This is a genomic window from Nocardia neocaledoniensis (assembly GCF_003182135.1).
Lineage (GTDB): Bacteria > Actinomycetota > Actinomycetes > Mycobacteriales > Mycobacteriaceae > Nocardia > Nocardia neocaledoniensis.
Window position 1 is genome coordinate 1 of the sequence record NZ_QGTL01000005.1, and the last position, 57671, is coordinate 57671.

Annotated in this window: 43 protein-coding genes, 3 pseudogenes and 3 CRISPR repeat arrays (1 of these 49 running past the window's edge); of the genes and pseudogenes, 29 read left to right on the forward strand and 17 right to left on the reverse strand. The window is 66.1% G+C overall.

The annotated features are described in order from the left end of the window. Positions 1–159: 159 nt before the first annotated feature. The 4 genes from DFR69_RS15725 to DFR69_RS15740 form a co-directional block, all read right to left on the reverse strand. Complete coding sequence (locus DFR69_RS15725) at positions 160–1566, reverse strand: FAD-dependent oxidoreductase (RefSeq protein ID WP_110038323.1); 1407 nt, start codon at positions 1564–1566, stop codon at positions 160–162. A 13-nt stretch (positions 1567–1579) separates the two neighbouring features. Beyond that, on the reverse strand, positions 1580–2464 hold the full coding sequence (locus DFR69_RS15730) for a diiron oxygenase (protein ID WP_110038324.1): 885 nt from the start codon (positions 2462–2464) through the stop codon (positions 1580–1582). 171 nt (positions 2465–2635) lie between these two features. Then, positions 2636–3466, reverse strand: coding sequence for a PucR family transcriptional regulator (locus tag DFR69_RS15735; protein WP_167456284.1), 831 nt, complete (start codon positions 3464–3466; stop codon positions 2636–2638). A gap of 74 nt (positions 3467–3540) precedes the next feature. Further along, positions 3541–4722 (reverse strand): serine hydrolase domain-containing protein, encoded by a 1182-nt coding sequence (locus tag DFR69_RS15740; protein WP_110038326.1) that lies wholly within the window; start codon positions 4720–4722, stop codon positions 3541–3543. A 91-nt stretch (positions 4723–4813) separates the two neighbouring features. Between DFR69_RS15740 and DFR69_RS15745 the strand changes: the two genes are divergently transcribed. The 13 genes and pseudogenes from DFR69_RS15745 to cas2e all read left to right on the forward strand — a co-directional run bounded on the left by DFR69_RS15745 (position 4814) and on the right by cas2e (position 25709). Beyond that, positions 4814–5500: a TetR/AcrR family transcriptional regulator gene (locus DFR69_RS15745; protein ID WP_110038327.1), complete on the forward strand. Its 687-nt coding sequence runs from the start codon at positions 4814–4816 to the stop codon at positions 5498–5500. A gap of 1233 nt (positions 5501–6733) precedes the next feature. Further along, positions 6734–9574: a CRISPR direct-repeat array (repeat unit 29 nt; unit sequence GTGCTCCCCGCGCGAGCGGGGATGAGCCC). Between the two features lie 525 nt (positions 9575–10099). Beyond that, on the forward strand, positions 10100–11434 hold the full coding sequence (locus DFR69_RS34470) for an NACHT domain-containing protein (RefSeq protein ID WP_167456285.1): 1335 nt from the start codon (positions 10100–10102) through the stop codon (positions 11432–11434). A 115-nt stretch (positions 11435–11549) separates the two neighbouring features. Next, positions 11550–12848: a Uma2 family endonuclease gene (locus tag DFR69_RS15755; protein ID WP_186817498.1), complete on the forward strand. Its 1299-nt coding sequence runs from the start codon at positions 11550–11552 to the stop codon at positions 12846–12848. A gap of 409 nt (positions 12849–13257) precedes the next feature. After that, positions 13258–13452: a hypothetical protein gene (locus DFR69_RS15760; RefSeq protein WP_110038329.1), complete on the forward strand. Its 195-nt coding sequence runs from the start codon at positions 13258–13260 to the stop codon at positions 13450–13452. Positions 13453–13577: 125 nt separating this feature from the next. Beyond that, positions 13578–14588 (forward strand): annotated as a pseudogene (locus tag DFR69_RS15765) (IS3 family transposase). A gap of 474 nt (positions 14589–15062) precedes the next feature. Then, positions 15063–16436: a CRISPR direct-repeat array (repeat unit 29 nt; unit sequence GTGCTCCCCGCGCGAGCGGGGATGAGCCC). 397 nt (positions 16437–16833) lie between these two features. Then, positions 16834–19587 carry a CRISPR-associated helicase Cas3' gene (cas3, locus tag DFR69_RS15770; protein ID WP_208643978.1) on the forward strand — a complete coding sequence of 918 codons (2754 nt, stop codon included), beginning with the start codon at positions 16834–16836 and terminating at the stop codon, positions 19585–19587. Continuing rightward, positions 19584–21212, forward strand: a complete 1629-nt coding sequence (casA, locus tag DFR69_RS15775) for a type I-E CRISPR-associated protein Cse1/CasA (protein ID WP_110038331.1) — start codon at positions 19584–19586, stop codon at positions 21210–21212. The genes cas3 and casA overlap by 4 nt, the downstream gene beginning before the upstream one ends. After that, positions 21209–21862, forward strand: coding sequence for a type I-E CRISPR-associated protein Cse2/CasB (casB, locus tag DFR69_RS15780; RefSeq protein WP_110038332.1), 654 nt, complete (start codon positions 21209–21211; stop codon positions 21860–21862). Before casA ends, casB begins: the two co-directional genes overlap by 4 nt. 5 nt (positions 21863–21867) lie before the next feature. Next, complete coding sequence (gene cas7e / locus DFR69_RS15785; RefSeq protein ID WP_110038624.1) at positions 21868–22986, forward strand: type I-E CRISPR-associated protein Cas7/Cse4/CasC; 1119 nt, start codon at positions 21868–21870, stop codon at positions 22984–22986. Then, the gene (gene cas5e, locus DFR69_RS15790) at positions 22983–23690 is read left to right on the forward strand and encodes a type I-E CRISPR-associated protein Cas5/CasD (protein ID WP_110038333.1); all 708 of its coding nucleotides are present in this window, start codon (positions 22983–22985) and stop codon (positions 23688–23690) included. The genes cas7e and cas5e overlap by 4 nt, the downstream gene beginning before the upstream one ends. Next, positions 23690–24376 carry a type I-E CRISPR-associated protein Cas6/Cse3/CasE gene (gene cas6e / locus DFR69_RS34850; protein ID WP_208643979.1) on the forward strand — a complete coding sequence of 229 codons (687 nt, stop codon included), beginning with the start codon at positions 23690–23692 and terminating at the stop codon, positions 24374–24376. Before cas5e ends, cas6e begins: the two co-directional genes overlap by 1 nt. Continuing rightward, positions 24373–25335: a type I-E CRISPR-associated endonuclease Cas1e gene (gene cas1e, locus DFR69_RS15795; protein ID WP_208643980.1), complete on the forward strand. Its 963-nt coding sequence runs from the start codon at positions 24373–24375 to the stop codon at positions 25333–25335. The genes cas6e and cas1e overlap by 4 nt, the downstream gene beginning before the upstream one ends. Next, a complete protein-coding gene (gene cas2e, locus DFR69_RS15800) occupies positions 25329–25709 on the forward strand; it encodes a type I-E CRISPR-associated endoribonuclease Cas2e (RefSeq protein WP_110038335.1) in 381 nt (126 codons plus the stop codon). Before cas1e ends, cas2e begins: the two co-directional genes overlap by 7 nt. Before the next feature lie 118 nt (positions 25710–25827). Further along, a CRISPR array of direct repeats spans positions 25828–27872; the repeat unit is 29 nt; unit sequence GTGCTCCCCGCGCGAGCGGGGATGAGCCC. Positions 27873–28762: 890 nt separating this feature from the next. Here cas2e and DFR69_RS15805 read toward each other — a convergent pair. Genes DFR69_RS15805 through DFR69_RS15815 form a run of 3 tightly spaced genes read right to left on the reverse strand, consistent with a single transcriptional unit; the run spans position 28763 to position 32912 of the window. Further along, positions 28763–30538: an AMP-dependent synthetase/ligase gene (locus tag DFR69_RS15805; RefSeq protein ID WP_110038336.1), complete on the reverse strand. Its 1776-nt coding sequence runs from the start codon at positions 30536–30538 to the stop codon at positions 28763–28765. Positions 30539–30549: 11 nt separating this feature from the next. Beyond that, positions 30550–32010 carry an aldehyde dehydrogenase family protein gene (locus DFR69_RS15810; protein ID WP_110038337.1) on the reverse strand — a complete coding sequence of 487 codons (1461 nt, stop codon included), beginning with the start codon at positions 32008–32010 and terminating at the stop codon, positions 30550–30552. Continuing rightward, a complete protein-coding gene (locus DFR69_RS15815) occupies positions 32007–32912 on the reverse strand; it encodes an oxygenase MpaB family protein (RefSeq protein WP_110038338.1) in 906 nt (301 codons plus the stop codon). Before DFR69_RS15815 ends, DFR69_RS15810 begins: the two co-directional genes overlap by 4 nt. A gap of 201 nt (positions 32913–33113) precedes the next feature. On the opposite strand from DFR69_RS15815, the gene DFR69_RS15820 reads away from it, so the two are divergent. The 3 genes from DFR69_RS15820 (at position 33114) to DFR69_RS15830 (ending at position 37408) form a co-directional block, all read left to right on the forward strand. Further along, on the forward strand, positions 33114–33746 hold the full coding sequence (locus DFR69_RS15820; protein ID WP_110038339.1) for a TetR/AcrR family transcriptional regulator: 633 nt from the start codon (positions 33114–33116) through the stop codon (positions 33744–33746). Positions 33747–33986: 240 nt separating this feature from the next. Then, the gene (locus tag DFR69_RS15825) at positions 33987–35198 is read left to right on the forward strand and encodes an acetyl-CoA C-acetyltransferase (RefSeq protein ID WP_110038340.1); all 1212 of its coding nucleotides are present in this window, start codon (positions 33987–33989) and stop codon (positions 35196–35198) included. A 29-nt stretch (positions 35199–35227) separates the two neighbouring features. Next, a complete protein-coding gene (locus tag DFR69_RS15830) occupies positions 35228–37408 on the forward strand; it encodes a 3-hydroxyacyl-CoA dehydrogenase NAD-binding domain-containing protein (RefSeq protein ID WP_110038341.1) in 2181 nt (726 codons plus the stop codon). 242 nt (positions 37409–37650) lie between these two features. Here the strand turns inward: DFR69_RS15830 and DFR69_RS15835 are convergent, their stop codons facing one another. Beyond that, positions 37651–38451 carry an alpha/beta fold hydrolase gene (locus DFR69_RS15835; protein WP_110038342.1) on the reverse strand — a complete coding sequence of 267 codons (801 nt, stop codon included), beginning with the start codon at positions 38449–38451 and terminating at the stop codon, positions 37651–37653. Between the two features lie 58 nt (positions 38452–38509). On the opposite strand from DFR69_RS15835, the pseudogene DFR69_RS35690 reads away from it, so the two are divergent. Beyond that, positions 38510–38695, forward strand: a pseudogene (locus tag DFR69_RS35690) (MerR family transcriptional regulator); the annotation flags it as partial. A 140-nt stretch (positions 38696–38835) separates the two neighbouring features. On the opposite strand, the gene DFR69_RS15845 reads toward DFR69_RS35690, so the two are convergent. Then, positions 38836–39366, reverse strand: coding sequence for a DUF1772 domain-containing protein (locus DFR69_RS15845; protein WP_110038344.1), 531 nt, complete (start codon positions 39364–39366; stop codon positions 38836–38838). Positions 39367–39444: 78 nt separating this feature from the next. Between DFR69_RS15845 and DFR69_RS15850 the strand changes: the two genes are divergently transcribed. Continuing rightward, complete coding sequence (locus tag DFR69_RS15850; protein ID WP_110038625.1) at positions 39445–39921, forward strand: MarR family transcriptional regulator; 477 nt, start codon at positions 39445–39447, stop codon at positions 39919–39921. Between the two features lies 1 nt (position 39922). Here DFR69_RS15850 and DFR69_RS15855 read toward each other — a convergent pair whose 3' ends face one another. Together DFR69_RS15855 and DFR69_RS15870 are read right to left on the reverse strand one after the other, a co-directional pair. Then, on the reverse strand, positions 39923–40315 hold the full coding sequence (locus DFR69_RS15855) for a winged helix-turn-helix transcriptional regulator (protein ID WP_208643995.1): 393 nt from the start codon (positions 40313–40315) through the stop codon (positions 39923–39925). A gap of 555 nt (positions 40316–40870) precedes the next feature. Next, positions 40871–44056: an AfsR/SARP family transcriptional regulator gene (locus DFR69_RS15870; protein ID WP_208643981.1), complete on the reverse strand. Its 3186-nt coding sequence runs from the start codon at positions 44054–44056 to the stop codon at positions 40871–40873. A 114-nt stretch (positions 44057–44170) separates the two neighbouring features. Here DFR69_RS15870 and DFR69_RS15875 point away from each other — a divergent pair, with 114 nt between their 5' ends. From DFR69_RS15875 to DFR69_RS15885, 3 genes are read left to right on the forward strand one after another with little or no spacing between them, the layout of a single operon-like run. After that, on the forward strand, positions 44171–44935 hold the full coding sequence (locus tag DFR69_RS15875) for an SDR family oxidoreductase (protein ID WP_110038346.1): 765 nt from the start codon (positions 44171–44173) through the stop codon (positions 44933–44935). Positions 44936–44945: 10 nt separating this feature from the next. Further along, the gene (locus DFR69_RS15880; protein ID WP_110038347.1) at positions 44946–45506 is read left to right on the forward strand and encodes a nitroreductase family deazaflavin-dependent oxidoreductase; all 561 of its coding nucleotides are present in this window, start codon (positions 44946–44948) and stop codon (positions 45504–45506) included. After that, entirely contained in the window at positions 45503–45826 is a 324-nt protein-coding gene (locus DFR69_RS15885) for a YciI family protein (RefSeq protein ID WP_110038348.1), read from the forward strand. Before DFR69_RS15880 ends, DFR69_RS15885 begins: the two co-directional genes overlap by 4 nt. A 260-nt stretch (positions 45827–46086) precedes the next feature. On the opposite strand, the gene DFR69_RS15890 is transcribed toward DFR69_RS15885, so the two are convergent. Then, the gene (locus tag DFR69_RS15890; RefSeq protein WP_208643982.1) at positions 46087–46701 is read right to left on the reverse strand and encodes a dihydrofolate reductase family protein; all 615 of its coding nucleotides are present in this window, start codon (positions 46699–46701) and stop codon (positions 46087–46089) included. Between the two features lie 61 nt (positions 46702–46762). On the opposite strand from DFR69_RS15890, the gene DFR69_RS15895 reads away from it, so the two are divergent. Both DFR69_RS15895 and DFR69_RS15900 read left to right on the forward strand, forming a co-directional pair. Further along, positions 46763–47380, forward strand: coding sequence for a TetR/AcrR family transcriptional regulator (locus DFR69_RS15895; protein ID WP_110038349.1), 618 nt, complete (start codon positions 46763–46765; stop codon positions 47378–47380). Beyond that, positions 47377–48840: a hypothetical protein gene (locus DFR69_RS15900; protein ID WP_110038350.1), complete on the forward strand. Its 1464-nt coding sequence runs from the start codon at positions 47377–47379 to the stop codon at positions 48838–48840. Before DFR69_RS15895 ends, DFR69_RS15900 begins: the two co-directional genes overlap by 4 nt. Before the next feature lie 523 nt (positions 48841–49363). Here the strand turns inward: DFR69_RS15900 and DFR69_RS35235 are convergent. Next, positions 49364–49909: pseudogene (locus DFR69_RS35235) on the reverse strand (IS5 family transposase); the annotation flags it as partial. Between the two features lie 85 nt (positions 49910–49994). Here DFR69_RS35235 and DFR69_RS15910 point away from each other — a divergent pair. Both DFR69_RS15910 and DFR69_RS15915 read left to right on the forward strand, forming a co-directional pair. After that, a complete protein-coding gene (locus DFR69_RS15910) occupies positions 49995–50501 on the forward strand; it encodes an HIT family protein (protein ID WP_208643984.1) in 507 nt (168 codons plus the stop codon). Positions 50502–50608: 107 nt separating this feature from the next. Beyond that, entirely contained in the window at positions 50609–50848 is a 240-nt protein-coding gene (locus tag DFR69_RS15915) for a hypothetical protein (protein ID WP_146229291.1), read from the forward strand. Positions 50849–50861: 13 nt separating this feature from the next. Here the strand turns inward: DFR69_RS15915 and DFR69_RS15920 are convergent, their stop codons facing one another. Further along, positions 50862–51662: a hypothetical protein gene (locus DFR69_RS15920; RefSeq protein WP_110038352.1), complete on the reverse strand. Its 801-nt coding sequence runs from the start codon at positions 51660–51662 to the stop codon at positions 50862–50864. Between the two features lie 503 nt (positions 51663–52165). Here DFR69_RS15920 and DFR69_RS15925 point away from each other — a divergent pair. Continuing rightward, entirely contained in the window at positions 52166–53044 is an 879-nt protein-coding gene (locus DFR69_RS15925; protein ID WP_146229292.1) for a hypothetical protein, read from the forward strand. A gap of 85 nt (positions 53045–53129) precedes the next feature. Beyond that, positions 53130–53762, forward strand: coding sequence for a TetR/AcrR family transcriptional regulator (locus tag DFR69_RS15930; protein WP_110038354.1), 633 nt, complete (start codon positions 53130–53132; stop codon positions 53760–53762). 90 nt (positions 53763–53852) lie between these two features. Here the strand turns inward: DFR69_RS15930 and DFR69_RS15935 are convergent, their stop codons facing one another. After that, positions 53853–54497 carry a CoA transferase subunit B gene (locus DFR69_RS15935; RefSeq protein ID WP_110038355.1) on the reverse strand — a complete coding sequence of 215 codons (645 nt, stop codon included), beginning with the start codon at positions 54495–54497 and terminating at the stop codon, positions 53853–53855. Continuing rightward, the gene (locus DFR69_RS15940) at positions 54494–55240 is read right to left on the reverse strand and encodes a CoA transferase subunit A (protein WP_110038356.1); all 747 of its coding nucleotides are present in this window, start codon (positions 55238–55240) and stop codon (positions 54494–54496) included. The genes DFR69_RS15935 and DFR69_RS15940 overlap by 4 nt, the downstream gene beginning before the upstream one ends. A gap of 212 nt (positions 55241–55452) precedes the next feature. On the opposite strand from DFR69_RS15940, the gene DFR69_RS15945 reads away from it, so the two are divergent. Together DFR69_RS15945 and DFR69_RS15950 are read left to right on the forward strand one after the other, a co-directional pair. Beyond that, positions 55453–56232: an IclR family transcriptional regulator gene (locus tag DFR69_RS15945; protein ID WP_110038357.1), complete on the forward strand. Its 780-nt coding sequence runs from the start codon at positions 55453–55455 to the stop codon at positions 56230–56232. Between the two features lie 16 nt (positions 56233–56248). Next, positions 56249–57457, forward strand: coding sequence for an acetyl-CoA C-acetyltransferase (locus DFR69_RS15950; protein WP_110038358.1), 1209 nt, complete (start codon positions 56249–56251; stop codon positions 57455–57457). A gap of 125 nt (positions 57458–57582) precedes the next feature. On the opposite strand, the gene DFR69_RS15955 is transcribed toward DFR69_RS15950, so the two are convergent. Continuing rightward, positions 57583–57671, reverse strand: the 3' end of a protein-coding gene (locus DFR69_RS15955) for a helix-turn-helix domain-containing protein (RefSeq protein ID WP_110038359.1). 643 nt of this gene lie beyond the right edge of the window; the window shows 89 of its 732 coding nt (coding positions 644–732); its start codon lies off the right edge, out of view; it ends in the stop codon at positions 57583–57585.

Genomic DNA, 57671 nt, shown 5'->3' on the forward strand with positions numbered 1-57671 from the left:
ACTCGTCCGGGTACTTCTTCGGTGCTGCCACGAATGACTCCTTCCGGTCCTATCGGACCACAGTCAGAGCCCTCCGAGAAAGCGGGGGAACCTCAAACCGCATCCTTGCACTAGGTGCACGCGCTGACGTGGATCCGCTGTTCGTGGGTTCGTAGCAGGTCAGATGGCGCCTCTGTCGGCAACCATCATGTTGACGGTTTGGGCTGCACAGCGCCGGTTCTCGCCTACTCCGCCGCGCCCGCCGCGCTTGGCCCAGCCGACGACATAGAGCCCCTCGACAGTCTCGCCGCTCACGGGCGAGACAACGCGGCCCTGGTGGTTGTGAACGGCGCCGTCAGCTCCGAGGGGAACCCCTGGCATCGGCTCACAGACGAATCCCGAGGCCATGATGACCGAGTCGGCGCTCAGGTCCTCTGCTGCCACAGTCGTCAGTCGGACTCGACCACCGGCCGCGACCTGTTCTGTTCTGAGGCGGATCCCACCGTCGGCCGTGGTCAGCGCGATCACCTCCCGCCCGAAGACCAGTTCGACCGACAACGGCGCGGAACGTGCCAGCGCACCGCCGTCTCGCGCTATAGCGGCCAGCCGCCGGACCAACGGATCCGCCGCGACGTCGCTGATCGGCGTGCCGCCGGTGTCGACGGCGATATCGACGTCGTGTTGGCTCAGCTCGTACAGAGCCGAGAACGTGAACGACGGTCGCGATGCCGGCGAGCGCGCGACGATGACCACCCGGGTGATCGGCGCTCCGGACTGGGTGAGGATCCGTTGTTTGGCGATGCTCATCGCGACATCGAACGCAACGTTGCCGCCACCGATGATCATCACGGTCGGTCCGGCAACCAGTCTGATCGGGCCGCTGCCAGCGGCGTGAGCGGCGTGAGCGCTGGTGAGCGCATCAATCGCTTGATGGACGTCCGCGGCCGCCGGCGCGGTGATCTCTCGCGGCCGAGCGGCGCCGTATGCCAGGACAACGGCGTCGTATCGACTGCGAAGGAATTCCATCGTCACCTCGACCCCGACGCGGGTATCGAAGCGAGTCTGCACCCTCGGGTCGGCAAAGGGGATGTCGAACAACCGCATCATCTGCCGGATCCCGCGGTGGTCAGGCGAGACCGCGGTCCGCAGGAGCCCTCCCAGGTGCGGGCTCTGCTCGTACACGGTGATCTGGACCGAGGTGGAGCGTTGCAGCAGTTCGCGCACCGTGTACATCGCGGCGGATCCGGCGCCGACGACGGCGACGCGAAACGAGCTGGAGCGCAGGGCGATCGGGATCGCTGGTGTGCTGGTACGCGGCGGTCGGGTGGTCGCGAGCAGGTCGAAGTACGTGCTGCTCTTTTGGGCGTAGACCTGTTCGGTTTCGGTCAGCGCTGCTTCGGGTTTGATGGCTTGTGCCGGGCACGCATCGGCGCAGGCTGAGCAGTCGATGCAGGTGGCGGGGTCGATGTAGAGGTGTTCGACGGTGGCGAAGCTTGGTTCGCCGGGTGCGGGATGGATGCAGTTCTGCGGGCAGACCTGGAGGCAGGATCCGTCCTTGCAACAGTGCCCGAGGATCACGTAACTCACGGCCGGGCGCCTTTCACAGGAGGTTCGACTTGCGGTAGATGGTGCGCGCGAGGGTGTTCAACAGCCCTTCGCGGTCGAGGAACTCGAGCAGTGGCGCGGTTGCCCTGCGAAACATCATGCGATGGTGCTCGTTGCGGTCGATATCGCGCTTCGCCGCAGGCCAGTGCAGTCCGAGGCCGCGGTAGATTCCCTTGTTGATCAGTCCCTTGGCGATGATGTGCGCGCCTACGGCGATCAGGACTGCGCTGATGTGGCGGCGAACGGCTGAGACGTGGCGCAGCTGATCTCGGATCTTCTGGCGCGCGAAGCTCATGTGCCGGGACTCCTCGACCACGTGGACGTGTGAGCTGCGTCGGACCGCGGGAGCGACCCTGTCGTCGATCGACCAGTCACGTTGCATCACGTCGAAGATCTCTTCGCCGGCGAGGACAATTCCGTAGGCGACCTCGCCCCAGGCGAAGGTGTGAAACAGCCAGCCGATGAAGACGAGCAGCCGATCAAGCGGGCTGTGGCGTTCGCCGAGCTGTTCGATCGCGGCGACGAACATCAGCGAGTGCAGGCTCTCGTCAGCGCATTCGTTGAACAGGAACTTCACATCCGCGCGGGTCGGGTCGACGCTGTGGTTGCGCCGAAGCAGCACGATCTGTAGCGCGACTTCCAGCCAGATCGCCACGCCGAGGAAGTGGGAGACTTCGCGGCGCGTGAGCTGCCTCTGCTCGGCCTCGGTCATGCGGGTCCAGGTCGGGGTGCCATAGAGCGGGGACCACTCGGGGGTCATCCCGTGGCTGGCGCGGTCGACCTGTGCGTCGGATTCGGTGCCGCGTAGGTCGAACGAGAGCCGTTTGGCGGAGGCGATTAGCTCTCCGTACAGCGGGGTGGATTCTTCTGGCGTGGGCATGTCAAACTCTCCAAATCGACGCCCGCGCAGCATGGTTCGCTTGCACGCCTAACCCCGAGGACTTCGGGTGCGTCAGTTCCAACAGTGTTTTCGTCTCGAGCGCCCGGCGTTCGCGGGTGCGAGCAACCGATGCGAGGTCATAACGTGTGCCGAGGGCTATAGCCCGGCAGGTCAGCGCGCTTCGTCGCCGAGGTGGTGAGCGCGTTCGGCTCGGACGAATGCCCGGGCGGTGTAGGCGGCGAACAGTCGCCAGTGCGAGGCGTGGGTGACGGACAGGCCGGTCAAGGCCGAGATTCGACGCATGCGGTAGTCGATGGTGTTGGGATGAACGCACAGCCGACGGGCACTGCGTTTGCGATCGAAGCCTTGGCAGATCATCGCTGCCAGCGTGTGGATCAGCTCGGGATGTTCCTCGAGAGGCTCCAGTAGCGAGACCAGCTGGTCACGTCCTGGTCCGGGGCGGGTGATCTGGTACTCCAGAGCCAGCTCGCCCAGTTCGTAGAGTCGGGGCTCCTTCCGGAGGCCGATCGCGAGGTCGAGCAGTTCGTGGGCGGTGGCGGCAGCCTCAGCGATCGCAGTCGTCGCGGATTCGACGGCTGCTGCCGTGGGTGCCTGTCGCGTGACCGCTGACAGCAGCGCAGGAAGCTCATGGGTTCGGCGAGCCAGGACCGACGAGCCGGGAATCAGGATGGTGCCGTAGATCGGACCCAGGAGCGCCGGCACGGGAAACCCGCACTCGGCGCCCAGGCATCGGCGGATGGCCTTCAATCGCGCCTCGACAATTGCCGCAGCTCGGTTGGCTGTGGTGGCGATCGGGCTGGCGGGGAATTCGACAGCGACGACGACGAATGTGTTGGTGGTCGGGATCTGGAAGTGCCGGGCGATCGATAGGTTGACATGGCCGCCGGACAGCAGCGATATCGCGAACTCGTTGAGAGCAGCGGTGGCGGTGCTGTCCTCGGAGTACACCGGTGCACAGGGGTTTTCATCGATTGTCAGCATCAGATCTCCCATTGAGGGTCACGTCCGGTCCCGGGCTCCGGTGCGGGACCGGACGTGTTGTCATCGGTTCGAGGTCATCGCTTGGCGGCAGCGTCGGCGATGGCGCGGAAGGCGTGGATGGCTTCGCCCATGTTGGCCTCGGAGTTGAGGTCTTCGCTGTTCTTGACGATCACGATGCCGTCCTTGGGCGAGACGTAGATGAATTGGCCGAGGATGCCGATCGCGGAGTAGTCGCCGCGGTCGCCGTCGCCGAGCCACCACTGGTAGCCGTAGCCGTAGTTGTTCTCCGAGCTTTCGGGCTTGTCGGGGCGCAGGCTGCCCGGCTGCAAATGCGGTGCGGAGGCGTGGGTGGAGTCCTTGACCCACTGCGCGGGCAGGACCTGCTTGCCGCCGGCCTGGCCGTCGCGTAGGTACAGCAGGCCGAACCGGGCGAAGTCGCGGACAGTGGCGTGGTAGCAGCAGTAGCCGATGGTGCTGCCCTTGTAGTCCTTGCCGATCAGTGCCGAGGTTTCCATCCCGGTCGGCTTCCAGATGCGGTCCTCGATGTAGTCCGAGAGCGACTTGCCGGTCGCCTTCGACACGACCCAGCCCAGGACGAAAGTGTCCATGGAGTCGTAGTTGAACTTCGTTCCCGCGGGTCGCTCGCGCTTGATCTCCTTGGCCTGGTCGATCAGCGAGGTGCCGGCGACCATGCGGATCGTGGTGGCGGTCGAGCCCTTGGTGGGGTTGGTGTAGTCGGTTTCGTCGTAGGCGGTGCCCGACGACATCTGCAAGACGTTGCGGATGCTCACCCCGTTGTAGCCGCTCTTCGCCAGCTCCGGGACGTACTTGGTGACCGGGTCGTCGATCGAGGTGATCCGCCCCTCCGACACCGCGACTCCCAGCGCGGCAGAGGTGATCGACTTTCCGACCGACCACGAGTTGAAGCGGCTGCTCGCCGAATAGCCGCCGAAGTAGCGCTCGTCGAGGATCTGGTTGTCCTTCATGACCAGGAATCCCCTGGTCGAAGACCGCTCGAGGTAGTCGGCGACAGTGTGGGTCTTGCCCTTGTAGATGTAGGTCGCATCGAGGGCTTTGAGGCCCTGCGCGGTCAGTGGCTCCGGTCGGCTGGAGGCCTCCGCGGTGTCGGTGAAGTAGAAGGGCACGTGCGGCAACAGGGGCAACGGCAGCGCACCCTCGGCCTGTGCGGGAGCCGCCCACGGCGCCGACAACACCGCCGCCGCCGAGATCGCGACGACCAGACTTCGCTTGAACATGTGTTCTCCGTTCATGTGAGGTGGCCAGAATGCAACCATTTGTCACCATTGGTGTCAACAGTGGTGATTAAATGGCGGGTATGCTGACGCGATGCCGACCAGCCCTGCCGCCCCGATCCGGAAACGCGCCCCACGCGGCGGTCTCACCCCGAATCGGATCATCGAGGTGGCGATGGGAATCATCGAGGCCGACGGGTCCGATGCCCTCACGTTCCGGCGGCTCGGTACAGAACTCGGCGTCGACCACACCGCGGTCTTGCGGCACTTCCGCGGCAAGGACGATCTGATGCTGGCCTTGGCGGATCGGCTGATGACCGAAGCGCTCGCTGGTGTCGAGGTGAGCGAGGACTGGCGAGCCACGCTCAAAGGCCTGGCGCAGCGTGTGAGGCTCGCCTGTCACGCGCATCCGCAGGTCGCGGTGGTTGTTTCCGGTCGCACGACCCGCCGGGCATCAGAGTTCGCGGGCGCCGAGATCGTCCTCGGCGCCCTGCGGCAGGCGGGCCTGCAAGGCCGCGAGGCCGCATCGTGCTACCGGGCGCTGGTCGAAATCGCGCTGGCCTACGCCTCCATGGAAGCCACGCTGATCGCCTTACCCGCGGACGCCATGGCCGGGGACCGCGACGCCTGGAGTCGCGAGTATCTAGCCCTGCCCTCGGCTCAGTACCCCAACATCGCGGCGGTCGCGCCGTACCTGGCCGAAGTGGACGAGGAAGACCAGTTCGATATCGCGCTCGACTTGTTCATGGACGCCATCGAGGTACGAGCAAGCCGCAAGTGACATCCAGATCCGCCGACGCAGTGGTTCATCTCGCGCCGTCAGAGCACGGCGCTCACCCTACCGTCCGCCGCGCGGCGATGGCTTGCTCCCACAGTGCTGATGGGCCGTTGTGTAGGCGCACCGGGATACTCCCGTTGCGTTGTTTGCGGGGTCTGGACGGGCTCCGAATGTTCCTGCGGGACGCGCTTGTCGTCCAGGCACAAGTCTCCCTTCTTGGACGGACAGATGGCAGGGTTACGGGTGCTCGCGGCAGCACTGGCGACATGCCGCGTCCAAAGCCGCGGGTGGAAACTCAGGTGGTTGCGTCGGAAGCGGATCGGCTCGAAGTCGGGGCGTTGGCGTTCCCACGCCCGGATATCAGCGAGCCGGCAGCGGCGGTGCCGGCCCAGGCGGGCAGTGTCTTGGCCGGGATCTGCAGCCGCTGGGCGAGATCGGTGGTGGTGAGCCAACTGTCGTCCTCGGCGGTCGCTGCGTACGCGGGTTCGCCGGCCTGGCTCGGTTTGGTATCGCGAAGTCGTTGTCCTTCCCAGGCGCGAACGGCTGCAGGCCGGTATCGGCGGTGTCGGCCGAGGTGGCTGTATCGGGGCCCGACGCCCAGGAGGCGATGGTCTTGTGTGTGTGGCAGCGAGCCGCGAGATCTGCGCTCGTCAGCCGGGTTTCGTCGTCAGGAAAAGAAGACCCGGAATTCGCGGAGTCCGGCGATGGGGGAGAGATGGAAGGCATGCGTCGCTCACTTATGTGTTGCGATCAGTAGCTCTTCCTGTGGTCGAGTATATCGGCAGACCGCCACCGGGTGCTTGGGCCAGCAGTATGCAGGCTAAGTCGCAAGGCGCCTTGGTGACTTCCGAACACTCCCTGTCAGCAGTATCGCCAAGGCAGAACGCTCACCCGGGTCGGTCGCAGCACGGTGGCCTCGGGAGGTTGTCCACCGAGCATATAGGTGCGGATCGTCGGCTCGTTGGTTTCGGGATTTCGAGGAGCTGGCGATGTCGTCGTCTGTCGGAGGCAACCCACGCCGAAGCGTTGGAGGCTAAGTTAGCAGACGCAGGTGATGAGCGGGCTGGCATGACGGCCAGCACAAGTTTGTGACGTGGTGGTGGAGTAGGTATCTGGGATGTCAATCCTGGCTGTTACTCGGGTGGAGGACAGTGGTGGTCTGTGTGAGGTGGAGGAACTTGAGTGAAAGTGAATGAGAATCGCGTGATCGTGCGGTAAACATGCAGGTCAGTTAGTGTGCTCCCCGCGCGAGCGGGGATGAGCCCAGCGGCCAAGTGGCGAATTCGGGGACGTTTTCGTGCTCCCCGCGCGAGCGGGGATGAGCCCGCGTGGGCCACCGAGGCGATTCCAGCGAGCTGGTGCTCCCCGCGCGAGCGGGGATGAGCCCTAGCGGGGCGGCGGGCCTGGCGGCCCGCCTTGGTGCTCCCCGCGCGAGCGGGGATGAGCCCATGACCGACCGGCCGGTGGTGGCCGCCCTCGGGTGCTCCCCGCGCGAGCGGGGATGAGCCCCGGGCCCGGCCCACGAAAGGGGAACCGATGACGTGCTCCCCGCGCGAGCGGGGATGAGCCCTGATCGGCTACGCCGTTGAACCGCTCGATAGAGTGCTCCCCGCGCGAGCGGGGATGAGCCCTCGTGCGTGTAGTACACGGTGCTCGCCGTCTTGTGCTCCCCGCGCGAGCGGGGATGAGCCCTTTTCGCGCGGCGCGCTTTCGGGCGCACCAGTGTGCTCCCCGCGCGAGCGGGGATGAGCCCACGCGATAACCCAAAGCCGGATTAGCTTGAGCGTGCTCCCCGCGCGAGCGGGGATGAGCCCTTCTGGTCGCTGATGAACGGCGTGATGTTCCTGTGCTCCCCGCGCGAGCGGGGATGAGCCCCGGCGACGCCGACAGCGCACGCTCGCACCTGCGTGCTCCCCGCGCGAGCGGGGATGAGCCCTGTCCGGCGCCGCGTACACCGCGCCCGCCGCGGTGCTCCCCGCGCGAGCGGGGATGAGCCCGCCTTGATCGCGTCTTTGCCGGTCTTGCCCTTGTGCTCCCCGCGCGAGCGGGGATGAGCCCAGCCCCGCCGAGTATGCCGCCGAGGCGTTGGCGTGCTCCCCGCGCGAGCGGGGATGAGCCCACCGAGTCGCCGGTGATCCGTGAGCAGCTGGCGTGCTCCCCGCGCGAGCGGGGATGAGCCCCTGGGTCTTGAGCAGGTCGGCAAGTACCTGGAGTGCTCCCCGCGCGAGCGGGGATGAGCCCGCCTCACAGTTCGCGATTGTCCTTGCGGTGCTGTGCTCCCCGCGCGAGCGGGGATGAGCCCGCGGACAGCGAGGCAGCGTCGATCGCGACGACGTGCTCCCCGCGCGAGCGGGGATGAGCCCGCCGATGTGGTGTGGCGTCTGGACGCGGCGTTGTGCTCCCCGCGCGAGCGGGGATGAGCCCGTCGCGCACCTCGCCGAGCGGCTGCGCTTGGCGTGGGAGTGCTCCCCGCGCGAGCGGGGATGAGCCCCTCGCCAAGCTGGAGCAGATCGCGACCGGCATGTGCTCCCCGCGCGAGCGGGGATGAGCCCGAAACGACCGCCCCCGACGCCGGGTTCGTCAAGTGCTCCCCGCGCGAGCGGGGATGAGCCCTACCCGGCCGCGAGCGCATCGTTCACCGGCGCGTGCTCCCCGCGCGAGCGGGGATGAGCCCAACACCTACACGCCGAACCCGAACGTGGTCAGGTGCTCCCCGCGCGAGTGGGGATGAGCCCGCGTCCTGGTCGTCGGGCACGTTGAGCACCGGGTGCTCCCCGCGCGAGCGGGGATGAGCCCGTGAACACCGACACCGGCCCGTACCGGGACACGTGCTCCCCGCGCGAGCGGGGATGAGCCCCGGTGGTCGTGGGTGTGCCACACCCCGTCCACGTGCTCCCCGCGCGAGCGGGGATGAGCCCCGCCAACACCCAGAACCACGCACACACCGTGAGTGCTCCCCGCGCGAGCGGGGATGAGCCCATCCCCGCGCAGGACGTGGCCTGGCGCCCGCTGTGCTCCCCGCGCGAGCGGGGATGAGCCCCCGCACGTCCGCTCCCGGCGCTATGGCGGCTGGTGCTCCCCGCGCGAGCGGGGATGAGCCCCCGGTGTGCGGGCACTTCTGGCCGAATCTGTGGTGCTCCCCGCGCGAGCGGGGATGAGCCCCGGAGATCGCGCCCGAGGGCGCGGAAGAGCATGTGCTCCCCGCGCGAGCGGGGATGAGCCCCCGATTCTGATGGCCGAGCGCACCGCGATGATGTGCTCCCCGCGCGAGCGGGGATGAGCCCGCACCGTCGCGGAATCGGTGCGCGATCACGACGTGCTCCCCGCGCGAGCGGGGATGAGCCCCGGAACGGCAGCGTCGCGTACAGCTCCGAGAAGTGCTCCCCGCGCGAGGGGGGATGAGCCCAGGGTCGCCCCGATCACGGTGAACACCAAGGGGTGCTCCCCGCGCGAGCGGGGATGAGCCCGAGGAAGGTTGGCTGAGCACGGGGACGCAGCGGTGCTCCCCGCGCGAGCGGGGATGAGCCCCACTCGCCGCCAGGCGTCGCCGACGAGTGGCGGTGCTCCCCGCGCGAGCGGGGATGAGCCCTGCGCGGGCTCGGCATCGACGTCGAGCTGACCGTGCTCCCCGCGCGAGCGGGGATGAGCCCGGAAACCGTGCCTTGTGGGTGTCAACTGATAGGTGCTCCCCGCGCGAGCGGGGATGAGCCCAAGAACGCGGCAGTCGGCGCCGGCCTCCCGGTGTGCTCCCCGCGCGAGCGGGGATGAGCCTGTGGCCGCGGTCCTACGCGAGTTTCTGGACAAGTGCTCCCCGCGCGAGCGGGGATGAGCCCTCAGTACCCAGCTCGGCTGAGAATGACCCCTCGTGCTCCCCGCGCGAGCGGGGATGAGCCCACCGAGTACGCCCAGGTCTGGACGCAGGACGAGTGCTCCCCGCGCGAGCGGGGATGAGCCCAGCAACTGGCCGAAGCCGTCCGTCGCATCACCGTGCTCCCCGCGCGAGCGGGGATGAGCCCAATCTCGACCTGACGCAGCTCGCCCAAGACGTGTGCTCCCCGCGCGAGCGGGGATGAGCCCTGCCTGCGGTCGATCTTCGGCCCGCCAAAGGTGGGGTTCTGAGTGGCTGGTTCTGTGTCGGATCCTGAAAGCGATCCCTGGCGCATGGTGACTGGCATGGGAGGTCGTTCTGCGAGGCTCCCCAAAAAGTACCGGTCGTTAGGGTAGGTCCGCAGGGTGAGATGACGGGGCTGTTGTCGCGCGAATCGTCAGATTGCACACTATTATTCCCTTGATTGTCCAGGGCAATTAACCGACCACTCAGTTCACTATCGAGCCAGGAGCCTGCGGGTGAGAGTCAAGCCGGCTTTTTCTGAAGTTAGCCTAACGAGTTTGGTGTCTCCGAAGGTGATCGGCCTAGCGCTCAAGTCCCGATCACGGCCGCAGTGGCTCGGACAGGCGGGTGCTGTATCGGCCGCGCTATGGGCTTCTTTTGTTCTTACGATCAGTGCCGACTTGGGATTCCATCTACTTGCCACGGTCCTCGCGACGCTCATACCTGCTGTCGTTATGTGGCCCGCTAGGGGGAAGAGCTATCGGTTCTCGATGGATACCACGGGCGCGGCCACGCGAAAGTCTGTGAAAAGGCTTCGAGATCACTATAATTCGCTGATCAATCTCAATTGCGGTGAAATTATCGAGATGGGCCCACGGATCGATCTGTCGCCCTTGGGGGGTGTTCAGCGAGCGCGGGTTGATGCTCGCGCGGAGGTCGATGATTCCGTTCCTCTGTCGGATGATGATTTTATCTCGGAGCTGTCCGAGGCGGAGCGGCCCTGTCATCTGTTAGTCGGCACCGGAGGATCGGGTAAGAGTATTCTCATCCTTAAGCTGGCGGCGGAATTTGCAGCTGACTACCTGGAAAGCAGTAGCAAGTTCATTCCTTTGGTGCTGCCACTGCGTGACTGGAGTGCGGATGTTCCGCTGGCCGAGTGGACTGCCGATCAGGCATCGTACTTGTACGCGATTCCTCAGGAGATTACTCGTGAATGGCATTCTCTGGGGCTGGTATTCCTGTTTCTTGATGGGATTGACGAGGTAGATTCGGCCCATCGCGGTGCGCTTGTGCGGCAAGTCAAGCAATGGTGCGATGGTAATCGCGGCAGGGCAGTGGTGTCGTCGAGGCTGGCAGATGGCGCGTGGGATCAGTTGGCCGCTGAATTGAAAATATCTCATGTTGCCGTCATGAGAGGATTCTCGCATCGACGTATCGTGGAGAACCTCGAACTGGCGCTTGGAAATTTGACGGCCGGAAATGTTAAACGACCGTACCGTCCTGACGTAACACGGTCTGCTCGAATGCTGAAAGAGTTCGCCGAGCGTGATGCTGATGTTCGCGAGCAGATTATGCTGGGGTTGAACGCGGCATCGAGTATTGGGCGGATCACCACTGTTGATCCTCAATTTTCTGAAGACCCGGCTCTTCCCGCTTTGGGTATTGGCAACGAGTACTTCGCCTTGTGTGAGTACGAGTCTGCAAGGGCTGGATATTTGGCTGCCAGTCGAATGAAGGGGTCGCAGCTCTGGGCCCTGTCGCTGTTGATGTTCGCTGTCTGTGAGTTCAACTTGGGAAACAATGGATCCGCGCGTAGTGCCGTCGAGGAATATCTGTCGGCCCGTTCCCGCGAGGCTATCACCCCAGGTGAGTCGGGGAATCGTGTTCATTTGACCACCGACGATGATCGTCAAATTCTCGGCGCCATGTCCGCTGGCGTCAGCTACGATCTCGGTCAAGTGTGCAGTAGGTCCCGCCTTGCACCGAGTCGCGTCTCTGCCTCGCTCCGTCGCCTGTCGGAACTGGGGGCTGTCGAGTCCCCCTCCAACTTGGCTACTGGTGCCAGGTATCGAATCAGTGACTCATTTACGGTGGCTGGCGGTTAGAGTGCAAAGTTTTGGTTTGCCGGTAGTTGTGGCGGTCGTCGCATCGATCCTTGCCTCATTGATGAAGAAGTCTGTTGGTACCGACCGAGCATTGCGGTGGCGAGCGTGGAGGCCTATGTGTCTCGTCCTGGTCTTTGACGCCGCCTTTAGTGTTGTGCTTTTGGGATTCACGCAGATAGGATTTCAAATATTTGAGGATCCCGCCGGTGGGCCGCCTAGCCCGTACCGGAGTTTTGTGGTTGCAGGTGTTTGGGGGCTGACCGCTCCGGTCATGCTGCGAGCGAAGCTGCCGAACAATCTCGGGAAACATATCGGTGGGATGCGTCCATTCGGGGCGATACGAAAGCTTCAGGAGCAACCAGAGCGCGAGGTCGATGACATCTGCACGGGGGAGGAGACGACTTGGCTGTCCGAAAAAATCGTTGAACTAGAAGTCATCAGCGTGCCGGATTTGGCGGAATGGACAGAACGCTATTTGGTGAGGCGATCTGGCCACACGGAGAGCTCGAAGCAAATGCGCCAGAAGCGAATTCGCCACATTCATGAAGTTCTTAAGGATCTTGACTCGCCTGACAGTATTCGGCGCCGTACGATTGTTCAAGGGCTGTTGGACGATGCGGGCCACCGTGCAGTCCGGCAACTTTTTCGGTATGCAGCTAAAGTGGCTCCGCCTAAGATCGTTGTGCGGAGGAGTCTTCTCGTACGCATGGGCCGCAAGCTGGACGTAAGGGGAAATAGGGCAGAGAAATACCTTCTGGCTGATATTCTGCTACCCCCGGGAATTATTGTTGATGCACATGATTCTCGCCTTCACATTGGAAATCAAAGTCGGGAAATTGACGACCAGATGCGAGGTTTGGCGGTGGCACTTCGGCGAGAACTGAAGGATCGGGGGGTAGTCGAGGGTATGCATCACGGATGGATCACTATTCGGCCAACGCTGCGTCGACGACGAGGCATTGCAATACGCAAGTTTGCAAGTCATTTCGCGACATTGCTGCGAGAATGTCCGCAATTCGGTCAGATTATCGTGCACGCAGATGGTGTGATTGCAAACGGTGAACTGGAGTTCGCGACTTCGGCGCTCCTGGCTTCGCCGCCGGGTTCTCCGCGTCAAGGCAGTGAGGAATTCGGGGATGCCTTCCAGGGGTCTGGAGTGTGGCTTGCTGCAGACTTCTGCTCCAAGGATGATCTCGTCAACGGTCGAAACTACAAGAGGCATTTCTATGCTGCGGCTGGCGTTCCTCTCTATTTCTTGATCGATCTCCAAGGGAAGACGATTACAACATTTCGAGATCCGGACTGTGGATGCTATGCCAGCGAGGATGAGATAGCGTTCGGGGATATGCTTTGTTTGCCTCCACCCGCGAATGTAAAGCTTGAAACCGTGGGATTTATGAAACTGGCGAAATAGGCGTAGGGGCCGTCGCCGTGCTGCGAGTGCCATGCGTGGAAGCTGTTGGTGCACAACGGGACACATCTGGCGCGGTGGTTGCCAACACCTCCGAGTTTCGCGCTGAAGTGGAACCTTCAAAACGGCCATCACCTTGCTGTCGAAGACCTGACAGTGTTGTGGCGCGCCCGTGGTCGCCGCGAGCGTGCGCTCGTCCCTGTCGAGCCTTCGGTGCACAGTCGCTGCAAGGTCTGGGTCGAGCGTGTTCGCCTCAACCTCACCAGCCGCAATTCCATGAACAGTCCGAGCTCGATGGATCGCAGCGCTGAGGACTATTGCCTCAAGGTGGTTCTGGCGCGGAACCAGCAGGGTCCGACGCCTTTCCAACGCCGGAAGGCTTGAGGAAGCTGGTCACTTCGAGATAGCCGAGGTGCAGCGCGACCCGTTCGACGGGGAGTCGTGCGGAGACGAGCAATTCCTCGGCCAAGTGCTCGCGGACCTCGTCGAGCAGCTGGCAGTAGGCGGTCCGTTCGGCAGCGAGGCGTCGACGCGGATGTCGACGGCGGCAACCAGCACGGCATCGGGCGCGCGCTGGCTGGTGCGATCAGGCAGCGCGCGCCCTTGAGCGCCGAGCTTGCTCGGGGAGAAACGGGTGACGTCGCGTCGCCGGCCGGAGGCGTCTCGGACGTAAACGCGGGCCTTCCAGTGAATCCCCCCGGCGATTCCGGAGACTTCATCTCTTGAGGAAGGATGAAGTCTGTGAGTTCGAGGAAGTACCCGCAGGAGTTGCGCGTGGGGGGGCGGTGCGGATGGTTGCGGAGGTCCGCGACCAGCACGAGTCGGAGTGGGCGGAGATCGGGGCGGTCGCCGAGTTGCTGGGTGTCGAGTCGATCTGCGCTCACCGAGCTCGGTGTCAAGATCGCCCCATCAACCTATTACGAACACCGCCGAGGAGTTTCGAGCAAGCGGGACCGCCGCGACGAGGAACAGACGGTGGAGATCGCGCGGGTCCACCGCGAGAACTACGGCGTCTACGGTGCCCGGAAAGTGTGGCTGCAACTCAACCGTGAGGGCATCGAGGTGGGTCGTTGCACCGTGGAGCGGCTGATGCAGCAGCTGGGGTTGCGGGGCGCGGTCCGCGGCCGGGTCAAGTGCACCACGATCGACGATCCGGCCGCGCAGCGGCCGCAGGATCTGGTGCAACGCAAGTTCGCGCCGGCAGCGCCGAACCAGCTGTGGGTGGCCGACATGACCTATGTGTCGACCTGGTCCGGTTGGGTCTACGTGGCGTTCGTGATCGACGCCTACGCGCGCAGGATCATCGGCTGGCGCACCGGCACCACGATGACGACCGCGCTCGTGCTCGACGCGATCGATCATGCGAAGTGGACCCGGGAAAGGGCGGGCTGGGACGTGAAAGATGTTGTCCACCACACAGATAGGGGCGCTCAATATACCTCGATCGCCTTCACTGAGCAGCTCGCCGAGGCGGGAATCCAGCCCAGCGTAGGCGCGGTGGGATCGAGCTACGACAATGCCCTCGCCGAGACGATCAACGGTCTCTACAAAACCGAACTGATCAAACCCCAGGGGCCGTGGCGCAACGCAGACCAGGTCGAGTTCGCCACCGCCGAATGGGTCGACTGGTTCAATTATCGACGCCTCTACCAGTACTGCGGCGACATGCCACCGGCGGAGATGGAGACCGCCTACTACGCTCAACACCCAGCCCAGCACTCGGCCGGGCTGTCATATCAGTAAGTCTCCGGACACGCCGGGGGGATTCACTGTCACTTTCGGATCCACGCCCGTCGATCGGTTCCGTCGGTGGCGCCTGCGAGGATGCACTGGCCGACACTGCGATCGGGCTCTACAAAACCGAAGCGATCCGGGATGATTCCCCGTTCCGGCGCGGTCTATTGACCCGGCTCGCCGTTGTCGAGTTACTCACCGTGGACTGGGTCGGCTGGTTCAACCAGTCCCGGATCATGCGCTGACTCGGTCGACCGCCGGCTGAACACGAAGCCGACTACTATGCGGTCCACGCCGGGCAACCGGCTGGAAACAGATACCCGGTGCGCATCGATCCCGGGGCGGTTCAGGTTGGATTCGGATGGCGATGCTGGTTGCGACTTGATTTGGAGGACAGTGGTGGTCTGCCGTGGCTGAGGAGGAGTTTGGGTGAAAGTGAATAAGAATCGTGTGATTGTGCGGTAAACGAGCAGGTCAATTAGTGTGCTCCCCGCGCGAGCGGGGATGAGCCCGCCTCCTGCAGCAGCCTCACGAACTCCTCGTTGTGCTCCCCGCGCGAGCGGGGATGAGCCCCTGTGCGTCCTGCCGCGCCATGCGCCGATAGACGTGCTCCCCGCGCGAGCGGGGATGAGCCCTCCCGGCTGGAACGGGGCATTGTCAAGTTCCAGTGCTCCCCGCGCGAGCGGGGATGAGCCCTGGGCGGTGTAGAAGCTCGGCGGTTCGACCTCGTGCTCCCCGCGCGAGCGGGGATGAGCCCGGGCGCCGAGTGGGCGTGGACCTCAAGACCGCGTGCTCCCCGCGCGAGCGGGGATGAGCCCAGGTGAGGGGAACCGTACGACTAGGGGGTGCAGTGCTCCCCGCGCGAGCGGGGATGAGCCCAAACGTCTGGACGCTATTGTTAAGCAACAAAAGTGCTCCCCGCGCGAGCGGGGATGAGCCCTGGATCTCCGGGGGAAGAAACGGATTGCTGTAGTGCTCCCCGCGCGAGCGGGGATGAGCCCTCCTGCAGCTGAGTGATCTCCGTCGGCCACAGGGTGCTCCCCGCGCGAGCGGGGATGAGCCCAACGCGAACCAGGTGACCATCGGTATCGAGGCGTGCTCCCCGCGCGAGCGGGGATGAGCCCGCGGCGCTGGCGAACGTAGAAGGGAAGCCGTGAGTGCTCCCCGCGCGAGCGGGGATGAGCCCCCTCGAGGAGGAATAGCCCCATGACCGATACCGTGCTCCCCGCGCGAGCGGGGATGAGCCCCGCCGCGACCGCGGCCGAGGAGCGATCACCATGTGCTCCCCGCGCGAGCGGGGATGAGCCCGGCTACATGACCTATCGGGGCGACCCGTGGGTGGCTCCCCGCGCGAGCGGGGATGAGCCCGACGGCAACAAGCCGATCCCGCTTGGAGGTATGTGCTCCCCGCGCGAGCGGGGATGAGCCCGCGCTGGCCAGGAATCGAGTTCCGTGCACACCGTGCTCCCCGCGTGAGCGGGGATGAGCCCCGCACGAGCGTGAGCAGCAGGTCGAGGATCGCGTGCTCCCCGCGCGAGCAGGGATGAGCCCAGGCGATTGCTGAACCCGGCTTTGGAGGCGTAGTGCTCCCCGCGCGAGCGGGGATGAGCCCCAGCTGCGAATCAATCACCGGGTCGCCGGCCTGTGATCCCCGCGCGAGCGGGGATGAGCCCTCGCCCGGATGGGCGCCCTACGGCGGCAACAAGTGCTCCCCGCGCGAGCGGGGATGAGCCCTTGTAGCCGCGCAGGGCGCGGCGGGTGACGCCGTGCTCCCCGCGCGAGCGGGGATGAGCCCTGGACCGACGGCCCAACCGAGGACGAGGTGCGGTGCTCCCCGCGCGAGCGGGGATGAGCCCGGTCTGCACGGTGAGCACCGTAGGCAGATAACGTGCTCCCGCGCGAGCGGGGATGAGTCCATGTAGAAGGTGGTCGACGGCAAGGTGATTCGGTGCTCCCCGCGCGAGCGAGGATGAGACCCAGACCAACGCCTACCAGTCATCGGCGTCAAGTGCTTCCCGCGCGAGCGGGGGTCAGCCCGTGTTGATGCGGATCGGCGATCCGGCCAGATCGCGCTCCCCGCCTGAGCTGGATGAGCCGGGTAGATGCTCTACCTTCTGCGCCGTGGTCGGTCACAGTGCAGTTCGTGGAAAGCAGGAATCTCGGCGAATTTCGCAGGGCGCGTGTAATTGTCGGTGGAAGTGGGTATGGTCGGCAGTCGCGGATAGCGGGGGTGGCAGGCGAAAGGGGGAAAGTGGTGGTCTCACCAGCGGTGATGTCTGCGTGGGCGAAGAGCGATCGTGCCGGGGCCAGCTTGTCGTTGTTTCGGCATTCGGCCGACTCCTCGGCGGTTGCTGGCCTGGTGTGGGACCACTGGTTACCGGCCCATGTTCGGTCCCTGCTTGCTGACAGCCTGCCCGGAGGGTTGGCTGATGGGCGAATCTTGTTCTGCTGGTTGTCTGGTTTGCATGACATCGGGAAGCTGACTCCGGCGTTTGCGTGTCAGGTACCGGAGTTGTTCGACCACATGCACGGCAACGGCCTGCCGGTAACAGGAGCGCCTGTCGATCGAAAGTTGTTGCCGCACGGACTGGCCGGCCAGATCGCGATGGAGAAGTTTCTCGTCAGCCATGGTTGGTCGAAGCGGGTGGCATCGACGTATGCGGTCGTCGTCGGGAGCCACCACGGTGTCCCCGCGACCGCAGGCCAGATTCAGGTTGCCGCCAACGGCGGGAGTTCGTTGTGGGGTGGCCCGGAGTGGGATGGTGCTCGCAGTGAGCTGATGTCGATGGTGACCGAACGGACCGGTGCTGCGGATCGGATCGCCGCATGGTCTGTGGTCAGGTTGTCGACTGTGCAGCAGGTGCTGCTGACCGGGGCGATGATCGTGACCGACTGGATCGCCAGCAACCAGGATCTGTTCCCTCTCGACAGTCGGCGAGTGTCGAGCATCGAGGCCGTCAAGGCGTGGACGTTGCTCGGATTGCCCGACTCCTGGTCACCGGCAGGCGCGGCGACGGACTCGGAAACCGCCCGCCAGGAGTTGTTTCGATCGAGGTTCGCTCGTGAGGATCCGATGCGGCCCCTGCAGCAGGAATGCCTGCGGATCGTCTGCGAGTTGCCTGAGCCGGGGTTGATGATCATCGAAGCGCCTATGGGTGAGGGGAAGACCGAGGCGGCGTTGCTCGCTGCCGAAGTACTCGCTGAAAGATTCGGTGCGGGTGGGGTATTCGTTGCGTTACCGACGATGGCGACCTCGGATGCGATGTTCGCCAGGGTGCGTCAGTGGGTGGATTCGGTGTCGGGAATTCCGGGCAGCATGGTCCTGGCGCACGGCAAGGCGGCGTTGAACGAGGATTATGCGAAGCTGAAGCGGCGCAGCTTCATCGATATCGGTTCCGACTGCGGCGACAGCACGGTCCTGGCACATGGCTGGTTCGTCGGGAAGAAAGGTCCGTTGGCGAATTTCGTGGTCGGCACCATCGATCAAGTGCTGCGGGGTGCGCTCAAGGCTCGTCACGTGATGTTGCGGCACCTCGGTCTGGCGAACAAGGTCGTGGTGATCGATGAAGTCCATGCCGCGGACAGCTACATGTCGACTTACCTGTGTCGGGTGCTGGAATGGCTCGGTGCCTACCGTGTTCCGGTGCTGTTGTTGTCGGCGACGTTGCCGCCCGCGCAGCGTGATTCGCTGCTCGAGGCCTATCGGCGTGGCCGCGGAGGGGCAGGCGAGGCTGCCGTCACTGTGACCGGATATCCGGCGATCTCGGTGTGGCCGAATCCTGAGCTGTCGTGTGCTGTTGCTGCCTCGGGCCGATCGATCGAGGGGATCGAACTCGATTTCATCGACGACGACGCCGAGCTGTTGGTCGACAGGTTGGCTGAGGCGCTCGCCGAGGGCGGCACGGCGGGAGTGGTGTGTAACACCGTCGTTCGTGCTCAGCACCTGTTCGAGGTGATGACCGCCGACGGTCGATTCGATCCGGGTGAGGTGCTGCTGCTGCATTCGCGGTTCGTGGCGGTGGATCGTGCACGGTACGAGAGCCGGTTGCGTCGGCTGCTCGGCCCGCCGGGTAGCGGGGACAGACCTGCGCGGTTGGTGGTCATCGGGACCCAGGTGATCGAGCAGTCTCTCGATATCGATGTCGATCTGTTGGTGACCGATCTGGCGCCGGTGGACCTGGTGCTGCAGCGCATCGGCCGACTGCACCGCCATCCACGTTCGGGACGTCCCGCGCGGGTGAGTCATCCGGGCTGCTGGATCCGCGGCGCCGAATGGGGATCGGTTCCCCCGAAACTGGACAAGGGCTGCGAAAAAGTTTATGGCCGGGCGCGTTTGCTACGTGCGGCAGCAGTCCTGGCCGATCGCCGTGAGTCGGGTGTCGACGTTCCCGCCGACATTCCGGGGCTGGTGGCACACGCTTACGCGGACAGCTTCGGTGTTGCTGCAGGTTGGGCAGAGGCGTTCGCCGAGGCAGAGTCGGCGTGGGCTTTGCATGTGGCTGATCAGCGCAAACGTGCTGGTGACTATCTGCTGGGCCCGCCGCACACCGAGAACACGACGATTCGGGATTGGCTGGTGGCCGGTGTACGCGACGACGCCGACGGTGTCGGCGGTCAAGCGCAGGTCCGCGACGCCGAAGACAGCATCGAAGCCATCGTCGTGCACCGCGTCGGTGACCAGATCCGGGTGCTGCCCACCATCCCGGAAATGGGCGGCCGCGTTGTCCCCACCGACTCCTGTCCGGATCCGGCACTAGCGAAGGTGCTGGCACAGTGCACCATCCGGCTCCCGGTCTTCCTGACTCGATACAACCGGATGGGCATCGTGCTACGGACACTGGAAGACACGTACTACCCGGGTTGGCAGCAATCACATTGGCTGGCAGGTGAACTCGTCCTCGAACTCGACGAGGATCTGTCCACCGAACTGGCGCAGCACCGGTTGATCTACGACCCGGCACTCGGGCTGGTCGTGACAGCGAACAAGGAAGCAGACACCCAGCGATGACGGCGACAACAGCAGGGCTGAACCTCGTCGACGACCCGTGGATCCAGGTGGTCGACCGGACTGCAACTGCGGACGTGCTCTCTGTTCGCCAGGTCCTGCACCGAGCCTCGGAGCTATCGGGGATCGTCGGTGAGGTACCCACACAGTCGTTCACGATCCTGCGGTTGTTGCTGGCGATCCTGCGACGCAGTCTCGCCACCCGGGCGGGGTCGGCCGTGGATGTGTGGTCGCAGTTGTGGGATTTCGACACGTTGCCGACCGGCGAGATCGACACCTACCTCGACACCCATCGGCCACGGTTTGAACTGTTCGATCCGGTCGCTCCGTTCTTCCAGATCGCGGGCCTGCAATCCGCCGGTGACGCGGTGGGTGCGTTGGACAAGCTGATCGCCGACGTGCCCAACGGCGCGAAATACTTCACCACCCGTGCCGGTCGGCATCTGCAGCGGATCGACTTCGCCGAGGCCGCGCGGTGGCTGGTCCACGCGCACGGGTTCGATCCCTCCGGTATCAAGACCGGCGCCGTGGGGGATCCGCGGGTGAAGAACAACAAGGGCTACCCCATCGGCGTCGGCTTCGCGGGTGCCTTGGGCGGGGTGTTCCTCGAAGGTGCCACCTTGCGCGAAACACTGCTGTTGAACCTGGTGCTGCTCGACATCAACGGGCAGCGCTACCGAGGCGATGACCTTCCGGTGTGGGAACGCGAGCCCGACGGTCCCCGCGTGCGCGAGAACCCGGTCCCGACCGGTCCGGCGGATCTGGCGACCTGGCAGAGCCGACGAATCCGGCTCGTAGCTACCGATGATCACGTCACCGGGGTGGTGCTGTGTAACGGGGATCCGCTCGAACCATTCAATCAGCACCTGCTCGAACCGATGAGCGGCTGGCGATACAGCGACATCCAGACCAAGAAAGCCGGCGGCAACACACGCCACTACCCGCGCACCCACGACCCGGAACGGTCACTATGGCGCGGCATGAGCTCGATGCTCGACGACCTCGCCGCGGCACCTGCAGCCGGCAACGACATCACCGCCGGGGTCGTGCACTGGGCCCAGCGCCTCCTCGACGACGACGCCTTGGACCCCGCGCATCCGGTGCGCCTGCACGCGGTGGGAATGCATTACATCAACCAGCAGTCCGTCGTCGGCGAAGTCGTCGACGACACCATCGGGTTCCGCGTCGGGCTTCTGTCGAACCCCACATTGCGTTCGATCGCCGCCAGGGCCGTCGCCAGCGCGGACAGCGCGGTGTCGGCACTGGCCGGGCTGACCGCGAACCTGGTCCGGGCAGCCGGCGGCGACCCGGACGGGCCACGTGCCCGAGCCCGCGAAGAAGGCTACTTCGCGCTGGAAGCGCCGTTCCGGCGCTGGCTGGCCGGGCTGGACCCGCGCAACGACACCTTCGACGACCAGTACCGGGCCTGGCATCGGATCGTGCGCTCGATCATCGATCAACACGCTGCCGACGCCTTGCGCGCTGCGGGAAAGCCTGCCTGGGTCGGGCGCGAGATCGACAACCGCTGGCTCGACTCCGGTGCGGCACAGCTGATCTACCGGACCCAGCTCCGCAAAGCCGTGCCGGGCGCCTTCGAACCCACCGATGACGACGGAGACCTCACGTGAGCGCGACACCACAGGCCACCACCAGCAAATACGGGCCCCTGGAAGACTATGTCCACCAGCGCATTTCGGGACGCCAAGCCGCCTACATCCGGCGCGAGAGCGACGCATTGGCGGCCATGGCCAAGCTACGCCGCGGACTCAACGCCCCACCCGGGCGGCTCCCGGACCTGTGGGCGCTGACCCTGCAAGGCCTTCCGCCAGCAACGTATGAGAACTCCGCCTACGGACCCGTGCCGGCGCCGGAGGAACCGACGGCGTGGGAGTCGGCGGCCTATGACGCGATGACGATCCACGCTCTGCATCAGCAGTCACGCGCCAGGCCGATGCATCGGCGTGATCACGCCAGTCTGGGCGCCGCGGTGCGTCGCCTCGGTGCCTCCTCCGGGGCCGAGGACGCGGTGCGTTCCCGATTCCATGTCATCGGCACCGCCACCGACCACGACGCGCGCCTGACACATCTGCGGGGGCTGATCGGCCAGCTCCGCGCCCACGAGATCCCGCTGGACTACGCCCGCCTCGCAGTCGATCTGTACAAGCTCGACACCGGGCGCTACGCCGATCAGGTTCTGCTGTCGTGGGGTCGCGACTACCACCGCAACCCCGCACCGACCACCACTCCTGCCACCTCGGAAACCGGAGACCACCAGTGACCCGCATGTTCGTCGACGTCCACATCCTGCAGACCGTGCCCCCGTCCAACATCAACCGCGACGACACCGGCAGCCCCAAGACCGCCGTCTACGGTGGTGTGCGCCGCGCCCGCGTGTCGAGCCAGGCATGGAAACGCGCCACCCGCACGATGTTCAGGGATCTGGTCGATCCGGCAACGCTGGGTGTACGCACCAAACGTGTCGTGGAACTCATCGCCGAACGCATCGGGAACGCCGTCGACGACCCAGCCGCCGCCGCCGCGCAAGTGCTCAAAGACGCCGGCATCAAGCTCGAAAAGCCCAAGAAGAAGGGCAAAGACGACGACAGCACGGATTCGGGTGATCAGCTCGAACAGTCCAAGTACCTGCTGTTTCTGAGCGCCACCCAGATCGACCGCCTCGCGCAGCTCGCGATCGAGACCGCCACCACCGGAGTCTCGGACAAGGCCGCAGCCAAAGCCGCCGCCAACGGCGCCGACAGCATCGACGTCGCCTTGTTCGGGCGGATGATCGCCGACTCCACCGACCTCAACGTCGACGCCGCCGCTCAAGTCGCGCACGCGTTGAGCGTGCACTCGGTCAACAACGAGTTCGACTACTTCACCGCCGTCGACGACCGCGCCCCCGACGACAACGCCGGCGCCGGAATGATCGGCGTCGTCGAATTCAACTCCTCCACCCTGTACCGCTACGCCACCGTCAACGTGGCCCAGCTCGCCGAAAACCTCGGTGACAACGAAGCGACCGCGGTCGCGGTCGCCAACTTCCTGACCGCGTTCGTGCGCAGCATGCCCACCGGCAAGCAGAACACCTTCGCCAACCGCACCCTGCCCGACGCGGTCGTGGTCAGCGTGCGCACCGACCAGCCGATCAACCTGGTCACCGCGTTCGAATCACCCGTCGATGCCCTCGGCACCGCCCGCTCGGCCGGTGCGGCCAAACAACTGGTGCACCGCTACCACGCGCTGGAAACTGCCTACGGCAGCAGCGATGCCACCAACTACGTCGTGGCCGCGGCCAACGACCTGGAAGCACTGAACGAACTGGCCACCCCCGCCTCCCTGACCGCCGTTGTCGACCAGGTCGCCGCGCAGGTGCGTGAGGCCCTCGGCAGGGCATCGTGAGTGTCCTGCTGCTCAAACTCGCCGCGCCCCTGCAGTCGTGGGGTGTGGCGAGTCGGTTCACCCGCCGCGAAACCCAGCAGTACCCATCCAAAAGCGGCGTACTGGGCTTGATCTGCGCCGCGCAGGGCCGCCGCCGCACCGACCCGATCGAAGAAGAACTGATCGGGCTGGGATTCGGGGTCCGCATCGACCAGCAGGGCTCGCTCGTGCGGGACTTCCAGGTCGCACGCAGCCTCGACGGCCGCGACAGCTACCCACTGTCCTACCGCTACTACCTCGCTGACGCGGTGTTCGTGGCCGCGATCGCTGGTGAACGTCAGCTGCTGGAAGGCATCCGGGACGCCCTGCGGGCGCCGACGTTCCCGCTCTACCTGGGTCGCCGGTCCTGCCCGGTCACCGAACCGCTGCCGCTCGGTGAGGTCACCGACCAGACCCTGACCGATGCTTTGGCGACCACACAGTGGCAGGCGTCCCCGTGGTATCGCAAGCGCCAGCCCGCGACGGTGCATCTGTCGATCTACCGGGACCTGCTGCCGGGTGATCCCGACGAGGCCCTGCAGGAACGCGTCCGCGACGTGCCAGTCGATTTCGATCCGCAGCGTCGCGAGTACGGGTGGCGGTGTGTGGTCTCGGCCGCGGTCGAGATCGCCAATCCCGACGGCGCCACACGACATGATCCGTTCGCCGCGCTGGGAGGTGCCTGATGTATTTGTCGCGAGTACCGCTCAACCCCGCCCGTCAAGGCACCCGCCTGTTCCTCACCTCCCCACAGGTCACCCACGCCGCAGTGATGGCTGCCTTCCCACCCTCGGAACCCGGCGACGCGACAGGCGATCCCGCAGAAGGTCGGGTGTTGTGGCGAATCGACCGCACCGACAACAACATTCACCTGTACGTCGTCTCGCCCCACCGACCGGATTTCACCCACGTGGTCGAGCAGGCGGGCTGGCCGACCACCAGTGCCTGGGCCACGCGCGACTATCGGGACCTGCTCGACGATCTCGCTGTCGGCCAGCGCTGGCATTTCCGGCTCACCGCCAACCCCGTGCGCCGCGCAATGGACCGCGACCGCAACGACCCGACCGAGCGAGGCAAGACAGTCGGCCTCGACTCGACCGGCCAGCTGCAATGGTTGCAGCGCAAAGCAGCCGATCACGGGTTCGAGCTCGGCCAAGTACTCAGTGGGGACGGCAAGGAACCCGACGTGATCATCACCGACCGCAGATCGGTGAGCTTCCAACGCCGAACACACACGGTCGCTTTGTCCACCGCGACCTTCGAAGGCACCCTCGAAGTCACCGACCCCCACCGTCTCCGCGCGGCACTGATCGGTGGGATCGGGCGCGCGAAGGGATACGGCTGCGGGCTTCTCACCCTGGCACCGGTGTGAAAGACATCCCCGGAACACGCCCGCCCCGGATCGGGGAACTGGTCCGGGCGCGGGATCGGCTGTCGTTCATCTACCTCGAACGCGCCACGGTGCATCGAGACGCGAACGCGATCACCTCCACCGACGAACGCGGCGTCGTACACATTCCCGCCGCGGCGATCGGGGCGCTGCTGCTGGGCCCGGGCACCCGGGTCACCCATCAGGCGATGATGCTGCTCGCCGAAAGTGGATCGACCGTCGTGTGGGTGGGGGAGCGAGGCGTGCGCTACTACGCGCACGGCCGGTCCCTGGCACGCAGCTCGCGGCTGCTCGAAGCACAAGCCGCGGCCGTGTCGAACCAGACCAGCCGTTTGCGGATCGCCCGCCAGATGTATGAGATGCGGTTCCCCGGTGAGGACGTCGCCGGGTTGACCATGCAGCAACTGCGTGGTCGCGAAGGCGCGCGCGTGCGCCGCATCTACCGCGAGCACGCCCAACGGACAGGTGTCGAATGGCAACGCCGTGACTACAACCCGAACGACTTCGGCTCCTCCGATCTGGTCAATCAGGCCCTCTCGGCGGCGACCACCTGCCTGTATGGAGTGGCGCACGCGGTGATCGTCGCGCTCGGTTGCGCGCCTGGACTGGGATTCGTGCACACCGGTCACGAGCGGTCGTTCGTGTTTGACCTGGCCGACCTCTACAAAGCCGACTATGCGATCCCCGCGGCATTCGATGCGGCGGCGATGATCGCGGCGGAAGGTGGCGACGACGTCGGGGGAGTCACCCGGCGCGCGGTCCGTGATGCGGTGCACGAAGGGAACTTGTTGGCGCGCTGCTGTTCCGACATCTACACACTGCTCCTTCCTGCACATGGCGGTGACGCTGAGGAGTGGGACAGCGACGTCGTGGAGTTGTGGGACCGCAAAGGCAACCTGGCGGCGGGTATTTCGTATGTTGATGAGGACCCACCGTGGTAGTGCTGGTCCTCACCGCATGCCCGGCAGGGCTCCGCGGTCACCTCACTCGTTGGTTCCTCGAGGTCAGTCCGGGTGTGTTCGTGGGTGTGGTCAGTGCTCGGGTACGAGATCTCGCCTGGCAACGGGTGCTCGAACTGTGTAAAGACGGTCGCGCGATCATGATTCACACCACCCGTGGCGAACAGCGCCTGGCGTTCAAGACCCATAGACATGACTGGGAACCGATCGATATCGACGGCATTCACCTGATGCTTCGGCCGCACGCTGGTGACGGCAGCGGTGGCGGGGCACGGCCGGGATGGAGCAAGGCGAGTCGTTATCGTCGTGCGCATCAGGCGAAGCGCCAGCAGTCTGGGAGCGACGGAGAGGGTTAGGTTGTGTCTGAACTCAACTGGGCGTGCTGGCGGTGCGATCTTCGGTGCGTGGCCAGACGATCGTTCGAAAGTGAATGAGAATTGGCTGTGTGGCTTGTATCGCCGCAGGTCAGTTCGTGTGCTCCCCGCGCGAGCGGGGATGAGCCCTGCACGACACGTTGGACGGTGCCGGGGTCGGCGTGCTCCCCGCGCGAGCGGGGATGAGCCCCCGCACCCCGAGAACACCCTCACCGAGGGCCCGTGCTCCCCGCGCGAGCGGGGATGAGCCCCACCGGTGTGGCTTCGCGGCGACTTTGCCGCCGTGCTCCCCGCGCGAGCGGGGATGAGCCCCGAGAGCTTGCCATCGGCCTGGACAACGCCCTGTGCTCCCCGCGCGAGCGGGGATGAGCCCCAGCAGGATCGCCTGCAGCGGCTGCGGCAGCGGTGCTCCCCGCGCGAGCGGGGATGAGCCCCACCAGGCCAGCCTCGGGCTCCACTCCGGAAGAGTGCTCCCCGCGCGAGCGGGGATGAGCCCAGCGGCAGGCCCTGACTGTTGTGGCGGTGGCGGTGCTCCCCGCGCGAGCGGGGATGAGCCCGACGTTCCCAGGCTTGAGGAGTCGCTGGTCTTGTGCTCCCCGCGCGAGCGGGGATGAGCCCGAATCGCTGATCGGCTGGTACGTCGCCACCGAGTGCTCCCCGCGCGAGCGGGGATGAGCCCAGCCAACAGCTTCCGAAGTCGGTCTGGGTTACGTGCTCCCCGCGCGAGCGGGGATGAGCCCGCTTCGCCTGTTGGCTCGTATCGGTCGACGGAGTGCTCCCCGCGCGAGCGGGGATGAGCCCGTCGAACTGTCCAAGGGCGTGCGCGACTGGATGGTGCTCCCCGCGCTAGCGGGGATGAGCCCGGATTGTCGGCAACCTGCAGTGGTGCCGAGGAGTGCTCCCCGCGCGAGCGGGGATGAGCCCCGAGTCCTGATCGGCGTCGAGGTCGCACACGAGTGCTCCCCGCGCGAGCGGGGATGAGCCCGTGTCGCCGACCGCCAGCACGCCGCCGGTCATGTGCTCCCCGCGCGAGCGGGGATGAGCCCGCTTGCGCCTTGGTTCCGACAGGGCTGCTGGTGTGCTCCCCGCGCGAGCGGGGATGAGCCCCAAGGCCGCCGCGAAAGCGCGCATCGCCCTGAGTGCTCCCCTCGCGAGCGGGGATGAGCCCATGTACGCCTTGCCGTCGACGGTGTAGCGCTGAGTGCTCCCCGCGCGAGCGGGGATGAGCCCGTCGATACGTCATGGATCGAATCCGCCACCGTATGCTCCCCGCGCGAGCGGGGATGAGCCCCTACACGACGCGCTCAGCCGAGGAGGCACACAGTGCTCCCCGCGCGAGCGGGGATGAGCCCGGGTTCGCCCGCGACATGCTGCTGGGGCTGTCGTGCTCCCCGCGCGAGCGGGGATGAGCCCAACGTCAGCTTGAACAGGACAAGCGCAAGGCTGTGCTCCCCGCGCGAGCGGGGATGAGCCCTCGCTCCGGTCGTGGATCACGGTGGACAGCATGTGCTCCCCGCACGAGCGGGGATGAGCCTCTTGCCGAGGTCTTCGGCGTGGAACCGCCCCGGTGCTCCCCGCGCGAGCGGGGATGAGCCCCACCGGACCCACATCGCGATGGTGGGGAAGCGGTGCTCCCCGCGCGAGCGGGGATGAGCCCTCGGGCCGGCCTCGCGTGTGGGCGATGACCGGGTGCTCCCCGCGCGAGCGGGGATGAGCCCAGCTTCGTCCACCTCGGTGGACGGCGCCCACGGTGCTCCCCGCGCGAGCGGGGATGAGCCCTCGGCGGGTGCGTTGGCGCCGATGTGGTCGATGTGCTCCCCGCGCGAGCGGGGATGAGCCCCCATACTTTGGATTCCTGCCTCTCGGGCCAGAGTGCTCCCCGCGCGAGCGGGGATGAGCCCTACCTGGGCGTGAACTACCGCCGCGACGTGCAGTGCTCCCCGCGCGAGCGGGGATGAGCCACAGCCACCAACGGCGATGCTTGGTGGCCGCGTGTGCTCCCCGCGCGAGCGGGGATGAGCCCAGCGGGCCCAGGGTAGGGCCGACGTTGTTGCCGTGCTCCCCGCGCAAGCGGGGATGAGCCCGAAGAGGGATGGCTCAGCACCGGTACACAGCGGTGCTCCCCGCGCGAGCGGGGATGAGCCCCGGATTGCGATAGAGGTGGCCGACCGATCGCGGCGAGGTGCTCCTCGGCAGCAGGGATGAGCCCGAGTCGTTCGGGGCGGCGATTCAGGCGCTGAGGGTGCTCCCCGCGCGAGCGGGGAAGAGTCTTTGGGCTCATGCAACCCACACACAACAAACACACACTATTGGCCGGAATCGACGGGAACTGATGGGTGCCTGCCAGCACGTCCTTGACGCGAAGTGCATTGATTACCAATAGTATTGGGTAGCAATAGGTACGTTTGAGCTGATCGGAACCGTCGCCAGGTGGTCGCAGGTTCAAATCCTGTCAGCCCGACAGTGAAAACCCCCTCTGACCTGGGTCGGAGGGGGTTTTCTCGTCCTCGGAGATTTGACGTGGTTTGGCCAAACTTCACAGTTCGAATCTGATCAGGTGTCCAGTGCCTCGAAGCCGCGCTCCTCGGAGTGGTCGTCCGCCGTCGAGTTGGTAGGCAAAACTGCCCGCAGGGGAGTGCGCATCGACGGCGGTACCGGAGGGTGTGAACGGAACGGGTAGGCGCCCGGTGGCGGTGCCCTGGACGAGGCCATCCATCTCGGAACAGGCAGTGCGTGTAAACAGTTCTGGCCCGTGCTCGTGTGATGTGGGCTCGCGCATTCGAGCGTGCTGGGCGAGGCTTCCACATGCACGATCTTGCGATGCACACGCTGGATCACGCCTGCGCCGTGGCGGCGGTGCAGGAACGCAGGGGAAGGTCTCGCCTCGGTGAGCAATCGGCTGAGGCGAGACGCACTGCCCCGGAGAACCGAGGTGTCGAGTTCGCTACCGTGCGCCCGATGACGATCCCCGAGAGAAACCCCGAATGGAGAAGGTCAAGGGTTCGATTCATGCAGCACGTGTCTGCGGTGGCAGCTCATGCGTTGTAGAGGAACTCGATGTGGTCGCGATACTTCTCGGTGATTTGCTTGCGTCGTAGTTTCATTGTGGGGGTGAGTTCGTCGCCGCCCGGGTCCCACGATGCGTTGAGGATGATATGTCGTTTGATTTGTTCGACCCGGGACAGTGATGCGTTGCCTTTGTCGACACCCGCGGCGACGATCTCGTGGATCTGTGAGTTCGAGGCGAGGGTGGCGAGGGAGTGGTCTGCGATCCCCAGCTGTCGCGCGGCTGCGATCGCCGCGTCCGGGTCGAGGGTGATCAGTGCGACGTTGAAGGGCCTTCCGTCGCCGATGACAGTGATGCAGGCGATGAGCGGACAGGCCGTTTTGATGGTGTTCTCGATATGGGCTGGTGACATGTTCTTGCCGGCCGCGTTGATCAGTATCTCTTTCTTGCGATCGACTATTCGTACGTAGCCGTTGTCATCGATCTCGGCGATGTCTCCGGTGTGCACCCAGCCGTCAGCGTCGAGAGCGTCCCCGGTGAGCTCGGGCGCACCGCGGTATCCGCTGAAGCACACCGGCCCTCGGATCAGCAATTCTCCATCGTCTGCGAGGCGGATTTCGTTTCCTGGCATCGCGATGCCGACTGTTCCGAGGCGATTACTGTGCGGCGGATTGATGGTTCCGATGCCCGTGGTCTCGGTCATGCCCCAAACCTCGATGATCGGAATGCCCAGGGCGGAAAAGAACTCCAGAGTGTCCGCTGCGATAGGAGCGGAACCGCACACGGCAGCGCGGGTGCGGTCGAGCCCTAGAGTGGCCCGCAGCCGCGAGAGCATATTCTCCAGGTGGCGGCGCTCGACGTCGCTCACCACGGGTGGTTGGCTGTCGTTTTGTCGAGCGCGGATGGTCTGGCGGCCGAATTCGATTGCTCGGCGGGAGGTTTCCCGCACCTCGTCGTCCGTCTCGGAGTCGATGAGTGTTTCGAGTGCTGCGCGGAATTTCTCCCAGATCCTCGGGACAGCGAACCATAGGGTGGGTCGGGTGTCCACCAGTGCGGGAAGGATGAATTTGGGATCGTCTACGTAGGTGACTTGGATGCCGTGGATCGCCATCCAGTAGAGGGTCGATACTCGGTCGGCGATGTGGGCGGCGGGCATGAAGGAGGTGATGCTGTCGCCGAAGTGCATCGGCACGACCTCGCCGATGGCCTGTGCGGCGGCCATGATGTTGGAGTGTGAAATCGGGACGGCCTTGGGAGTGCCCGAGGTTCCCGATGTGTAGATCAGGGTGGCGGTGTCATCGGGTCGGACGTTGCGCCAGGTGGCGTCGAAATCGAATCCTGGAGATGTCGTCGCTTGGAGGTCTTCGAGGGTCAGGTCGGCACGGGGGTCGGGCCCCTCGACCGATACCAGGTGCTCGACACGCACCCCACTGTGCTGGACGGTGTCGAGCATCGCCTGCTCGCAGAGCAGGACCTGGGCGCCGGAGTGCTCGAGGACGTAGGCAAGTTGTTCAGGCGCGGAGGTGTTGTAAACCGACAGCGTGGTGGCGCCGAGATGCATTGCGCCGCAGTCGATCCACGCAAATTCTGGCCGGTTGCGCATCATCATCGCGACCACGTCGCCGGGGCGGACGCCGTAAGCGTGCAGCCCTTCGGCCACAGCACGCACGCGCCGGTCGTACTCGTGCCAGGTCACGCTGATCACGTCCTGTGGTGTCCGGATTGCGACCGCGCCCGGATCGACGGTCTTGGTGAGCTGGAAGGCGGCGCACACGGTGTCGATGCTCTGCGAAATGGTATTCATTGGTGTGGTTCCTATCGGCCGTGCAGCCAGGTGATGAGTCGGGGCAGGAGTTGGTTGAGCCAGTCCGGTCGGCGGAAACTGAGGAGGTGTACTCCGGGGATCGCAAAGCGTTGCGTGGCGATGGCGCGGGTACGGGTGAATTCGTGTAGGCCTTCGGGCCCATGAATTCTGCCGAAGCCGCTTTCGCCGCGGCCGCCCAACGGAAGTGCGGCGATGGCGGCGAAACCGAGTACGGAATTGGTCGAGATCTGTCCGACGTCGAGCCTGCGGGCGATGTCGAGTGCGTGATGACGCGAGAACACTGCACCGGCCAAGCCGTAGCTCACATCGTTGGTGAGGTGAACGGCCTCGTCGACGGAGTCCACCGTGGTGACTGTGACAGTAGGCCCGAAGGTTTCCTCCTGGATCGCGGCACTGGAATGCGGCGGGTCGACCAGGACGATCGGGTTGATGTATCGAGAGCCGATGCTGTCGAGTCCCCCCAACGCGGTGTCTGCACCGGCGGTGATCGCGTCCTCGACGTGTCGGCGGACGATCTCGATCTGGCCGGGCATGGTCATCGGGCCGTACGAGACGCCGGGGTGCACGCGGCGCAGAGCCGTGGTGAGTTCGGCGAGGAACTGTTCCCGCACGGGACGTTCGACGTAGACGCGCTCGATGCCGACGCAGGTCTGGCCGGCGTTGCCCATCGCGCCGAAGGCGATAGCCTCGGCGGCGGCCGGGATATCGGCATCGGCGGCGACGATTGCGGCGTCCTTGCCGCCCAACTCGAGGGTGACCGGCACCAGGTGTTCAGCGCAACACGCCATCACCTTTCTGCCGGTAGCGGTCGATCCGGTGAAGGCGATCTTGTCGACTCCGGCGTTGCACAGCGCCGATCCGGTGGCTCCAGCGCCGGTGACGAGCGCCACCACGCCTTTCGGCGCATCCGGGTTAGCGCGTGCGAACGCGTCGGTGTACCAGCGAGCGACGAGCGGCGTGTACTCACTCGGCTTGAACACCACCGTGTTGCCTGCGGCAAGGGCGGTGGCGATTGACCCGTTCGGGGTGTAGAGCGGATAGTTCCACGGCCCGATCACGCCGACCACGCCGAATGGCAGACGCTCTACCTGCGCGGAGAAGTTTCGGGTCAGCATGCCCGGCGTCCGCTTGGTCGGTCGCAGTACCGTGCGGGCGTGCTCGGCCGTCCATGCGATGTGTTCGAGCGTGAGCAGCAGCTCGAGCGCGGCGTCGGGACGCGGTTTGCCGTTCTCCGCGTGCAGCAGCGCAATGATCTCCTCGGCGTGTCGCGCCATGTAGCGTCGCCACGCCATCAGACGTCGTCGTCGGCCATCGAATCCCTGATCGCGCCACCACGGAGCGGCCGCACGCGCGAGGTCGGTGACCGCGCGAACCTCGTCCGCACTCATCACCGGGATACGACCGAGTACCTGGCCCGTAGCCGGGTCCAGGCTGTCGATGTGAGTCGTCACCGGTCTGCCGCCTTCTTCGTGTTGCGGGGGCGGTGGCCGAGTGTGGGCACGTCGAGTGGGCGTGGATGGCGGGTGCCGAAGTGGTCCGACCACGACCTGTGTGGTCGGTGGGGTCGCGTTGCCTGCAGCCGCAGATACATGCCGGCGGCCGGTGGTACCAATCGCCGGACCGTGGGTGAGGGATCGGGAAGTCGGTGTACGGCACGCAGATCAGCGGTGAACAGCGTCAGCAAGATGTTGTCGGCGAGTTCCCGGGTTCGGCGGGGGAACCAGCGGGTGTGCCAGTCGGTGAAGAGCTGATCTACCAGTGCTCGCCCGCCTTCTGTGTAGGAGTAGGAGGTCTCGTAGTTCAGAGTCCAGGCGAGGAACTGGGCACGGGTGCCGGGAACGGTGAGGCCCATGTATTCGCCGACGCCGCGCCAGAACTGGTAGTGCGCCTCGCGTTCGACGGCGGTGAATACGTCGAGTCCGAGCTGGTCGGTGATGCGGCATCCTTCGAATGCCAGCGATGCGAGGGTGTAGAGCTTGTCGTCATCTGTGATGCCGAAGCGCGAGTGGATCTGTTCCATGCGATCGATGACGGCGCGGCCGCGGGCGCTGGAGTGTCCGTGTCGCATCATTTCGCCGAAGAACAGCAGAGTGTCGTCGTTGCGTCGTCGGACGTCGTGCATCATGTCGCCGTTGCCGGTGCGATACACGATCCGCGCGATGGATGGGATCGCGACTTGGCGTGCGAAGGCGACGGTGTACGCCGCATGCGCGAAGATCGCGTCGCCGTAGCGGACTTCGAGGCTGAGGTGAGTCGCCTCCTCGTTGTCGAGCACCGGATCCAGTTCTGCGAGCCGCTGGGCGATCGCTCGTCCCGATACCAACCGGCGGGCCATCAGGGGGGTTGTCGACATCGTTGTCCTCCGCGCATCACGCCGCACCGATGAATGTAGGTACGGCACCGTTCCTACTTTCAGTGTGCAAATAGGAACGGTTCCGTGTCAAGATTTGTCGACAACTTTTCGTCCCCGTGCCTGGAACGGCTGTCGGCCCGCGGATGAGGCGCGATCTGGGGCGCCTTGCGATGAGGAACGGGGCCGTGTCAAGGTTGATCTGTGACCGGTGTGGTGCGGCCGTATCGCGGTGTTGCTGCGCAGACGCGGCTGCGGGAGCGGCGCCAGCGTGTGCTCGAAGCGTGCTTGGATCTGGTGGCGGAGTCCGGCGTCGCTGATATCACGGTCGAGGCGATCGCGGCGCGGGCGGGACTGTCGAAACGCTATTTCTACGAGAGCTTCCGTGACCGCGACGCAGTTCTGGTCGCAGCTTTCGGTGAGGCACTCAGCCCGATGGGTCGCGAGCTTGCTGCCGAGTTGTCGGCATGTAGCTGTGTCGAGGAGCGGGTGGAGCGCACGGCTAGGGTGCTCGTGCGGACCTTCACGTCTGATCGGCGGGTCGCGCGTTTGTACACCGAGGCGCCCGGCAACGGCGCGCTGGCGCAGGCCCGTCGGCAGATGGTCGATGAGTTCACGCCCCTGCTGGTGCGTGAAGTGCTGCTCGGCGATCCCGCCGATCCCCGCGCGTCGGCCACCTCGATGCTGATGGTCGCCGGCACCACCGAGGTCCTCGACCGGTGGCTGCGCGGGGACCTCGCCCTTGGTGATGAACAGTTCATCCGGATGTTGACGGTGCTGGGGATTCGTCTGGCGGGCGCGGAGTTCGACGAGGAGCTGCGCCGACAGTCGCTGTGATATCGCAGCTGATGGCGAGCTGCTCTCAGCGAGCAGCCACACCGTTGTGCCGGCCGTTGGGCATCAGAGTGAAGTAGTTGTTGGATTTCTGTCAATAGCGTGCACAAGTTGTTGACAAGCCGCCAACAGGGCTGCCAAGGTACCGATGATTGGATATCCAACTATTGGACCCCCTGCGACTGCGTCGACGGCCGACCCGAGCCGCTCACAATCGCTGACCTGCCGAACAATCGAGGAACCATGACCGAGGCATTCATCTATGACGCGATCCGCACTCCGCGCGGTCGCGGCAAGAAGAACGGCGCCCTGCACGGCGTCAAACCGCTCGACCTGGTGGTCGGACTCATCGACGAGCTGAAGTCTCGCCATCCCGGGCTCGACCCCGCGGCGATCGATGACATCGTCTTGGGCGTGGTCTCCCCGGTTGGCGATCAGGGCGCCGACATCGCCAAGACGGCCGCGCTCGCGGCAGGGCTGCCTGACACGGTCGCGGGTGTGCAGCTCAACCGGTTCTGCGGCTCGGGCCTCGAGGCGGTCAACACCGCGGCGCAGAAGGTGCGTTCGGGCTGGGAACAGTTGGTGATCGCCGGTGGCGTCGAGTCGATGTCGCGGATTCCGCTGGGCTCCGACGGCGGCGCGTGGGCGATGGACCCGGTCACCAACTATCACACCTACTTCGTGCCGCAAGGTGTCGGCGCGGATCTGATCGCCACCATCGAGGGCTTCACCCGCGAGGATGTCGACACCTTCGCGGTGCGGTCGCAGCAGAAGGCGGCCGCGGCCTGGTCCGGTGGCTACTTCGCCAAGTCTGTTGTGCCTGTGAAGGACATCAACGGCGCCGTGCTGCTCGATCACGACGAGTTCATGCGTCCGGACACCACGGTCGAGAGCCTGGCCGGGCTGACCCCGTCGTTCGCGGCGATGGGGGAGATGGGCGGGTTCGACGCGGTCGCGCTGCAGCGCTACCACCAGGTCGAGAAGATCGACCACGTCCACCACGCGGGCAACTCCTCCGGCATCGTCGACGGCTCGGCGCTGGTGCTCATCGGCAGCGAATCCGCCGGTACCGCAGCAGGTCTCACACCGCGTGCCCGTGTCGTCGCGTCCGCGGTGAGCGGCAGTGATTCGACGATCATGCTCACCGGCCCGGTCCCGGCGACCGAGAAGGTGCTGGCCCTGGCCGGACTGGCCGTCGACGACATCGACCTGTTCGAGCTCAACGAGGCCTTCGCCTCGGTGGTGCTCAACTACCAGAAGAAGCTGGCCATCCCGGACGAGAAGCTCAACGTCAACGGCGGCGCCATCGCCATGGGGCATCCGCTGGGCGCCACCGGCGCCATGATCACCGGAACCATGGTCGACGAGCTCGAGCGCCGGGGAGCGCGGCGCGCGCTGATCACGCTGTGCATCGGCGGCGGCATGGGCATCGCCACCATCATCGAGCGCGTCTGAGCGCCGGACCCGGATACAGAGGAAAGACCATGACAGAGAACATGATTGCCTGGGACCTCGGCGCCGACCGGGTGCTCGTGCTCACCATCGACGACCCGAACCAGTCGACCAACACCATGACCGAGGCGTTCGCGCGTGACCTCACCGCCACGGTCGACCGGCTCGAAGCCGAGAAGGACACCTTCGCCGGTGTCATCCTCACCTCCGGAAAAAACACGTTCTTCGCGGGCGGCGACCTGAACCTGCTGATGAACGCCACCCCGGAGACCGCGCCCGACATCGCGCTCGGCCTCGACACCTACAAGGCAGCGTTCCGCCGGCTCGAAACCCTCGGCAAGCCAGTGGTTGCCGCGATCAACGGCACCGCGCTCGGCGGCGGCTTCGAGCTCGCCCTGGCCGCACACCACCGCATCGCGCTCGACGCCAAGGGCAGCCTGCTCGGCCTGCCCGAGGTCACCTTCGGGCTGCTGCCCGGCGCGGGTGGCGTCACCCGGACGGTGCGACTGCTCGGCATCACCAACGCGGTGCTCAACGTCGTCGGCCAAGGCCAGCGGATGAAACCGGCGAAGGCGCTGCAGGTCGGCATCATCGGTGAGGTCGCCGCCACCCGCGAGGAGATGTTCGACAAGGCCCGCGCCTGGATCGCGGCCAATCCCGAAGCGGCGCAGCCGTGGGATGTGAAGGGCTACAAGATCCCCGGCGGCACCCCGTCGAGTCCGGCGCTGGCGGCCAACCTGCCCGCGTTCCCCGCCAACGTCCGCAAGCAGCTCAAGGGCGCGCCGATGCCCGCACCGATCGCGGTGCTGGCCACGGCCGTGGAGGGCGCGCAGGTCGACATCGACACCGCGTTCGCGATCGAGACCCGCTACTGCACCCACCTGATCTGCGGCCAGGTCTCGACCAACATGATCAAGTCCCTGTTCTTCGACCTGGGCACGATCAACAAGGGCGGCAGCCGCCCCGACGGCTTCCCAGTGCGAACGCCGAAGAAGGTGCTCGTGCTCGGCGCGGGCATGATGGGCGCCGGCATCGCCTATGTGCAGGCCCGCGCAGGCATGCGGGTCGTCTTGAAAGACGTCAGCATCGAGGCCGCCGAGCGCGGTAAGGACTACTCGCGCAAGCTGCTCGACAAAGCACTGGCCAAGGGCGCGATCACCCAGGACAAGCGCGACGAGATCCTGGGCCGCATCCACCCGACCGCCGATCCGGCCGACGCCGCCGGCTGCGACTTCGTCGTCGAGGCCGTCTTCGAGGATCCCGGCCTGAAGCAGAAGGTGTTCGGCGAGATCGAGGCACTGGTGAACCCGGACGCCCTGCTCGGCTCCAACACCTCCACGCTGCCGATCAGTGACCTCGCCACCGGCGTGCAGCGTAAGCGGGACTTCATCGGTCTGCACTTCTTCTCGCCGGTGGACAAGATGCCGCTGGTCGAGATCGTCGTCGGAGAGCAGACCAGCGACGAGGCCATCGCCCGCGCCATCGACTACACCCTCGCGATCAAGAAGACCCCGATCGTGGTGAACGACAGCCGCGGCTTCTTCACCAGCCGGGTCATCGGCCGGTTCATGGACGAGGCGATCGCGCTGGTGGCCGAGGGCGTGCATCCGGCCTCGGTTGAGCAGGCCGCCACCCAGGCCGGATACCCGGTCGGCGCGCTGGCGCTGGCCGACGAGATCAACATGAAACTGGCGCAGAAGATCCGGCGCAGCCTGCGCGAGAACCTGCTCGCCGAGGGCAAGCGCTGGACCGAGTCGAAGGCGTACCCGCTCGTGGACGCCATGGTCGACGACTTCGACCGGCCCGGTCGGCTCGAGGGCCGCGGTTTCTACGACTACGACGCCGACGGCAAGAAGCTCGGACTGTGGTCCGGACTGGTCGAGAAGTACACCCGCGACGACCACGGCATCCCGTTCGTGGACATGCAGGAGCGGATGCTGTTCGCCGAATCCCTCGACACCGTGCGCTGTTTCGACGAAGGCGTGCTGCGGACCGTGCCGGACGCCAATATCGGGTCCATCTTCGGCATCGGCTTCCCGGCCTGGACCGGCGGCGTCGTGCAGTACATCAACCAGTACGAGGGTGGTTCGGCCGGTTTCGTCGCGCGGGCCGACGAGCTGCGCGCCGCCTACGGTGACCGGTTCGAGGTGCCGGAGTCGTTGCGGGCCAAGGCCACCGCCGGGGAAGGTCCCACAAACTGTGGTGCCGGCTAGGGCGGCGACGGCTGGACCGCGATGTACGAGATCATGAAGCGCCATCGGCCAGGCGCCAATGCCGACGCAGACACCAGTTGGTCGGTACCGACTCTATCGCGTTCCCTGCCTCGACGTGCCCACGGCGGGCACGTCGAGGCAGGGATTACAGGCGACCGGGGATCTGCCGAGGTCGACTGGTATACGAAGCTGATTTCGCACTGGGAACAGGGGCCCGCATACCGGTCTGGTGACCGCGGGATTTATCGACACATAGTCTCATGATTCGTCCTTGAAGCCACGTTGATGGCCTCTGCCCATTCAGCGGGGCGTTCACTGGCGAGTGCGTGTCCGGAATCCAGTTCGAGGAGCAGGGCATTGGGGATGCCGGACGCGAGTTCGATTGCGTGCGAAGCTGATACGACCAAATCGTGCGCGCCTGCAATCACTACGGTGGGAACCCTGATATCCGCCAACTCCGACCGAACGTCGACTCGGGTCAGCAAATCGAGTTGATCGTCGGCTCCTGCTGGTAGTGCAGGCCCGATCGTGTCGACCAGTGCGCCGATCTCACCGTCGGATCTGGTGTCGAGCCATCCGGGGCTCCAGCCGAGCAAGGTCAGATACGCCGCCAACGACCGGGTATCGCCGGAAGCGGCCAGTCTGCGCCACGTGGCGACGACCAACCGCAGACGCGCATTGGGATGAGCGAATCCCGCCGACAAGACCAGACCGGTCACCCGTTGAGGGTGTCGCGTCGCGATCCGCACTGCCACCGCGGCCCCGGTAGAAAACCCGACCACGGTGAACTGTTCCTGCCCGGCCTGTAGCGCTGCACTCACCAGGCCGTCGGCCAGCCCGTCGAGAGCCAGCGGCGTTGTCGCGCGCGGCGTGCGCCCCGACCCCGGGTAGTCCACCGCCACGACGGAGTTCGCCTCGGCCAACCTCGGCACGATCGGGCCGAAACTGTCCTCGATGTCGCTGCTGGCCCCGTGGGCGAGCAGGATGCCGGGGCCGCTTCCGTAGACGGATCCCACGAATTCACTCGTGCTCTGCGTTGTCATGGACCCACGCTAAAATCTCACACTGATGTGAGAGTCAACTCGGAGCGGCGGAGTCGGAATGCGAATCGGTGAACTGGCGCAACGTACGGGGGTGAGTCATCGGCTGCTTCGTTACTACGAGGAGCAGGGTCTGCTCACGGCGCAGCGAACCGGAGGCGGCTTTCGCGAGTACGCCCCGACCGCCCCCGATATCGTCCGCCAGATCCGCGCTCTGCTGGCCGCCGGTCTACCCACCCGGGCAATTCGCGACATCCTGCCCTGCGCGCACGGCCCCGCCCCCACCCTCGAACCCCATCCCGACATGCTCGCTCTGCTCCGCACCGAACTGGACTCCCTCGATTCCCGCATCACCTGCCTGCAAGAAACCCGCGAAATACTGGCCCGCTACCTGTCCACCACGGAATCCGGCTCGACCACCGTGGACGCGGTTCGCGTGACGTCGCCCGAGAGTGAAAGCGCCCGCAACGCGCACAACCAGCCGATTCCGCCGAGCACCATGCGTGGATAGTTCAGCGTGGTCCAGGTGTCGACGAACGACTCCACCCGAGCAGGTGTCCAGTCCTCGCCTCCGGATTGGAAGATCAGCATCTGGGGGACGAAATAGCCGTAGGACGACAACGAGTAGGCGGCCATGATGCCCGCCGAGGCCAGCCACCAGCGCCGGAAGGCGACCGGGGTGCGCCACGCCAGATACAGATTGATCAACGACAACAGCGCGACGACCGGAGAGGCGAACGGCCAGAACGCACGGCCGGCCTGATGGAAACCGGATTCGTTCATGGCGTCGAGTACCTGGTCCGGGGGCGCGTCGGCCCACAGCGGGATCACGCCGAGCTTCTCGTACCAGCCCGCCCCGAACTGGATTCCGACGAATATCACCAGCAGCCACAGCGGGACGGCGCGTTTGACAGTCATTGCCCTGATCTCCTCGACCTCTGTACTCTCTCTTCGAGAGTCTCTCTGTTTTAGAGATATTAGGAAGGGATGTCGCGTATGGCATCAGGGAAGTCCCGGAGTGAGACCCTGAACTCGCTTCAGCTCGCGTTGCGTGTGCAGGCGACGCGGACCGTGCTGTTCCATTCGGCCGTCGCGCAGCGTGCCGGTATCACCGTCACCGACCTGAGCTGTCTGAACCTGCTCAGCATGGAAGGCCCGCTGACTCCGGGCGAGCTCGCGCGGCACGTCGGTATCACCCGCGGTGGGGCCGTGACCGCCATGATCGATCGCCTCGAGCGGTCCGGGTACGTCGCTCGTCGGCGTGATCCAGACGATCGCCGGAGGGTCCTCGTCGAGATCACCGCCAAGGCCGCACAACAGGTTTCGCCGTTGTTCGCCGGACTCGGGCGGGCGATGCAAGACCAGCTCGCGGGCCGGGACGCCGAAGCGCTGGCGGTCATCCTCGATTTCGTCACCACGTCGACGGACGCCCTGGCTCACGCGACCGACGCATTGCGCGACTTCTCCGCTTGACTCAGGCGATCTCGACTCGGGTGTCGTAGTCGTTGCGGGCTGCCGCGATCTCGTTCTGGTGGGTTTCGGTCCAGGTGACCAGGGCTTGGATAGTCTCGTGCAAGCTGCCGCCGAGTGGGGTGAGGGCATAGTCGACGCGGGGTGGCACGACCGGGTACACGGTGCGGCGTACCAGGCCGTCGCGTTCGAGATGGCGCAGGGTGCGGGCGAGCATGCGCTGGCTGATGCCATCGATCTCGCGGCGCAGTTCGGTGAAGCGCAGGGTCCGGCCGGCCAGTAGCGCGATCGTCAGCAGCGACCATTTGTCGGCGATGCGGTCGAGGATCTGCCGCACGTCGCAATCCTGTCGAGCGTCCCATTGTCTGGCCGTGTAGTCGACGGTATCCCCGCAGATACCGAGTGTCTCGAAAGTGCCTCCCCCCGCGGAGCCGGCTATCACCTCGGCCAATTCTGGAATGCGCCCGACGATCCGCAACTGCACATCATGCGGCTGGAGCCGTGGCGTATCCAGGTCATCCGCGGACGGGACCTGCGCAGCCGGATCTGGCAACCTGTGGCCTAGCGGGGCTGTGCCCGGTCGGGCACAGCCCGAATTTCCCGGGTGCGATGAGTCGTCATGCCGCGCCGACTACAAGATCGACTGGAGCACGAGGCACCGGTCGACGACCTATCGAAGGCAACCGACATGTTCGAACCACTCTGATCGCCCTTGCGACCGCCGCTGCCGTCCTCACCGTCTGTGGGAGTGGCGACGCTGCCGCACCTGAGCAGCCCGTCCCCGGTCGCACTGCCGGTGTCAACGGCCTGCACATGTACTACGCGGTACACGGTCAGCCGACCGACCAGCCGCAGGTGGTACTGCTGCACGGCGCCGTGTCCGGTATCAGCACCGACTCCGGCCCCTCTCATAGCTCGTGACGCGGCCCTGAGCGTTCGGCCGGAGCTCGGACTAGTACGTGCCGCCACCGTCTCGGACGGGACCGTCCGGCATCGAACGCAGGCGCCCCGCAATGCGATCGACGTCGCCGCGTTCACCGGGAGGCAGGGCGGCGCCGACCGACGCGCGCATACGCGTGGCGGTGTCGAGGAGCCGGGCCGACAGTTCGGGGGAACCTGCCGCAGCGTGGGCGCCGGCGAGGCCTTCCAGCGCCAGGGCGATCGCACGCGGATCGCCGGTGCGTTCGGCGGCTGCCCGGCCCCGCTCGTGCAGGGCGAGTGCGGCACCGGCGTCGCCGCGCAGTTCGGCGATGAAACCCAGTTCGGCCAGGATGAGGGCGGCGCCGTTGGCCGCGTCGAAGCCGAGATTCCAGTCCAGCCAGGGGCGCAGCAGTTCCTCGGCGGTATCGAGGTCGCCGCGGCGGCGCGCACTCATCGCCAGCCCTACCTCTGCGGTTTCCAGCGCCGGCCGGTCGCTGTGCGTCGCGGCCAGGCGGCGGGCCCGTTCATGTAGTTCGTCGGCGCAGTCGAAATCCTGGCGTAGCAGGGCGATTCGGCCCAGCTGCGACCAGTGCTCCGCAGCCTCGGCCCATAACCGCAACTCCTCGGCGATCTTGACACCGGCACGATAGCGGGCCTCGGCTTCGCCGTACTCGCCCCGTATCTCGTGCAACCGGCCCAGCACCGCGGTGGCCTGTAACCGGCCCCAGTACTCGTCGCCGAACAATGTCAGGGCGTGCTCGGCGTCGGCACGGGCCGCATCGAGTTCACCACGCGAACAACGTTGGATCGCACGGACGGTGCGGGCCGCCGCCGTGGTCCAGTTGTCGTCACCGGCGGGGATTTCGTGGAGTACCCGATCGATGATCTGCACGGCGTCGTCCATGACACCGAACATCGTGACGGCGTACCCGAGAAACCAACCCGGCCCGGCTCGTTCATCCGGCGCCAGCTCGTCGAACAACCGCACCGCAGTTCCCGCCTCCACGGCCGTGCCGGCGCCCTCCCCGGCCAGTAACCCCATCGCGGCTCGCCAGACTGCCAACCGTGCGCGCGGCGAATCGGGCGCCGCAGTCGGCTCGGGGACCGCGAGTGCACGGGTGATCGACCGCCGGGCTTCGCCCAGCCGCCCGCGCAGGAACCAGTACCAGGTCAGCGCCAACGCCAGCCGCTGCGCTAGCGTGGCATCGCCCGAGTCGATGGCGGTGTCGAGCGCGCGGCGCAGATTGGCGGATTCGGCGTCCAGCCGGTCCAGCCAGTGCCGCTGTCGTGGCCCGCGCAGGTGGGCGGCGGCCTGCTCGGCGAAGTCGGTGTAATGGGCCGCGTGCGCATACCTCAGCCGCTCGTATTCGGTCTGATAAGGCTGCGCTGCTGGATATCGGCGCAGTTGTTCTATCCCGTAGGCGCCGACCGATTCGAGCAGGCGATAGCGGGGTTCACCGTCATGGGTTACCGCGACCAGCGACCGATCCACCAGCCGCGCGAGCAGATCGAGTACCTCTCCGGAGCTCACCCCGGCACCGGCGCACAGCTGTTCGGCGGCGTCGAGTGTGCATCCGTCGGCGTGGATGGCCAGTCGCCGCAGTACCGCCTGCTCGGCCGCGGTCAGCAACTCCCAGCTCCAGTCGATCATCGCGCGCAGGGTCTGTTGGCGCGCGGGCGCGTCGCGGCGGCCACCGGTGAGGAGGCCGAATCGGTCGTCGAGCCGTTCGGCGAGGCGCGCTGGTCCGAGCACCCGGACCCGGGTCGAGGCCAGTTCCAGGGCGAGCGGAAGCCCGTCCATCCGGCGGCACACGGTCGCCACGGCGGCGGCGTTGCCGGCGTCGAGGACGAAGCCCGGCGCCGTCGCGGCTGCCCGCTCGGCGAAGAGCCGAACCGCGTCCGATCGCAGCACCGCCTCGAGCGGGGCGTCTGCCGCGGGCACAGCGAGCGGCGGCACCTGCCAGAGGCTTTCGCCGGCGATGCCGAGTGGCTCACGGCTGGTGGCCAGCACGCGCACCGAGGGTGCCCGGTCCAGCAGCAGTCGCACCAGCGCGGCCACGGCACCGATCACATGCTCGCAGTTGTCCAGCACGATCAGCAGCTCGCGATCGCGTAACGCCCGTACCATCCGGTCTCGCGACGACGCCGCGGGCCGGTAGGGAGTCGGCGCATCGTCGCGAAGCCCGAGTGCCGCCGCCACGATGTCCGCGAGTCCGTCGACCTCCTCATTCGCCACAGTATGGCCGCCGAGTTCCACCAGCCAGATGCCGTGGGTGTTCCCGCGTGAGGTCTCGGCCGCCGCAGCGAGTGCGAGCCGAGTCTTGCCGACACCGCCGGGCCCGGTCAACGTCACCAGCCGTTCGGTGCTCAGCAACGCGCGCACGTGCGCCAGATCCGATCGGCGACCGATGAGGTCCGTGGTCGGCGCGGGCAGATTCGTCCGCGGGGCGGCCTCGGCTGGAGTACGTGCGGCAGGCAGCGCCGCAGGGTCGGCGCGCAGGATCTGCTCGTGGAGTTCGGCGAGCGCGGGACCCGGCTCGAGGCCGAGTTCGGTATCGAGGCGGTGACGCACGTCGCGGAAGACGGCGAGGGCCTCGGCGACGCGTCCGGCCCCGTGCAATGCCCGCATCTGGGTCGCGCGCAACCGTTCCCGCAAGGGGTGCTGCTCGACGAGGCCAGGCAGCGCGGCCGCGAGTGCACCGTATTCGCCCAGCAGTAGCCGAGTCTCGGCCATCTCCTCCTGGACGAGCAGGTGCTGGTCGTTCAGCCGCGTCACCGTGGGAAGCGCCAGCGGTTCATCGGCGATATCGGCGAAGGCCTCGCCACGCCACTGCGCCAGGGCGTCGGCGAATCCGGCAACCCGCTGCCGTGGGTCATCAGCTCGGCGCGCCGCTTCGACCGCAGTTAGGAAACTTCCCGAATCCACCGCATCGACCGCGATATCGAGCAGGTAACCCGTCGCACGGTGGACCACCATGTCGGATCCCACCGCACCCAGCGCCCGGCGTAGCCGCGAGACCAGGGTCTGCAGCGCACCGTCCGGGTGGGCCGGAACCTGCGTGCCCCAGATCCCGTCGATCAGCCGGTCGGCCGAGACCACCCTCCCTGGATCGAGCAGCAGGATCGCCAGCAGCGTACGGACCTTCTTCTCCGGAACCGGCACCACCGTGCCGTCCGCGGCCCACACGGTCAGCGGACCAAGAACCCCGAAACGCACCGGACCAGCGTAATGGACACCCGCACGCGGACCGAGAGCCGACCGACAGCGAACCGACAGCACCAGGCCGCACAGTCGTTGGTGTCCACACGGCAACGAACCAGGAGATTCGCAATGAGCAGCAACCTCACCGGCAAGAAGGCACTAGTCACCGGCGGCACACACGGCATGGGTCTGGCGATCGTCAAGGCACTGCTGGCCGCGGGCGCCGAAGTGGTCCTCACCGGCCGGAACGAGCAAACGCTGGAGGACGCACGCACCGAACTCGCCGGACAGGCCGCGCATGTGGTGCGCTCCGACGCCGCGAGCATGGCCGATATCGCGGCGCTCGCCGATACCGCGCGGGAGCGGCTCGGCCAGATCGACCACCTGTTCGTCAACCACGGTATCGCCGCCTTCGCCGAACTCGCCGAAGTCACCGAAGCGGAGTGGGACCGCCATTTCACCATCAACACCAAGGGCGCGTTCTTCACCGTGCAGGCACTGTCCCCACTGCTGGTCGACGGTGGCTCCATCGTGTTCACCACGGTCGGAAACGACCTGATCTTCCCGGGACTGAGCGCGTACTCCGCCTCCAAGGAAGCGGTACGGGCCTTCGCGCACGTGCTCGCCGCCGAATTCTTGCCGCGCAAGATCCGGGTGAACTCGGTGGCGCCCGGTTTCATCGAGACACCGACGATGGGTGTGCCCGGTCTCAGCGAACAGGAGCGCGAGGAGTTCGTGCGACAGGGGCACGAATCCACGCCGCTGCGCCGCACTGGCACCGTGGAGGAGGTGGCGACCGCGGCATTGTTCCTTGCCGTCGACGCCACTTTCAGTACCAATGTCGAGCTCGCGGTGGACGGTGGCTTCGCCCAGGGCCTTCCGGTCACGCACTGAGGACGTCGCAATGGCTGACGATCTCACCCGCGATGCTGTCCGCGACAGTCCCGATCCGTCGGTGGCCGAGCATGTGCGCCGTTACCTGGCGACCGACGGAGCCAGTGGCTATCTGGAAGGAGGATCACCGAACCTGATCCTCACCCATCGCGGCCGCAGCACCGGCAGACTCCACCGCACCGGGTTGTTCTTCGGCGAGGACAACGACCGCTACATCCTCGTCGCCTCGGGTTCGGCCATCACCCACACCCACCCGCAGTGGTATCTCAACCTGATAGCGCAGCCGTTGGTCGAGGTGCAGATCCTCGCCGAACGGTTCACCGCCGTGGCCCGCACCGCCGAAGGTACGGAGCGGCAACGCCTCTGGGACCTGATGACCGAGATGGCGCCCGTGTATCACACCTACGCGGCACGCAGCAGACGCACGATCCCGGTCGTCGTACTGGAACGGGTGCGAGCTGCACAGCTTGCCCGTGACAACCGACGCCTCGACCGCGAGCCGCCGATGAGTTCGGTGATCCCGCCCCGTCTACAAGATCGAGAACGATCGAAAGGAACCGCACACCGATGAAGTACACGCTGATCTACGCCCACGACCCCGCCAACTCCCAGCAGACCGAAGACGAGGTCCAGGAATGGATCGAGTTCGACAACCAGGTCAAGGAAGCCGGGATCTTCGTCCACGAGGCCGGGTTCCATCCTGGTGCCGACGCCAAGGTGATCGAAGTGCGCGACGGTGACGCCACCGTCGACAAGGGGGTTTCCGGCGTAGTCGCGGCAGGGTTCTACGTCCTCGATGTCCCCGATGAGGACACGGCCGTTTCATGGGCGCAGCGCATCCCCACCGCACGGTACGGCCGCGTGGAAGTACGACAGGTAGTCGAATTCTGACCTCCACGCCACCGGACTCGACGTAGCCGACTCGACTTCGTGAGGTCCTACGGTCTGGCGCGAAGACCTCCGAGACTCGAGTGCGTTCCTGGACAGGCTCGCACGTCACTCGGAGGTCTTCGCCATATCAGCTCGCCACGCCGTTGCCGAACGTCGGTGATCGTCATGGCCGAAGCGCGGGGCCCGGAGCGGTGCATCACGGAGATTCTTTGCGCCCCCAGGGAATCGGAGCCTGCCGGCCGAGCGGCGATGGAAGTCGTTCAGTGGCGAAAGCGATAGCGCAGGTGCGTCACGGTCGGTGATTCGATGACCTCGACCGGTTCGAGTTCGAGGCCTGCCACACCGTCCAGGAGCCGCTCGCCGGCCCCGAGCACAACGGGTACGAGATGCAGAACAAGTTCGTCGAGTAGCCCGGCAACGAGATACTGCCGGACGGTCGCAGCGCCACCCGCGATCTCGACATCCTTGCCATCCGCAGCCGCCCTGGCCTGCTCGAGCGCGGAATCGATGCCGTCGTCGACAAAAGTGAAGGTGGTGCCGCCCAGCATCGTCAACGAGGCACGGTGGTAATGGGTCAAGACGAAAACCGGTGCATGGTATGGCGGTTCTGGGCCCCACCAGCCGGTCCAGTCCAGGTCCCACTCACCCCTGCCCGGTCCGAACATGTTGCGGCCCATGATATGTGCGCCGGTTCGGGCGTGTAGATCCCGCAGCAGCGCCCGGTCCTTCTCGCGGCCCAGCCGCTCGGTCTCGAAGATCCACGCGGTCAGAGCATCCGCGCCGACCCCGAACGGGTGGTCTGCGTCCTGCCCGGGGCCGGCAGTGAAGCCGTCGAGTGAGATTGCCAGATTTGCAGTTACCTTTCCGATACTCATGCCGACGACCGTACAATAGATACGCTTGCGTAGCTACATGTCCGTAGCTTATATTCGCGATATGGCTCGAACTGACGAGAAACGCGGACGCCGTTCTCTCGATGACGTACTCGACGCATGCCGCAGGGCGGTCCTCGGTGAAGTCGCAGAAACCGGACTGGGACGGCTGTCGATCGAGGGAGTCTCGCGGCGGGCTGGTGTAGCGAAGACATCGATCTATCGCCATTGGTCTTCGGTCGAGGAACTTCTGCTCGACGCGCTCGCGCGTTCCCATCCCGTGGAAACGGTCGCCCTCGACGGTGGTGGCTTGCGGTCGGATCTGCTGCGGGCCCTCGACCAGCTCGTCCGCTGGCTCGACGGACCATCGGCCCCGGCGGTGGCAGCGATCCTCGCCGAGCGGCGGCGTCGCCCGGACCTCGTCGAGGCCTTGTACGCCCAAGTGTTCGACGCCAACGGCACTCGGTTCACCCGCACCGTCATCGACCACTACGCAGAGCGCGGCCATATCGAATCCCGGCTGGTCACCCCTGTCGTCGTCGATATCGGCGAAGCGTTGGTGATCAAGCACCAGATCGACACCGGGACTCTGCCCGATGCCGAAACCCTTGCCGCGATCGTCGACCAGGCCATCCTGCCTGCCCTCGGTATCGCGCCACCAGATGAAGGAACATCCCCATGAGCGCTACCCCTGCCACCATCGCGGCACCTCCCGCCACCGTGCGGGTGGACTGGGAGCAGACGACCGTCACCTCACGCACCACGCTCACCACCCACCTGTGGACAGCACCCCCACTGCGGCGCGAATCGCCGATTCACGACCGAGCATTCGAAGCCCTGCGTGCATTGCGCGTGGACCTCGCTCGGTTCCTGCCCTGGTTCAGCCATCCGCGGGTCGCGGTGCCCGAGCTCACCCCGCCGACCGACACCCGAACATCCTGGAACTTCGAACTTCTCGATCCCTTCGTCGAGGACTTCGTCGCAGCGGCGGAGGGCCGGCCGATCGTGGCGAACTTCGCCACCATTCCGACGTGGATGTTCGTCACCGCCGAGCCCGTGGACGTCTCCGAGGATCTCGACGAGCACCACTGGGACTACGAACAGGGCAGTGAGCTGCGCGATCCCACCTGCGCCGAAGTCGCGGACTATTTCTACCGGCTCGCGAGCTGGTACATCGCGGGTGGCTTCACCGACGAGCTCGGTCGCCGACACGAGTCGGGCCACCGCTACCGCTTCGCCTACTGGGAAGTACTGTGCGAGCCCGACATCGGGCACCGCATCTCACCCGAGCTCTACACCGCGCTCTACGATGCGATCGTCACACGGCTGGCCCCGCTGGACCCGGACATGAAATTCATCGGGCTGTCACTGAGCCACGTGCACCATCAGCCGGAATACTTCTGGCATTTCCTCGATCCGGCCAACCACGCCGACGGTGTTCCGATCGACGCGATCTCCTATCACTTCTACGCCCAGCCTGAGATCGTCAATCCCTTCGGGCGAGAGGGAAATGCCCCGAGCGCGCATTGGCGCGACATCTTCTTCGCTCAAGCCGACGCGTTCCTCGACCAGGTCCGCTTCATCGACTCGATCCGCAAGCGTTTGGCACCCGACACCGCGACCTTCATCAACGAACTGGGAACCTACCCCGCCGACCTGATGAACCCCGCGCCCGATATCCCCGACTCGTACTGGGCACTGAGCGCCGCGGTCCAGACCTACTTGTGGGCCCAACTGGTCGAGATCGGCATCGACCTGGTCGGTATCGCCGAATTCATGGACTACCCCGGCATGATTCCCGGCACCAGTCTGATCGACTGGGAAACCGGCGCACCCAACACTCGCTACCACGCGCTCGCACTACTGCTGCACCACTTCGATCTCGGTGACGCTCTGGCGACCACCACGACAGGGGCCCACGGCTTTCCGGACCCACGCGTCCACGCCCAGGCGTTCATCTCTGCCTCGGGACTCCGAAAGCTTTTGGTGGTCAACAAGACAGCCGACACGGTCACCGTCGACGCCCCTGATCTCGACGGGCAAGGCAACCAACTCACAGTCAGCACCGTCGACGGAGAGGTATCGGTCGAAGCGTGCACCCTCAGTCTCGGCGCTTACGCGGTCGCCGTCATATCCCATTGACCACTGGTGGCCCACCGGGGGCCGCGCCGATACCCAGCGTGCACCCTCGCGCTGTCTGACCTGCTCCCATCCACAGCGGGTCGAAGGTGCGCGCGGTCGGCGGTAGTGAAAGTCGGACCCGATGATCCGCAACCGGCAAGCGCAACTCGGGGTGCATCGCGAAGTGTTGAGGCTGTGGATCTGCCGGGCGGATACCGGCGAACGAGGCGATCCCTGTCGCGAGGGGCGGTCGCAGGTTCGCGCCCCCGGCGGGACACGCAAAACACGGGCAACCGGAAAACACCTGGTCATCGCGGATTCCTATACGATCTGGCGATCCCGGTTCACCGGTGTTAATCCTATCGTGTTCCCATCTCCGATGTGCCCACGAGCGCATCGGAGATGGGAACGGCGCGACCATGGGACTTCCTCCGGTCGGCTTGTCGGTGGAGGAACTTAGACCGTGTCTCACGTCGCGGGTTTGGCCTTGGCGAGTTTCTTGTAGCCGGTGAGAGCTGCGGCGAGGGTTGGGAAGCCCAGGAACCGGTCGACGACGGCGCGGACCTCGTCGCGACCGCACCGCCGGGAGCGCTCGCGCCAGCGGCCGCAGCGCTTCGGCGTCGTTGGTGTTGGCCGCCGAAATCGCCACAGCCAGAGGGATTCCGGCTCGATCGGTCAGCACGTGCAGTTCCGAGCCGGATTTGCCGCGATCGACCGGACTCGGGCCGGTCATGGCGCCCCCCTTTTTTCGCTCGCATCGATGCCGCGTCCACCACCGCCCGCGACCAGTCGATCAAGCCTTCGCTACCCAGCTCGTCGAGTACCACCCGGTGTAGTCGCCGCCACAGACCCGCTTCGGTCCAGGCAGTGAACCGGCGATGCGCCGTCGGGAAGGTCACCCGAACGAGGGCGGCAGCATCCGCCACGCGCAACCGCTGGTCAACACGAACACCACTGCGGTGAACACCGCACGCTCATCGACCGGCGCGGTCCCGCCGCCCTGAGCACGGGCCTCGAACCTCGGCAACAACGGCTCGACCAGCACCCACAACCCATCCGGCACCAAACGCCGCGACAGAACATCGACCACGACCAGACATAATGCAGCACAGACGCTTACGACTCACATCAAATAAGTTCCGACGATACGAGACACGCTCTTGACCGGGAGGGGAGTGATCAATCACGTGCACGGGAAACGAGTGCCGTTCGATCTGGCGGAGTACGAAGAACGGGTGCGATCGGGGTCCTGCTTCATCTGTGACCTGGTCGCCGGGTCGCCGGGGTCCGAACATGAGGTCCTGCTCGACGACGGAGCGCACATCGCGTTCCTCGGCAGGTATCCAACGATGTATGGGCATGTTCTGGTCGCGCCGAAACCGCACCTCGAGCATGTGGTGCGAGACTTCGAGCAGGATGGGTATCTGCGGTTGCAAGCGGTCGTTTACAGGGTTGCTCGCGCTGTCGAAGCCGTTGTGCCGTCGGAGCGAACCTATCTGCTGTCGCTAGGTAGTCAACAGGGCAATGCTCACCTTCACTGGCATGTTTCGCCCCTGCCTCCGGGCACTCCGTATGAAAGTCAGCAGTTCCATGCGTTGATGGCGGAGAACGGCGTCATCCCGTGGTCGCCTGCGCAAGCTGCGGAGCTGGCCGCACAGTTGCGGGCCGAACTCGGTTCGTGAAGGCCGCAGTTGTGCCGCGGCACTGACCAGCTACAGGAAACTCGCGAAGGCCCGGAAGAGCTACGACGTGAGACACGCTCTTAGCAACCCGAGTTAGAACCCAACCGGTGGGGCAGGTCATCCGGTCACCTTTTCATGCAGCAGTCCCGTTCGCGGCGGTGCTCACCGTGGTGACAATGGCGCTGGCCAGCGAATTACTCACCCGCACAGATCAAACCGGCGGCAAGCTCGGAAACGTCATCGGCCTGGTGTGTGTCGCTCCGTTCGCCGTGCTGTTCGGGTTCGCGATGCCGAGCACGGTGCCGGCAACTGGCAGTTCGCCGCGGGTGAGGTCGCCGGGCTCGTGATGCCCGACGAGCGTCATAGCGTGATGGAGGCGTAGGGCGCCGAGGCGATCATCCAGTTGCTGAACTCGCACGCCAGGTGCCATTGGTGCTGGTGGATGTTGCGCGAGGGTACCGACGCCGGAAATTGCACGGTCAGAAGTGCTTCCAGTGTTCCGTCGTTGTCGCGGAACTGGTGGCGGACACCGCCGATGGCAAGTCCGTCATCGAGGAGGGCGGTTCCGGCGACCTGTACGGGGTAGGCGGGGTCGGGGGCGATGGCGATGTCTTCGGTGCGCTGATAGTCGACGAGAAAGCGCGAGGCTGCCGGGGACCCACCGGTCGTTTCGACGACCTCCTGGCGGCCGTCGGGCAGGCCGCGCAGCAAGTAGTGATCGGGGCACGCCGCGTCCATCGCGTTCTCGTCGTTGATCGCGACGAGGTTGTCGAACCATTCGGCGAAACGCTCGGCTGACAGGCCTGGGGCGCGCACGTGGGTGGCGGCGTATTTGACCCGACCGCGGCTCATGGCGACACCGATGCGGGTGATCCGCTCCGAGATGGCCAATTCGCGTTTGAGCATCCCGTAGATCCCGGCGTGCCCGAGTTCGGTTCGCAACGTGGCCAGTGCTGATCGGCGTTGAGGCAATGCGCCGCCGCGCAGTTGGACGAGGGTGGCCTCGGGCAGGATCTCGCTCACTCCCCGGGCGCCCAAGCGTGCGCGGTACTTGGCCAGCACGGCATCGGCGCGGCGAGACTCCCAGGCGAGTACCTGCTCACGCGAGATCTCACGCCCGTTGATCGTGACCTGAACATCGATCGGTTCGCTCGCGGGCATTCGCCTCGCCTCCCTGACGTGGATGCGTTCGCCGCCTCGCGATCAAACGCAACTAATTCTTGCTTTAAGGATGCGCCTCGGCGCCCGCGAACGCAAGCCCGACGCCAGATGTGTGGCCGGAGTCTTGCCCTCGTCGGCGCCTGGCGAGCGCTGACGCCGGGTGTGTGTCCTCGGCTGGGCATGTGTGCCACGCCACCGGGACGTCGGTGTGCCACGTTCGTCGCCCATCGGGTCGCCTACGGCGCGTGACGCCTCGGGAGATCATGTGCAAGTAGGGAATTCGCTCACGAGCGCGCGTCGCGGTGTTGATCGGCGACGGTGTCCCGGAGGGTTGAAACGTGACGTTAAGGCCAGGGCGGCTGTCATTAATCATGCCTAGTCGATTGACAACGTGACGTGGATAACCCATCCTGATCTAACGCAAGATTCGCTTGCGTTTAATTCTCGGTTCGCGGCCGTGTCACGGCGATGCGAACAACAAGGTGCCCGAGAGGAATTGGTCAATGCTGACCAGGAGAGACTTCATGATCCGAGCGGCCGGGTCCACGGCCGCCGCCACGGTGGCCGCGGCCTATCTCGGCACCGGCCCGAGCTTCGCGGCACCTTCGGCTGATGCCGGGCTGCGGACCTTCATCGAGGGAGATCTCGTCGAGCAGGGCCGGGTCGTCGAGTGGGAACGTCGGCGTTTGTCGGTGGCGGCGGCTCGATTGCGCCGCGACTACGCCGGGGTGCTGGTCGGTGAACTCGACTCACTGCTGGCGCGTCTGGAAGTCGCCGTCGACGACATTCCTGCCGCGCGGTCGTCCCTGGCGCGGGCGCGGGTCCTGATCGGCCCGGAGGGGCTGCGTGAGTTGCTGGCCGGTGAACTCGTCGCTTCCGAGGCCGCGGCCCGTACCGGTGTCGCCGCCTCGGGCGGGCGCTGGCAGTACTCGATCACCGAGATCGCCAGTGACCGGGGGACAGCCCAGGGTTTCCTGGACTGGTTCGATCGAGCACGCAGGATCGACGATCGAGCGGTGTGGACCGACGCGTGCCCGGACCACTACATCATCGCCACGCTGCCCGACGGCCGCCAGGAGGTCGTCGAGGTCACCGGCGGCGCGATGCTGGCCAGCCAGTTCTTCGTCGACTACACCGACACGTCCAGGCTCATGGTTCCCGCCGACCCCGCGTTTCCGCTGGCCGTGTCCGGGGTGGCATCGCTCGCGGACGGGTTCGTCATCGGCGGTGTCTGCCACCAGTTCCGCGACGAACCCGGCGGCGGCTTCCGCAGCCAGCTCAAGGTCGCCTTCCCCGCCGCGCTGCCCGAGCTCTACATCGCCGAACACCGCTGGCACCTGGCCTGCGAATTCGGCAACTGGATCTCGGCCTACCTGCGCTGACGCCCGGCCATCGTCCCCCCGGTGCCGTGAGCACGGCTGGGGCGGAATTCGGCGCTCCCGGATCTGGTCGGGTAGAAATTGGACCATGGTTCAACGCGAGAACGCCGAGGACAGCGCCTCACCCCCGGTTCCGCGCAAGCGGACCGGGGGTCGTTCAGCACGTGTGCGCCAAGCGGTGTTGACCGCCACTCTCGACCAGGTGATCGAGCACGGAATCGAAGGTCTGACCATCGGCGATATCGCTGCCCGCGCCGGGGTCGCCGAAACCACCATCTACCGGCGGTGGGGAACCCGGACCGCGCTGATCGCCGAAGCCGTCACAGAGCTCGCCGCCTCGGGCAACCCGGTGCCCGACACCGGTGCTCTGCACACGGATTTACGCACGCTCGCCGAGCAGGTCGCTCATCTTCTCCAGCGGCCCGGCACCGTCCGGCTGGTGGGTACGGCGATCGCGCTGTCGGCTGACCCCGAGGTCGACACCGCACGCCGTCGTTTCTGGGACGAACGCTTCGAGAAGAGCTCGCAGGTGGTCATCAAAGCGATCGACCGAGGTGAGCTGCCCGAGGGCACCGACCCGCGCGAAGTACTCGAAACGCTGTCCGCGCCGCTGTATTTCCGGCTCCTGGTCGGCGACAAGCCCATCGACGACGCGTTCCTTTCCCGCTGCGTTCAGGACACACTCGCCCGACACGGCAGCCCCGGTTCACTGCCGAACTGACCCCGGTGGCCCCTCGGCCGTCTCCCGCCGGCAGCACCGTTCACCTCCCCGCCCCCCTTCGGCGGGGGCGTGAACGGCGCTGTGGCGGGCTCAGCTGAGGGCCAGGGCGACCGTGAAGTCGGCGCCTGTGGCCTCGCGTACCTCGGCGACGGTGACATCGGGGGCGGTTTCGAGAAGTGCCAGGCCGGTCGAACCGACGTCGAAGACGGCCATGTCGGTGATGATGCGGTGCACACAGCTCGCTCCGGTCAGCGGCAGGCTGCACCGCTCGACGATCTTGGGTTCGCCGTTGCGTGAACGATGTTCCATCATCACGATGACGCGTTTCGCGCCGTGGACCAGGTCCATCGCCCCGCCCATGCCCTTGACCATTTTTCCCGGGATCATCCAGTTCGCCAGGTCCCCGCGAGCGCTGACCTGCATCGCGCCGAGCACAGCGACATCGACGCAGCCACCGCGGATCATGCCGAACGAGTGGGCGGAGTCGAAGTAGGAGGCGCCGGGCATGACGGTGATCGTCTCCTTGCCCGCGTTGATCAGTTCGGGATCGACTTCGTCCTCGGTGGGATAGGGGCCGACTCCCAAAACGCCGTTCTCCGAATGGAGCACGACGCTCACGCCCTCGGACAGGTGGTTCGGGACGAGGGTCGGCATGCCGATGCCGAGGTTGACGTATTGACCGTCGCGCAGTTCGGTGGCGACACGTGCGGCCAGTTCGTGGCGGGTGCGGCTCATGCCCGGACCGTCCTGTTCTCGATGCCTACCTCGACTCTGCCGACGTGCACGACCCGCTGGACGTGGATGCCCGGGGTGTGGATCTCGTCAGGGTCGAGTTCGCCCGGTTCGACCAATTCCTCGACCTGGGCGATGGTCACGCGGCCAGCCGCGGCGGCGGGTGGGTTGAAGTTGCGGGCGCTGCGCCGGTAGACGAGGTTGCCGTGCCGGTCACCCTTCCAGGCGTGGACCAACGCGAAGTCGGTGACGATCGCCTGCTCGAGTACGTAGGTCATCCCGTCGAAGACCCGGGTCTCCTTGGCGGGGCTGGCGAGTGCGATCCCGCCTGCGCCGTCGTAGCGCAGCGGAAGCCCGCCCTCGGCGACCTGGGTGCCGACGCCTGCCGGGGTGTAGAAGGCGGGAATGCCCGCCCCACCGGCGCGCATGCGCTCGGCCAGCGTTCCCTGCGGGGTGAGCTCGACCTCGAGTTCGCCGGCCAGGAACTGGCGGGCGAACTCGGCGTTGGACCCCACATAGGAGCTGGTCGTGCGGCGGATCCGGTGCGCGTCGAGCAGCACGCCGAGGCCGGAACCGGAGGTGCCGCAGTTGTTGCTGACCACTTCCAGATCGGTGGCGCCCTGGGCGAGCACGGCGTCGATGAGCACCTGAGGCACTCCGACGAGCCCGAACCCGCCGACCGCGAGCGAGGCGCCGTCGGGGATATCGGCGACGGCCGCGGTTGCCGTCGCAATGACTTTGTCCATCACCGCACCGATACTAGACGAAACGTTCGCAATGAGTACACTTGTTCGCAGAACGAACATCGAGGTGTGGTTGAGGGTGCGCGGTCGCTCCGGCATCGCGCCAGATCGCAGCGCAGAGCTTGTGCGCCGTACCCTCAGGCCCGACCGGCGGTGGAGATCCTGCCGCGGGGGCGGATGCCGTCGGTCCACTGGGAGAAGGAGGTGCGCCAGCCATGGCCGAACCGTCGCTGGAGTACGTGCAGTCCCTCGGACGCGGGCTGGCCGTCATCCGATCGTTCGATGCCGAGCATCCTCGGCGCACCCTCAGCGAAGTCGCGGCCGCGACCGAGCTGACCCGCGCGACCGCCCGCCGATTCCTGCTCACCTTGGTCGAACTCGGCTACGTGCGCACCGACGGTGGCCAGTTCTGGCTCACTCCAAAGGTTCTCGAGTTGGGCTACAGCTTCCTGTCCAGCCTCGGTCTGCCCGAACTCGCGGGCCCGCATCTCGAGGCACTGGCCGGGAGGGTCCACGAGTCCACGTCGGTGTCGATCCTGGACGGCACCGACATCGTCTATGTCGCCCGTGTCCCGGTCAGCCGGATCATGACAGTCTCGATCGACATCGGCACCCGTTTCCCTGCCTTCGCCACGTCGATGGGCCGGGTCCTGCTCGCCGCCCTCGATCCCGAGGCGCTGGACCGCTATCTGGGCGAGGCAGACCTCACTCCGATCACACCCAGCACCGTCGCGTCCGCGGCGCAGCTGCGCGCCGAGCTGGAACGCGTACGCACCCAAGGGTTCTGCGTCGTCGACCAGGAACTCGAACAGGGCCTGCGATCGATGGCCGCACCGATCCGCGACCGGCACGGCGCGGTCGTGGCCGCGGTCAACATCTCCACCCACGCCGCCCGCTACACCGCGAGCGAGGTTCACGACGTTCTGATCCCCGCCCTGCTCGAGACCAGCGCCGCGATCGAGCACGACCTGACCCAGATACGTTCCCACACCTGATCCCCAAGGAAGCTCCATGCCCGAAGCTGTCATCTGCCACCCCCTGCGGACCCCGGTCGGCCGCTTCGGCGGCGTCTTCAAAGACCTCACCGCGCACGATCTCGCCACGACCGTGATCACCGAACTGGTGACACGCACCGGACTGGCCGCCGAACACATCGACGACGTCATCCTGGGGCAGGCATCACCCAGCGCCGAGGCTCCGGCCATCGGGCGCATCGCCGCACTCGACGCGGGACTGGGCGTCGGAGTTCCCGGCCTCCAGGTCGACCGGCGGTGCGGATCGGGACTGCAGGCCGTCCTGCAAGCGTGCATGCAGGTGCAGACCGGTGGGAGCGATCTCGTGCTGGCCGGGGGAGTGGAGTCGATGAGCCGCACCGAGTTCTACACCGACAGCATTCGGTGGGGCGTGCGCGGCGACGGTCCGGTCCTGCACGATCGCCTGGCCCGGGCGCGGGTCACCGCCGGAGGCAAGAACTTTCCCGTCCCGGGCGGCATGATCGAGACCGCGGAGAATCTGCGCGCGCAGTTCCGTATCACCCGCACCGATCAGGACGCACTCGCCGTGCAGTCGCACCGGCGCGCGGTCGCCGCGCAGTGTGAGGGACGCTTCGACGCCGAAATCGTGCCCGTGACAGTGACGCAGCGGCACAAGGATCCCATACAGGTGACTCTCGACGAACATCCTCGCGCTGACACCGACATCCACACCCTGGGCCGCCTGCGCCCGATCCGTGCGACAGCCGATCCGGACTCGACGGTCACCGCGGGCAACTCCAGCGGCCAGAACGACGGCGCGGCGGTGTGCGTGGTGACCACACCCCAACGGGCCGCCGAGCTCGGCCTGCAGCCGATGGCGCGCCTCGCATCCTGGGCCGTTGCCGGCGTAGAGCCCGCCAGGATGGGCATCGGACCGGTCCCAGCGACCGACAAGGCGCTCGCGCGATTGGGCCTCACACTCGACGACATGGACGTCATCGAACTCAACGAGGCCTTCGCCGCCCAGACGCTGGCCGTGCTGCGGTCCTGGAAGGTCGACCCCGACGATCCGCGCCTCAATCCGAACGGGTCCGGCATCTCCCTCGGCCATCCGGTGGGTGCCACCGGCGCCCGCATCCTGGCGACCCTGCTGCACGAAATGACGCGCCGAGGCGGTCGCTACGGACTCGAAACGATGTGCATCGGCGGCGGACAAGGCTTGGCGGCTGTCTTCGAACGGGTCTGACCTTTCGGTCAAAGCCCTGGCCCTGTCCACTGCGGCAGGGCCAGGACGCGGGCGCCGCACAGCGCTCCTGGACGCCGTGTACGTGGGTGCTCGACTCTGCCCCTACGCGCTTTCCGCCGAATGAGCTAGGCCCCGCGATTGCCCGGCGAGGACCGCGCGGTGGCAGCGCCGAGGAGATCGAGTGCATCGACGGCGCTGTTCACCCGAGGTGACC

Bases quoted from the DNA above. Each gene is read 5' to 3' on its own strand.
- DFR69_RS15730 (WP_110038324.1), bottom strand. From the start codon at position 2,464: ATGCCCACGCCAGAAGAATCCACCCCGCTGTACGGAGAGCTAATCGCC.
- DFR69_RS15735 (WP_167456284.1), bottom strand. From the start codon at position 3,466: ATGCTGACAATCGATGAAAACCCCTGTGCACCGGTGTACTCCGAGGAC.
- DFR69_RS15740 (WP_110038326.1), bottom strand. From the start codon at position 4,722: ATGTTCAAGCGAAGTCTGGTCGTCGCGATCTCGGCGGCGGCGGTGTTG.
- DFR69_RS15745 (WP_110038327.1), top strand. From the start codon at position 4,814: ATGCCGACCAGCCCTGCCGCCCCGATCCGGAAACGCGCCCCACGCGGC.
- DFR69_RS34470 (WP_167456285.1), top strand. From the start codon at position 10,100: ATGGATACCACGGGCGCGGCCACGCGAAAGTCTGTGAAAAGGCTTCGA.
- DFR69_RS15755 (WP_186817498.1), top strand. From the start codon at position 11,550: ATGTGTCTCGTCCTGGTCTTTGACGCCGCCTTTAGTGTTGTGCTTTTG.
- casA (WP_110038331.1), top strand. From the start codon at position 19,584: ATGACGGCGACAACAGCAGGGCTGAACCTCGTCGACGACCCGTGGATC.
- cas7e (WP_110038624.1), top strand. From the start codon at position 21,868: ATGTTCGTCGACGTCCACATCCTGCAGACCGTGCCCCCGTCCAACATC.
- cas6e (WP_208643979.1), top strand. From the start codon at position 23,690: ATGTATTTGTCGCGAGTACCGCTCAACCCCGCCCGTCAAGGCACCCGC.
- DFR69_RS15805 (WP_110038336.1), bottom strand. From the start codon at position 30,538: ATGAATACCATTTCGCAGAGCATCGACACCGTGTGCGCCGCCTTCCAG.
- DFR69_RS15815 (WP_110038338.1), bottom strand. From the start codon at position 32,912: ATGTCGACAACCCCCCTGATGGCCCGCCGGTTGGTATCGGGACGAGCG.
- DFR69_RS15825 (WP_110038340.1), top strand. From the start codon at position 33,987: ATGACCGAGGCATTCATCTATGACGCGATCCGCACTCCGCGCGGTCGC.
- DFR69_RS15830 (WP_110038341.1), top strand. From the start codon at position 35,228: ATGACAGAGAACATGATTGCCTGGGACCTCGGCGCCGACCGGGTGCTC.
- DFR69_RS15835 (WP_110038342.1), bottom strand. From the start codon at position 38,451: ATGACAACGCAGAGCACGAGTGAATTCGTGGGATCCGTCTACGGAAGC.
- DFR69_RS15845 (WP_110038344.1), bottom strand. From the start codon at position 39,366: ATGACTGTCAAACGCGCCGTCCCGCTGTGGCTGCTGGTGATATTCGTC.
- DFR69_RS15850 (WP_110038625.1), top strand. From the start codon at position 39,445: ATGGCATCAGGGAAGTCCCGGAGTGAGACCCTGAACTCGCTTCAGCTC.
- DFR69_RS15875 (WP_110038346.1), top strand. From the start codon at position 44,171: ATGAGCAGCAACCTCACCGGCAAGAAGGCACTAGTCACCGGCGGCACA.
- DFR69_RS15880 (WP_110038347.1), top strand. From the start codon at position 44,946: ATGGCTGACGATCTCACCCGCGATGCTGTCCGCGACAGTCCCGATCCG.
- DFR69_RS15885 (WP_110038348.1), top strand. From the start codon at position 45,503: ATGAAGTACACGCTGATCTACGCCCACGACCCCGCCAACTCCCAGCAG.
- DFR69_RS15890 (WP_208643982.1), bottom strand. From the start codon at position 46,701: ATGAGTATCGGAAAGGTAACTGCAAATCTGGCAATCTCACTCGACGGC.
- DFR69_RS15895 (WP_110038349.1), top strand. From the start codon at position 46,763: ATGGCTCGAACTGACGAGAAACGCGGACGCCGTTCTCTCGATGACGTA.
- DFR69_RS15900 (WP_110038350.1), top strand. From the start codon at position 47,377: ATGAGCGCTACCCCTGCCACCATCGCGGCACCTCCCGCCACCGTGCGG.
- DFR69_RS15920 (WP_110038352.1), bottom strand. From the start codon at position 51,662: ATGCCCGCGAGCGAACCGATCGATGTTCAGGTCACGATCAACGGGCGT.
- DFR69_RS15925 (WP_146229292.1), top strand. From the start codon at position 52,166: ATGCTGACCAGGAGAGACTTCATGATCCGAGCGGCCGGGTCCACGGCC.
- DFR69_RS15930 (WP_110038354.1), top strand. From the start codon at position 53,130: ATGGTTCAACGCGAGAACGCCGAGGACAGCGCCTCACCCCCGGTTCCG.
- DFR69_RS15935 (WP_110038355.1), bottom strand. From the start codon at position 54,497: ATGAGCCGCACCCGCCACGAACTGGCCGCACGTGTCGCCACCGAACTG.
- DFR69_RS15940 (WP_110038356.1), bottom strand. From the start codon at position 55,240: ATGGACAAAGTCATTGCGACGGCAACCGCGGCCGTCGCCGATATCCCC.
- DFR69_RS15945 (WP_110038357.1), top strand. From the start codon at position 55,453: ATGGCCGAACCGTCGCTGGAGTACGTGCAGTCCCTCGGACGCGGGCTG.
- DFR69_RS15950 (WP_110038358.1), top strand. From the start codon at position 56,249: ATGCCCGAAGCTGTCATCTGCCACCCCCTGCGGACCCCGGTCGGCCGC.